This window comes from Sneathiella sp., from assembly GCF_002694385.1.
Lineage (GTDB): Bacteria > Pseudomonadota > Alphaproteobacteria > Sneathiellales > Sneathiellaceae > Sneathiella.
In genome coordinates, this window is the sequence record NZ_NZMB01000005.1 from 461,374 (window position 1) to 503,277 (window position 41,904).

Consider the following 41,904-nt stretch of genomic DNA (forward strand, 5'->3'; position numbering starts at 1 on the left):
ATTGCATTTGAGACAGGCAAGGAAAAGTACTCTTTTATATTCAGAAACAATGACTTGCCGGGGATTGTGCATGTCCGGGAAGCACAGTCGCTACTGATCCGACATGATGTTGCGCCGGGCCGGAATGTCGTTCTTTATTGCAATCATGACGCGGCCTATAAATTTGCCGCCGCGGCGCGCGATCATGACCTGTCACTGGTGGCCATTGTCGATGTGCGCCGCGAATTGCCTGATCATTGCCATCAGTTTGCCCGGCAGGCCGGAATCCCGCTCTATCCGAACCATGAGATTATCGCCGCGCAAGGGCTTTTCACTCTCCGCCGTGTGATCTTGCGCAAGAGAGGGGATGATCCGCTCGACCGCAAGATATTACTGACTTGCGATGCGCTGGTCCAGTCGGCGGATATGGCGGGGGAGGTGCCCATGCCCGCGGCGACAGGTTTTGGCAAATGTTTCGCGGACACGGAACGCGACCGGCTGTATACACGGGGATTGCCGCCTCTTGTGACATATGACAGGACGCTGCCGCACAGGGCGCCGGGCGATCTGGCAAAGGAGAAGCTGTCACCGCTGCGCCGGTCGCCCCTTTACGGCGTATCAGAAAAAGCCGGTGGGCAGATACGGACACGCGCGGGTTGGCGACTGGCCGATCATTATCCGCTGGACGGGGAGACGCCCGTCACGGCTGCCCGGCGCGAGGCGCTGGCCGCGCGGGAAAAGGCGGCGCTTTCCGATCTCTCCGATTATGGAAAATTTCATATTGAGGGGCCGGATGCCGCAGCTTTCCTCGCTGCGCTCACCCCTCTGTCGGGCGGGAAGGAACTTCCCGTCGGAGGCCTGCGTCGGTGTTTTGCCATCTCGCCGGAAGGGTGGACGATTGCCGAGGTATATTGCTGGCGAAAGGGCGAGGGGGAGTATCTCCTGACCTGTCATCCGTCCTTTTCAGGTGCGCTTTCTGATGTCATAGAAAAATATTTGGAAACAAATAATTACCCAAAAATGATGATGCGTGATATGAGCGAGGATCAGGCGGTCTTTCTGCTCGCGGGGCCGGGGGTGGATGCGCTTCTCGCGCGGGCGCTGCCCATCTCGGTAATGGATAATGCGCTTTCTCACATGGCATTCCGTTCCCTCACTCAGGAGGGGGTGCCCTTTATCCTCGCCCGTTTCGATCTGACGGGCGGTCCGGCCTATGGCATCCTGACGGGCGCGGGCCACGGGGATATCCTGTTCAATCTGCTGCGGGAGGCCGGGCAGCGGCAGGGGCTGACGCTGGCCGGTGTGGCGGCGCGGGAAATCCTGCGGATCGAGGCGGGAGNCCTCTCNGCGGCGGAGATGGCAGGGACGGAAAGGGAGGATATCCCGGAGCTTGTCGGTTTGCGCGCGGTCAGNNCNGCCGCGGAGGGCGGCTCNNCGGNCCGGCTCAAGGTCGGTATGCNTNTNTATGAGGGNGATGGGCNGGANCCNTCGGGNAAGGGGATCGGCAAGATCACATCGGCCACNNCNAGTCNNNTGTTTGAGGGANATATCGCCCTGGCCCGGCTGGCGGATGGCCANGCCCGCATNGGCAGCCTGATCCGCGCGATGGACCGGGAGACGGCGNCCCTTGTCGATGTGAANGTNGGGCCGCCGCGCNNCTACCNGCCGGGAAAGGAACGCNGGCATGGTTGAAAGAAATTCCGCGCTGCGCGGGGAGCGTATTCATGGCCGNTTTGGTTCNGATTCNGAAAATCCGGGCGTAACCATACAGGAAATAAAGGANTTTTCNTGNCTTGAANTAANATTGTGGGATAGGACAGGCGATCAGCTTGGCTCCCGTCTGGANGAGCTGCTGGGGCTGGGTGCCTTGCCGCAAGCAAGCCGGGTGGTCCGGCTGGGCGGCGGCCTGCTGCTCCGGCCANCGGACGCGGCGCTCTTGTATCTGGGGGACGCGGGCCCGGCGGACATANTGGCGGCGACNATCACGGCGGNAGAGGGCGTGACGCTNGATCGCAGTCATGGNTATTGCTACCTNCGGCTCGGTGGGCCCTGTGCGGCCGATCTATTGCGGCGGGGNGTGCGNNTTGATCTGCGCGACGCCGCCTTTCCGGTCCTGTCTGCNANGGNNACGGATATCGGCGGGCTGGAGATCCTGCTGCTGCGGCCGGATGCNCGGNATTATGATTTGCTGGTGCCNCGAAGCCGNGCNGTCACCTTCTGGCGCTGGCTGACCCGGCGGGCGGNGCAGTTCGGNTATGAGGTTGTGTAAGGTNNGGCTGTGCCTTACATGCGGGTAAAGGCATTGCGAATGCCGCGGATATGCGCATCNGCATCCCCCGGNTCATACGGCACGGCATCGCCNACGCCCCAGACCGGACCCGGCCAGGCCGGATCATCNTTATAACGGCCGATNATATGCACATGAAGTTGCGGNACCATGTTGCCAAGCATGGCCACATTCATCTTGTCCNCCTGAAATAGCTGNTTCATGACCTTGGTGGCGCGCCGCACNTCTTTCATCAGGCTGAGGTAATCCTCTTCNCCNAGGTCNGTAATTTCCACAAGATCNGGTTTCTCAGGCACCAGTATGATCCAGGGATAGCGCGCATCATTCATCAGCANCAGACGGCAGAGCGGCATGGCGCGGAGGGGATAGGTNTCTTTTGAAAGCTGGGGATGAAGCTGGAACATCGGGTTTGCTCGCGATGAAAATCGAAAGGGCGCTTTAGCGGCAAAGACTATGCCGGATGGCCNNAAAGACCAACGGTTTTTTGNGTTNNACGCGCTTTCAAGTTGAATTCTTTGCTTTCATTGCGGGCGNTGCGGGGCTAATCTGCCGNAAAATCGGACCACGGCCTCCNGGGCCGAAAGANAAGACGGAGAATNAGGAATGAGCCAGACAATCCCGGCCACAGGCAGCAGCAACACCGGTTTCGTGCATTTCGCGGAACANNTNCGGCGCGCCGCGGCGGAAAAGCCNGATATGCAGGTTATNAAATGCGACGGGGAGGTCCGGACCTGGGCNGAATTTCTGCCGCGNATCAATCAGGTTGCCAATATGCTGGCNGGGCGGGGCCTNGGNCGNGGNAATATGGTTGCCATTCTCGCCAAAAGCAGNATCGAATATNTGGAAGTGTTTCTGGGCGCGCTTCAGGCNGGCGTCTGTACGGTGCCGTTGTCGGGCATGGCCTCTTCCGAGCAGCTGGCGATGATGGTGCGTGATTCTGGTGCGCGCCTTGTCTTTGCGTCAAAATCGACCCGCGATCTGATAGAGCCGTTCCGTGGCAATATTGATGGAATTCCGGCAGACGGTTACGTCTCCTTTGATTTTAAAGGCGAGGGATGGACGCCCTATGATAGTCTGATTGGTGACGCTTCCGATGATCCGCTCTATGTGGATATCGAGCCCGGCGATGCTTTCAACCTGATCTATTCCTCCGGCACTACAGGCATGCCGAAAGGCATTGTGCAGAGCCAGCAGATGCGGGCCGGTCACATCCGCCGCTTCCATAATCTCGGCCCCATGGACAACGCGGTAACGCTGATCTCCACGGCGCTTTATTCCAACACCACCCTTGTCATGCTGCTGCCGACGCTGGCCATGGGCGGGCGCGTCATTATCATGCCCAAATTTGATGTGAAGGGATATCTGGAACTTGCCGAGACGGAACGGGTCACACACACAATGCTGGTCCCCGTGCAATATCAGCGCCTGCTCGCTCATCCGGAATTTGACTCATATGACCTCAGCGCGTTTGAGGTGAAATTCTGCACCAGTGCGCCACTTCGCGAGGGGGTGAAGCGGGAAATTCTTGATCGCTGGCCGGGCAAGATGTTTGAAAATTACGGCCTGACCGAAGGTGGTGTCGGCACTATTCTGGCCTGCCATGATTACCCGGACAAGCTGGCTTCCGTCGGCCAGGCGGGTGAAGGGGTCGATCTTCGCGTCATCAATGAGGAGGGGGTCGAACTGCCGCAAGGTGAGATTGGCGAGATCATCGGTCGCAACGGGGCGATGATGACCGGTTATCATGGCCGCCCCGACCTGACAGAGGCCATGATCTGGCGCTCCCCCGAAGGGATTGTTTTTTACAAGAGCGGCGATATGGGCCGGATCGACGAGGATGGATTTCTCTATCTGCTCGATCGCAAGAAAGACATGATCATTTCCGGCGGTTTCAATATTTATGCTTCGGATATTGAAGTGGAGCTGTCGAAGCACAAGGAAGTGGCCGATGTTGCGGTGATCGGCGTACCGAGCGCGGAATGGGGCGAAACGCCACTTGCCCTTGTCGTGCCAAAAGCGGGCAGCGCCCTGACGGAAGCCGCGCTGACCGACTGGGTCAATGGGCGGCTTGGCAAGACGCAGCGCATCAGCGGTGTTGAGTTTCGCGAGGAGCTGCCGCGCAGCACCATCGGCAAGATCATGAAACGCGAACTTAGGGAGCCTTACTGGGCGGAAAGTGGCAGCAAGATCTGAGGCCGTTCCCGTATGACGTGAAGAGCTGTTTTAACCGCCTGTCGGCTTTACGAAGGGTTAAGTATTTTTTGCGAGACTTAGCATCCGGTCGTGGTTTTCGGCCGTTAGTGAACAGGTAGTGCATGAGCGCAGGTCGGAAAGTCGCAGACGGAGATGCCAAGCCGCCCCTGAAGGCCCGTCTTCGGGCGTGGTGGGACGGTTATGAGTTGGCCGTAGAACCCGAGGGGGATACGGGCGAACCTGCGCCATCTGCCGCGCCGCCGCGTGACGATGGACCGCCGACGGTCAAGGGCTGGAGTCTCAGCCGCCAGCAGTCGGTGGTGACGCTGTTTGGCGAAGGCATGGTCCGCTGTATTCCAGATGATGCGAAATCCCGCCTGACAAAGCCGCTTGGCATCAACAAGAAGCTGAGCGTGGCAGAACTCGGCGCCGGTCTTGGCGGCTTCGCCCGCTGGGTCGCCCACGAATATGATGCCTATGTCACCGGCTATGAACCGGACGCTGTTCTGATGGAGGCAGGGGCGGAAATGACGAAAATGGCGGGCCAGGCCCGACATGTCAGTTTTCTGCCCTGCGACTTTGAGAAATTTACGCCCAAACCCCGCTCCGCCGATATTGTATATGCGTCGGAGGCCCTTTTTCACGTCCGTCACAAGCCGGAAACCTTCCGGGCGATTTATGACATGCTGCGCCCTTCGGGTCAGTTCATGATGTCGGATTATATGCTGGAAGGGAAGGTGAAGGATGCGACTGCGCTGAAGGACTGGCAGCAGGCGGAGCCGCTGCCGCCCCATCTGATGGAGGTGCAGGAGGCCCGCAAACTGCTGACTGCGATCGGATTTGAGGTCAGCATTGCCGAAAATATCACAGCCGAATACAAGGCCAATGTGATGCGGGCCTTTGCCGATTACGCCACACGCACCGGCAATGGCGAGAAAAGCGGGCATTTGCATGACTGGATATTGAAGGAAGGAGAGCTCTGGCTCAATCGCACGCGCATGATGGATGCGGGCATTTTGCAGGTCTTTCGCATTTATGCCCGCAAGCCCGTCGAGATTACCTGATGCGGGCTCTTCGGTAAAAGCGGATTTCTTCGCAAAAGTGGCTCTATTCCCCATTGACAGGGCGCGGGGAGGCCAGTATGTTCCGGCCTTCGAATTCACTTAGCTGGCAGGATATTAGACAATGAAAGTCTTGAACTCGCTCAAGTCCGCGAAAAAGCGTCATCGCGATTGCCGCGTCGTACGCCGCAAGGGACGGGTCTACGTTATCAATAAAACCAACCGCCGTTTCAAGGCGCGTCAGGGCTGATCTGCCTCTTTTAGGCGATGGCTTCTGCATTGTGAAAAAAACCGTAATGCTTCGGCATTGACGGTTTTTTTGTTTGCCAAGGTCAGGCGTTCCGCCCTATGTCAGGATCAGGAATATCCGGGGCAAGGGGAGGAATGCCGCAATGCTGATGCCAAAGCCCGATGCCGATGTGCTGGCCCGCCGGGCGGANCTGGTGGCNGGNNTGAAAGCCCTCGTCGCCGATCCNGAGGCGGTNATTGACGATAAAGACGCGCTCCGCGCCTTTGAATGTGACGCNCTCAGCGTNTATCGACAGCTTCCCATGGTGGCNGTNCTTCCCTCAACAGTCGGGGANGTCGCCGAAATNCTCAAATTCTGNAAGGATCAGGGCGTGAATGTGGTGCCGCGCGGCGCCGGNACNTCGCTCTCNGGCGGGGCNTTGCCGCTCGCGGACGGGGTTCTCCTCGGNCTTGGCAAGTTNAANCGNATCCTNGANATCGANTATGACAACCGCTGCGTTGTCACCCAGCCGGGCGTGACCAATCTCGCCATTACCGAGGCGGTAAAGGCNNANGGTTTTTATTACGCGCCTGATCCNTCCAGCCAGATCGCCTGCACCATCGGNGGCAATGTGGCGGAAAATTCCGGNGGGGTGCATTGCCTGAAATACGGCCTGACCACGCATAATCTGCTCGGCATNGAAATGGTGACGATGGACGGCGATATTCTCCGTCTCGGCGGCAANCATCTGGATGCGGAAGGCTATGACCTGCTCGGCATCATGACTGGATCGGAAGGNTTGCTTGGGGTGGTCACCGAAGTGACGGTCCGCATCCTGAAAAGCCCGGAACATATCTCGGCGCAGCTTATCGGCTTCCCAAGCAGCGAGCAGGCGGGNGAATGCGTCGGNNNNATTATCAGCGCGGGCATCATCCCGGCGGGCATGGAGATGATGGACCGGCCCGCCATTCACGCGGCGGAAGANTTCTGCCACGCGGGNTANCCGCTGGATGTGGAGGCNTTGCTGATTNTCGAGCTGGATGGCCCNTTGGTGGAGATCGAGCATTGCCAGGNNGNGATTGACCGNATCGCCAAGGAATGCGGCGCCGTTGTCAGCAGGACCAGCGAGAGCGAGGCGGAACGNCTGACCTTCTGGGCCGGNCGCAAGGCGGCGTTNCCGGCGGTCGGGCGCATTTCCCCNGATTACATGTGCATGGATGGCACGATACCGCGCGGNGCCCTGCCCAAGGTGCTGGCCCGTATGAGNGAGCTTTCGNANCAATATGGCCTGCGCGTCGCNAATGTCTTTCATGCCGGGGATGGCAATCTGCACCCGTTGATCCTGTTTGATGCCAATGTGCCGGGCGAGGTCGAGAANTGCGAAGCCTTCGGGGCGGATATCCTGAAACTCTGTGTCGAGGTGGGCGGCGTTCTGACCGGGGANCATGGTGTTGGCGTTGAAAAGCGCGACCTGATGGGGGANATGTTTTCTGAGGATGATCTGAAACAGCAGCAGCGCCTCAAATGCGCCTTTGATCCCGANGGNCGGCTCAATCCGGGCAAGGTNTTTCCCGTGCTTCACCGCTGCGCCGAGCTTGGCAAGATGCATGTCCACAAGGGAGAATTGCCCTTTCCCGATCTGCCGCGGTTTTGAGNGACGCCATGCAGACGTCCCGCATTNCCCAGGAGGAAGAGATTGGCGAGNTGCTGCACTGGGCGCTGTCCGGGCATCACAGNCTCGCCATTCAGGGCGCAGGCAGCAAGTCCGGGCTCGGCCGCCCGGTGGTGGCGGATCACGGGCTNGANCTNTNGGGCCTTGCGGGCATCACCCTTTATGAGCCNGGCGAGCTGGTCATGCAGGCGAGGGCNGGCACAAGNCTTGCCNNGGTNAAGGCGGAGCTGGACAAGAACGGCCAGCGGNTGGCNTTCGACCCGCCCGATTACGGGCCGCTCTATGGCCTNGNNGCGGGTCTTGGCACCCTTGGCGGTNTGTTCAGCGCCAATCTGTCCGGCAGTCAGCGGGTGAAGGCGGGCAGTGCGCGGGATCATCTGCTGGGCGTCACCGGNTATACCGGNCGNGGCCAGACTTTCCAGACNGGCAGCCGGGTGATGAAGAATGTCACGGGATATGACCTCTGCAAGCTGGTGGCNGGCAGCTATGGCACGCTGGTGATCGCCAGCGGTTTCACNTTCAAGGTGCTGCCCAAACCCGATGAAATCCGNACCCTGCTGATTGCGGGTGTCGCGCTTGAAAATGCGCCGCGGCTGATGAATCTGGGTCTTTCCTCCGTTCATGACGTGGCGGCNGCGGCCTATCTTCCGGCCGATATCGCGGCCCGTCTGCCCAACNCGGCGGGCGCGGGGGAGGATACAGCGTTGCTCGCGCTCAAGATCGAGGGGTTGGGCCCATCGGCCGAGTTTCGCGTGCGGGCGCTGCAAGAGCTTCTGAAGGAAGAGGGCGATATTCTCTGCCTTGAAACGGAGGCATCCCTTGCTTTCTGGTCGTTCCTTGGGGGCGCAGGGGCCTTTGCGAACAGTGACCGGCCGCTTTGGAGGGTGTCCATAACGCCCGCCAACGCCACGCGGGTCATATCTGCAATCCTCGCCAATATTCCCGCGGCTCGCTATTTCCTCGACTGGGGCGGCGGGTTGCTCTGGGCGGAGATGCCGGAGGAGGAGTTTGACGGCGGTGAGAGTGTGATCCGCGCGGCCCTCGGCGGGGCCGGGCATGCCACCCTGATCCGGGGGAGTAGCAAGTTACGCCGGACCATTTCACCGTTCCAGCCGCAACCGGCAGCCATTCAGAAGCTGAACGCGCGGATCAAAAATGCCTTCGATCCGGAGAATATTCTCAATCCCGGCCGGATGACGGAAGCTGAAGACATTTCTCATGAATCTCCGGCAGGGGACTGATATGAAAACGGAATTTACCCTCACCCAGCTTGCCGATCCGGAATTTTCTCGCTCCAACGATATCCTGCGTAAATGCGTGCATTGCGGTTTCTGCACGGCGACATGCCCGACCTATCTGGAGCTTGGGGATGAGCGGGACAGCCCGCGCGGGCGGATTTATCTGATGCAGCAGATGCTGGAAAGCGGCGCGCCTGCTAAGGCGTCCACCGTCACCCATCTGGATCGCTGCCTGGGCTGTCTGTCCTGCATGACAACCTGCCCGTCCGGCGTTGACTATATGCATCTGCTGGAGCATGGCCGCGCCTATGTGGAAGAAACATACCGTCGCCCGCTGCTGGACAGGGCGCTGCGCTTCCTGCTGGCGCTGCTGCTGCCGCGACCGCGGCTGTTTCGTCTGTCCCTGACCGGGGCAAAGCTGATGCAACCGGTAAAAGGTCTGTTCAGGGGGCGTCTCGCGGCGATGCTGTCGATGGCGCCGGTGAGCATACCGGCCCCCTCCCGCCTCACGTCCCGGCGACTGCATCAGGCGGAAGGCGTCCGGAAAAAGCGTGTGGTGCTGATGACCGGCTGCGCACAGAAGGTTCTGTCGCCGGAAATCAATGATGCTACCATTCGCCTGCTGACCCGGCATGGGGTGGAGGTAATCATCCCGCAGGAGGCGGGCTGCTGCGGCGCACTGACCCTGCATATGGGTAAGGAAGAACCGGCACGCAGCTTCGCGGCCCGGAATATCCGCGCCTTCGCCCGCGAGATGGCGGGAGAGGGGCTGGACGCTGTCATCATCAACACCTCCGGCTGCGGCACAACGGTAAAGGATTATGGCAACCTGTTCGCCCATGACGCGGACTCCGAACTTCGCAGGCAGGCGAAAGAAGTCGCCGCAATTACCTGCGATATAACGGAATTTATGAGCCGGATAGAGATCAAGGCGGCGGGCGGCATCCCCGCTTTAACGGTCGCCTATCATTCCGCCTGTTCGTTACAGCATGGCCAGAAAATCCGGGAGGAACCCAAAAACCTTTTGCGCCGTGCGGGTTTCACAGTGACCGATATCCCCGAAAGCCATATCTGCTGCGGATCGGCAGGAACCTATAATCTGCTGCAACCGGAGCTGGCGGACCGGCTGAAAGCGCGCAAGGTCGCCAATATCACAAAATGCGCCCCCGATCTGGTGGCCGCGGGCAATATCGGCTGCATCACGCAGATTGCCTCCGGCATGGACCTGCCGGTCGTGCACACGGTGGAACTGCTCGACTGGGCGAGTGGCGGACCCGTGCCGCCCGCCCTCGCAAATAACCGGGCCCTCTAGCCGCTCACAACTTTGTGTCGCAACTTGCGCTTATCAATCCACCGTCGCCGCGCTATATTGTTAATATGGTGCGAGGCATATTCGGCATTCTTTTCCTGACCGGTTTCCTCCTTGTGGGGAGCCTTGCTCACGCCCGTCAGGACGATCCCAAACTGGATGAGCTTTTTTCCCGCCTGGCGGAGACGCAAAGCAGCGCTGAAGCCAAAACCATCGAGCAGCGGATTTGGCAGATCTGGCTCACTTCCGGCAGCGATACAATAGATTTTCTGATGTTGCAGGGGGTGAGCTATATGGGGCGCGGCGATCTGGCGAAGGCCCTCACCCTGTTCACTACGGTGGTCAAGGTCGATCCTGGTTATTCGGAAGGCTGGAACAAACGGGCGACGGTTCTGTTCTTGATTGGCGAATATGACAGCTCTATGGAGGACATTGCGAAAGTGTTGGAGTTGGAACCCCGGCATTTCGGCGCCCTGTCCGGCCTTGGCCAGATTTTCGAGCTACGCGAGCGGGAGGCGGGGGCACTGTCCGCCTACGAGAAGGCCGTCACCCTCAATCCGCATCTGGAGGGGGTGAAGATACGCCTTGACCGGCTTATTCTGGAGCGGGACAAGAAGCGCATCTGAGGCGCCGCAGCGGCGCTGATAGATACCCTCATTTATCCAAAACGCCTTACTGTTCGCCGACCCAGGCGATGCGCAGGATGTTGGTGGAGCCGGGCGTTCCGAATGGCACGCCGGCCATAATCACTACCCGCTGGTTGGCGCGGGCGAAACCTTCGGCGAAGGCAAGTTTGCAGGCCTTGTTCACCATATCGGCGAAATTTTCCGCATCCGGCGTGTGCACGCAATGCAGCCCCCAGGCGAGCGCCAGCATCCGCGCGGTGCGGATGTTCGGGGTGAGGACCAGCACCGGCACGGCGCATCTTTCCCGCGCGGCACGGAGCGCGGTCGATCCCGAGGTGGTATAGGTAACGATGGCGGCGGCGCCGATGGTGCGGGCGACCTGCGCGGCGGCGGCGCTGATGGCATCGGCGGTGGTGGCTTCCAGATGGCCATGCTTGGCGTCGATAACGCTGCGATAGATGGGGTCTTTTTCTGTTACCTCGGCGATGCTGCTCATCATGCTGACCGCTTCCAGCGGGTAACTTCCCGCCGCGCTTTCCGCCGACAGCATGACCGTATCCGTGCCGTCGTAAATGGCGTTGGCAACGTCGGTCACCTCGGCCCGTGTCGGCACGGGGGAGGAGATCATGCTCTCCAGCATCTGCGTCGCGACGACGACGGGCTTGCCCGCCTCGCGCGCGCGCGCGATGATATGCTTCTGGATGGATGGGACTTCCTGCACCGGCACCTCGACGCCAAGATCGCCCCGCGCCACCATGATGGCGTCGGCAAGGTCGATGATCTCGTCAATATTATCAACGGCGGCGGGCTTTTCTATCTTCGCCATTACGGCGGCCCGCCCGGCGACAAGCTTCTTGATTTCGGCGATATCCTCGGCCCGCTGCACGAAGGACAGCGCGACCCAGTCGACCCCGAGTTCGAGCGCGAAATCCAGATCGCGGCGGTCCTTGTCGGTCAGTGGGCTCATGCGGATGACGGCATTGGGCACGCTGACCCCCTTGCGATCGGAAATTTTGCCGCCGACCTCCACCTTGCAGTCGACGAAGTCCTTGCCCGTCCTTGTGACGACGAGGCGCAGCTTGCCGTCGTCGAGCAGCAGGATGCTGCCGTCTTCCAGACTCTCGAGAACTGCCGGATGGGGCAGGGAAACCCGTGTTGCATTGCCCGGCTTTTTATCAAGATCGAGCCGGAAGGCCGCGCCATTTTCCAGCATAACCGGACCTTTGGCAAAGCTGCCGATGCGGATTTTCGGCCCCTGCAGGTCGGCGAGAATGGCGATGGGCCTGCGGCTTTTCTCCTCCAATTCGCGGATGATTTGATAGCGCGCCGCATGGTCCGCATGGTCGCCGTGGCTGAAATTAAGGCGGAATACATCCGCCCCCGCAAAATGCATGGCCTCGATCGTTTCCGCATCGGAGCTGGCAGGGCCGAGGGTGGCTATAATCTTGGTCTTACGTTGTCGTCGCATCCTGTTTCACCTGAGTAAAGCGTTGCCATCTTTCCCACATTGCCCTTTTTCATTTATAGCAGGCATCTGAAATATTGCAGGATTTTTCTGGGTTCCAACCCGAAATGACGATGGCAGGGATGCGGGCGGGCAACAGATACGCCGCCCCGCCATATATCCGCAGCGTTCACCATTCCCTCCATTGTAAGCGGGGACGGGTATGAGCTAGTATGACGTAACTGTGAAATATTTCTGATGTTGTCCCATGCCCGATACCGTGTCTGATGCCTTTTACATTCTGAATGCCGACAGCCCGTCTGCGCTGATCCTGACCGTGGATCATGCGAGCCGTCATATCCCGGCGGAATATGACAATCTCGGCCTCACCGATCCAACGGTGCTGGCGCGGCATATCGCCTGGGATATCGGGATCGAGGATGTGTCGAAGCGGCTCTCGGAAAAGCTGGAGGCGAGCGCCATTTTCGCGCGCTTCTCCCGTTTGCTGGTGGATGCCAACCGTTATACCGACGATCCCGCCAGCATGCCGGAGGTGAGCGACGGCATTGAAATTCCCGCCAACCGGAATGTGAGCACGGCGGAGCGGCAGAAGCGTCTTGATCAATGGTTCTGGCCGTATCAGACCGCACTGGACCGGCTGATCGAAAAGAAAGCGGCCGCGCATGATCATCCCATTCTCATTTCCATGCACAGCTTCACCCCGGTCATGAATGAGTTCGAACGTCCGTGGCATATCGGCGTGTTGTGGGACCAGGATGCGCGCATTGCTGCGCCATTGCTGGATATCCTGCGAGAGAACAGCAGCCTTGTGGTCGGCGATAACGAGCCCTATTCGGCGCGCGAACCGCTTGGCTATACCATGAATGAACATGGCACGAAACGCGGCCTGCCCCATGTCGCCATCGAAATCCGGCAGGATCTGATCGATACCCATCAAGGGGCGGAAAAATGGGCCGCAATCATGGCGGACGCCCTCCATAAACTGCAGGCAGGCGGCGCGCTCGGCAGATAGCGCGTTTTAGGGGTTAGGGGAGGAAGGCGGATGAGCATAAAGGAGCCGACATTCACCATCGGGATCGAGGAGGAATATCTGCTTGTCGATCTGGAAACGCGGGAACTGGCCATCGAACCGCCCGAGGAGATCCTAAGTGAATGCGAGGCGCGGCTGCCCGGCCATATCGTGACGCCGGAGTTCCTCCGCTCCCAGATCGAGGTGGGGACCTGCATCTGCCGCAATATCGGTGAAGCGCGGGCGGCATTGACCGAGCTGCGCGGTACCACGGCGGCGGTGGCGCGGGAATATGGCCTTGGTCTCATGGCGGCCTCCGTGCATCCTTTCGCCGACTGGCATCAGCTCAAGCATACGCCGAAGGAACGCTATGACATCATTGCCCGCGATATGCAGGCGACGGTGCGCCGCCTGATGATCTGCGGCATGCATGTGCATTGCGCCATCGAGGATCCGGAGCTGCGCATCGATTTGATGAATCAGGCCAGCTATTTCCTGCCGCATCTGCTGGCGCTCAGCACCTCGTCGCCCTTCTGGCGGGGGGAGGTGAGCGGCCTTAAATCCTATCGTATTTCTGTGTTTGACGGGCTGCCGCGCACTGGCGTGCCGGACCGGTTCGAAAGCTGGGGCGAATATGCCCGCTTCACCGATACGCTGGTTGAGGCGGGAGCGTTCGAGGATGCGTCGAAATTATGGTGGGACATGCGCCCGTCGGCCAAGTTCCCGACGCTGGAAATGCGCCTTTGCGATGTCTGCCCGTTGATGGAGGATGCGCTGGCAATCGCGGCGCTCTATAGCTGTATCCTGCGCATGCTGTATCGGCTGCGGCGCAGCAATCAGCGCTGGCGTATCTATCCGCAGACGCTGGTTGCCGAGAACCGCTGGATCGCGCAGCGCTTCGGCGTGGAGGGGAAGCTGATCGATTTCGGCATTCCGGCTCCCGTCCCGGCGGGGGAACTGATTGAGGAGATCATTACGCTGACAGCCGAGGATGCGGCGGCGCTCGGCTGCGAGGCGGAAGTTGCCCATGCCCGCGAGATTATCCGCCGCGGCGCTTCCGCCGACCGGCAGCTTGCGCTTTACCAGGCCTCGGTCGGGGCGGGAGACAGCCCGCGCGACGCGCTCATAAAAGTTGTTGATCAGGTCTTGCAGGAGACGGTTTCCGGCATAGAGTCATAAGAAGACGAGAAACAAAGGAAAAAGTGATGGACCCGAAAACAGTGGAACTTGAAGCCGCGGCCTTTCGCCGCCTGCGCGATCATTTGCGTCGGCGCACCGATGTGCAGAATATCGACCTGATGATCCTGGCGGGTTTTTGCCGCAACTGCCTGGCCGACTGGTACCGCGAGGCAGCGGAGGAACGCGGCATGGAGATGGACAAGCTGGCGGCGCGGGAAATCGTCTATGGCATGCCGTTTGATGAATGGAAGGCGAAATACCAGCAGGAAGCCAGCCCGGAACAGCAGGCCGCCTTCGCCAAATCGCAGAAGGAGCATGGCTGACGCGGCGCGTAAAAAATTTTCCGCCAGGCATGTACTTGCGGGCGGCAAACGGGTAAAAAAGCCGCGCCGGGCATTCATCCGGACGGTTTGACGAGTAATGATGGAGACAAGAGATTATGGCTGATGTCGGCGGAGTCGCAGCGGAGCATTTGCGGTCCTATATCGAGAGAATTGAACGTCTGGAAGAAGAGAAGAAGGGCATAGCCGACGATATCAAGGAAATCTTTGCCGAGGCCAAGGGCACGGGCTTTGATGTCAAGGCGATGCGCGCCGTCCTGCGGCTGCGCAAGATGGACAAGGCCGATGTCCAGGAACAGGAATATATGGTCGATCTCTACAAGCAGGCCCTCGGCATGATCGAAGGGCCGGGAGAGACCCCGGATGATGAGGCGGACGGCCCGGCCTTCTGAACCATAAAAAAACAGGCCCGCAAACGGGCCTGTCAGATCCCTCGAAATGTGAACGGGCCGGCATTAGATCGGCCCGTTTTCAGTCAGGCGATACCAAACAGGAACGCCGCGCCGATGGCGGAAATCACGCCGCCGCTTATACGGATGAGCGTCTCGCCAACCGGCAGACGGTTCAGCGATCCGACGCCGATACCGATGCCGTGCAACAGCAGTGTGGCGAGGACAAAACCGATGGCATAGGTAAACGGGCTGGCCGCATCCGGCAGCTCCGTGCCATGGGCATGACCGTGAAAAATGGCAAAGGCACCGACAAGGATGCCCGCCACCCAGAGCGGCGGCTTCGCCATGAAGACAATCAGCAGGCCCAGAATGAGAGCGGAGGAGGCAATGCCCGTTTCTACGGCGGGCAGCGGCACGCCCATTAACCCAAGCGCCGCGCCTGCCACCATTAGCAGCGGAAAAACAATGGGCAGGATCCAAATGGCTGGACGGCCGAGAACTCCGGCCCAAAGGCCGACGGCGATCATGGCGACCACATGGTCCCAGCCGAACAGGGGGTGGGTGAAGCCGCTGGCAAACCCGCCCGTCGCATGATCCCCGACATGGGCGAGGGCGGATTGGGTAAACAACAGGGTGATGGCCATGGCGATGGCGGCGGCCGGCAATTTTCTGACTGACATTAAGATACCTTTCCTGATTTTCGGGAATGGCAGCCCTGGGGGAGACCGCTTTTAAATAACATAAGCCGATTGGGGCGGGAATGGCAAGACATGGCGAAAGCAGAAGCAGAAGCAGAAGCAGCAGCAGCAGGCGTGCGCCCGCGCCCCCTTGTATTCGGTCAATGCAATAATTAAGTGCAGAAAAGAAATTCAATAAACTGACAGGTGGCTTTTCCGGTTTCAGGATATGAAGAATTTTTCCACCGATGCGGCAGGCTTTGCAGCTTTGACCCTTTCCGAGTTGATTTTGCAGCAATGCCTGCTCGGGGGGCTCATTGCGCCCGAGGAGGCGCGGCGTTTGCTGGGCATTGCTGTCCACCGTCATGAGGAGGCGGCAAATGGCTCGGAAGAGAAAATCGCCCTCAATATGGAGGCGGCGCACATCTTGCGTCTTCTGTCCCATGGGTTGGAGCCATTGCTGGCGGACAAGGCGGCGAATGACGACAACACCGCCGCGCCCGCCGCATCCGAGCCGCTGCGCTGGCCCGGCCGGACGGGGGAGACGCCGCAGAGGGAGCCTCCCTCCCGGCGCGCCAACTGGGTTCGCTTTCCCGACTGACGTTATTCTTGCGCGAGGATGCGTTTTATACTCTGCGGGTATTTATCCATCAGCGCGGCGGGCCGCACCGGGCGCAAGCTGAAATTTCCGCCACAGTTCGGACAGACGCCCTTATGCGTATTTTCTGCGCACTCCTTGCAGAAAGTGCATTCAAACGTGCAGATATAGGCATCAACCTCGCCATTCGGCAGGTCACAATCGCAACTTTCGCAATTCGGTCTGAGTTCCAGCATGACACTCTCCTTACCCCTCAATAGCCGAAACGGGGCGACCCGGACAGGTCCAATCGGCCATTGTCCGGGGGGCCAGTTTCAACCTATTCCGCCGCCTGTTTCTGCGGTTCCGGGTTGCGGAAGGAGCTGAGCAGGTTGTCAAGATCGCCGCGGTAGATGTTGATCGCCCTGTCCTTCACATGGCCATAGCCGCGGATTTCCATCGGCAGTTCGGCGATGGCGACGGCGGTGGCATGGTTATCGCGGGTGAGGCCCTGGGTCAGTTCCTCGATGATCGCTTCATACTCGCGGATCAGCGCGCGTTCGATCTTGCGTTCCTCCTGATAGCCGAAGATGTCAAAGGGGGTAGCGCGCAGCGCCTTGAACTTCGCGAGGAAGCCGAACGCCTTCATCATATACGGGCCGTATTCCTTCTTTTTGAGATGACCCGTTTCGGAATCGTGTTTGGCGAACAAGGGCGGGGCGAGATGGAATTTCAGCTCATACTCCCCTTCCATCATATGCTCGACACGCTGCATGAAGGTGCCATCCGTATAAAGCCGCGCAACCTCATACTCATCCTTATAGGCGAGAAGTTTGAAATAGGCGCGCGTCACAGCTTCAGACAGGCTGGTATCGCCGGGCGTCACCTCGCTTTCGCGCTGGCGGACGCGGGCTACCAGATCGCTGTAGCGGCGGGCATAACGGGCGCTCTGATAACCGGTGAGGAAATCAACCCGGCGGGCGATCATCTCATCAATATCATTTGAGGGGGAGAGGATCAGATCAGGGCCTTTCAATTCCGCCACCTCTTTCAGGACGCGGTCCGGATCATGAGCCATGACGCGGCCCCAGCCGAAGGACTTTTTGTTGAAGTCTATGGCGACGCCGTTCAGCTCCACCGCGCGCAGCAGGGCCTCCTCGCTGAGCGGGATGAGGCCTTTCTGATAGGCAAAGCCGAGCATGAACAGATTGGTGGCGATGGCGTCCCCCATCAGGGTGGTGGCGATATCGCTCGCCTCGATCAGGTCGCACTGATCAGGGCCGATGGCCTCGCGGATATGATCGAGGGTGTCCTTGACCGGGAAGGGCGCGTCGGGGTCGAGGGTGAAATCCATGGTGGGAGAGGGGTGCGCATTGATCACCGCATGGGCGACATTAACGTCGAATTTGGCAAGACTGTCGTAGGAGCCGGAGACCACCATGTCGCAGCCGATGAGCAGATCGGCGCGCCCGGCCGGGATGCGAACGGCATTGATGTCTTCGGGCTTCGGGGCGATATGCACATGGCTGGTGACGGCGCCGCCCTTCTGGGCGAGGCCCGCCTGATCCAGCACGGATATCCCCTTGTCTTCCAGATGCGCGGCCATGCCGACAATGGCGCCGATGGTCACGACGCCGGTGCCGCCGATGCCGGTGATCAGAATGCGGTAGGGGCCCTTGAGGTCGCGATGGGCAGGCGCGGGCAACCCTTCCGCCGGATTTTCGGAGGCATGCGGTGCGGCCTTGCGGAGCGCGCCGCCCTCGATGGTCACAAAACTCGGACAGAAGCCGTTGACGCAGGAGTAATCCTTGTTGCAGCTCGACTGGTTAATCATCCGCTTGCGGCCGAACTCGGTCTCCACCGGCTCCACCGACAGGCAGTTCGACTTGACGGAGCAATCGCCGCAGCCTTCGCAGACAAGATCATTGATCAGCACCCGTTTCGCCGGATCGGGGAAGGTGCCGCGCTTGCGGCGGCGGCGCTTCTCGGCAGCGCAGGTCTGGTCGTAGATGAGGATCGAGACGCCTTTCTCCTCGCGCAGGCTCCGCTGGATCTTATCGAGATCATCCCGATGATGGATCGTCGTCCCCTTGGGCCAGGGGGTATTTGCGGCGTATTTGTCAGGTTCGTCCGTTACCACGCGGATCATCGAGACGCCTTCGCCCTCGAGTTGCTGGGCAATCTGCCAGGGGGTGATATGCCCTTCCGTCGGCTGGCCGCCGGTCATGGCGACGGCATCGTTGTAAAGGATCTTGTAGGTGATGTTGGCCTTCGCCGCGACCGCCTGACGGATGGCGAGAATGCCGGAATGATAATAGGTGCCATCGCCGAGATTAGCGAAGATATGCTGCTCGTCCGTGAAATGCATCTGGCCGATCCACGGCACGCCTTCGCCGCCCATCTGGGTGAAGGTGTCGGTATTGCGGTTCATCCAGGTGACCATGAAATGACAGCCGATCCCGGCGACGGCGCGGCTGCCCTCCGGCACCTTGGTGGAGGTGTTATGCGGACAGCCGGAGCAGTAGAAGGGCGTGCGCACCAGCTTGGCTGGTTTGGCCTCCAGCTGTTTTTCCTTGCGATCAAGAAAGGCGAGGCGGCTTTCGATGGCTTCCGAGGTGTAGAAACGGCGGATGCGGGCCGCGATCAGCCGGGCGACCAGCGCCGGCGTCAACTCCCCGGTGGAGGGCTGCAGCGAATGGCGGTTCTCATCAAACTTGCCGAGGATGCGCGGCCGGACGTTGGTGTCCCAGTTATAAAGCTGCTCCTTCATCTGGTTTTCGACGATGGCGCGCTTTTCCTCAACCACCAGCACCTCTTCCAGACCTTCGGCGAACTGGCGCACCCCGTCGGGTTCCAGCGGCCAGGGCATACCGACCTTATAGACGGTGAGGCCGATGTCGGCGGCCAGCTCGTCATTGATGCCGAGATCGCGGAGCGCCTGACGGACATCGTAATAGGCCTTGCCGACCGTGACGATGCCAAGGCGGCGCTTCGGGCTGTCCATGGTGATATGGTCGATATTGTTGGCGCGGGCAAAAGCGCGGGCGGCGTAGATCTTGTGCTTGTTGAGCCGCACCTCCTGATCGAAGCGGTTGTCATGGGGCTGGATGTTCAGCCCGCCCTCCGGCAGTTCGATATTGGGGCGGATGAAGCGGCCGCGTTCCGGCGAGACATAGACGGAGGCGCCGCCCTCCACCGTTTCGGAAATGCATTTGAAACCGATCCAGAGACCGGAGAAGCGCGACATTTCAAAGCCGAGCAGGCCGTAATCGAGAATTTCCTGCACATTGGCCGGATGCAGCACCGGCATCATCCATCCGGCGAAGCTATGCTCGCTCTGATGTGCGATGGTGGAGGAGACGATGCCGTGATCGTCGCCCGCGAGCGCCAGCACGCCGCCATGCTTCGATGTGCCCGCGCTGTTGGCGTGGCGGAACACATCGCCCGTCCGGTCGACGCCCGGCCCCTTGCCATACCACAGGCCGAACACCCCGTCGTAACGCGCGCCTTTGAACATATTGAGCTGCTGACTGCCCCAGACGGCGGTGGCCGCCAGATCCTCATTGACGCCCGGCTCAAAATGAATGTCCCGTTCTTTCAGAATTTTCGCGGCTTTCCAAAGCTGCTGATCATAACCCGCAAGGGGAGAGCCGCGATAGCCGGAGATAAACCCGGCCGTATTCAGCCCCGCCTCAAGATCGCGCGCCTTCTGCATCAGCGGCAGGCGCACCAGCGCCTGAATACCGGTCAGGAAAACGCGCCCTTCTTCCAGCGTGTATTTGTCATCAAGCGAAACATTGGAAAGCATCATCTCTGCCCACTCCCATTGGAAAAGACGTCATTCAGGGTTGATATAAGAAAGTTATCATAAAAGGCAATAAAGGTCAATAGTACTGACTTATAGCCGGGATGGGCCCTGATTTCGCTGATTCCCTTTGACTTTTCCCGGGTGAGGGGGTTTTAAGGGAGATAACGGGCAGTGTTCAGGTGAAAGGGCGTTACATGACCATTCTGGTGACAGGAGCGGCGGGTTTTATCGGTATGCATGTGGCGGAGGCGTTGCTGGCGGATGGTCGGCAGGTCATCGCCGTGGACAACCTCAACCCCTATTATGATGTGACGCTGAAAAAGGCGCGGCTCGCGCGGCTGCAACTCTATAAGAACATCACCTTTTATGATTGCGATATCGCCGATCGTCCGGCGCTTTTTGCGGCCCTTGGCGCGCATCCGGAAATCAGCCTGATCGTCCATCTGGCGGCGCAGGCAGGGGTGCGCCACAGCATCAGCCGTCCGTTCGACTATACCCAGGCCAATGTCACGGGCTTTCTGTCGATCCTGGAGGCAGCGCGGCAGATGGACAAGCTGAAACATCTGGTCTATGCCAGTTCCTCCTCCGTTTACGGGGCCAATAACAAGCTGCCCTATTCGGTGGATGATCGCACGGACAGCCCGGTCTCCCTCTATGCGGCGACGAAGAAGGCCAATGAGCTGATGGCCCATTCCTATTCGCATCTGTATGAGATCCCGATGACGGGATTGCGGTTCTTTACGGTCTATGGCCCGTGGGGGCGGCCGGATATGGCCTATTGGCGCTTTACCGAGAAAATCATGCGCCGTGAGCCCGTGGATATTTATAATCACGGTGACATGATGCGCGATTTTACCTATATCGACGATGTGGTGAGGGGCGTTCTCGGTGTTCTTGCGGCGCCGCCGGAAAAGACGGTTGATACCGCCGCCCATCGGGTCTACAACATCGGCAACAACCGGGCGGAAAAGCTCCTTGATTTTATTTCAATCATCGAGAAAACCCTGGGCATGACGGCGGAGCGGCGGTTGCTGCCCATGCAGCCGGGCGATATTCAGGCGACCTATGCAGATATCGAGCCGATCCGCCGCGACATCGGTTTCGAGCCGACAACTCGTCTTGAAGACGGCCTGCCGAAATTCGTCGCCTGGTATCACGATTATTGCAAGGAATAGATTTTATGTCGGACATGTTCGATATCAACCAGATACAAACAATTATTGACAAGGGCATCCCCCATTGCGCCGAGATCGGCGTGAAGATCGAGAAGATGGGCGCGGATGGCGTTGTCTTCTATCTGCCCTATCAGGAACGCTTTGCGGGCAATCCGGTGAATGGCGTGCTGCATGGCGGGATTATCACCACATTGATCGATTCCGCCATGGGGATGAGCATCTATGCCCGGCTGGAAAAATACCTGCCGCTGGCGACGCTGGATTTACGCATTGACTATCTGAAGCCCGCCACACCGGGGGAGGATGTCTATACCCATTCCTTCTGCTACAAGACGACGCGGCAGATTGCCTTCGTGCGGGCCATCGCCTATCACGGCGACCGGCATGACCCGATTGCCAATGCGGTTGGCACCTTCATGCTGAAATCAACGGATAGCCCGGCCCTTGATATGGTGGCCGAACGTGTGAGGGCGGCGCAATGAGCGAACAACGCGCGGAAAATTTCATCAGCAAAATCAATGCGGCGAAGCAGGATCGCAACTGGCAGCAGGTGTTCGATTTCATCCCCTATTTCAGCTTTCTCGGCCTTCGTCTGGAGGAACGGGAAAGCGGCCTTGTCTGCGTCCTGCCGGAAGACAAGAAGTTTATCGGCAACCCGACGCTGCCGGCGCTGCATGGCGGGGTGGTCGGCGCGTTTCTCGAAAGCGCGGCGCTGGTCCATCTGATGGCAACGCAGGAAGTGACGCGTATGCCCAAGATCATCAATATCACGGTGGAATATCTCCGCTCCGGCAAGCCGATTGAAACCTATGCCGAAGCGGTGATCACCAAGCCCGGACGGCGCGTCGCCAATATGCGGGTTGAGGCCTGGCAGAAGGATCGCAGCAAGCCGATTGCGGCGGCGCATGCCAATTTCCTTGTCAGTTGACGATTGCTGCCTACATGAATTGATAATGATGCCTGTTTAGCCGGAGTTGATTATTCATGACAAAAGCCGCCCTTGCCAATCTGCCCGAATGGGATTTGAGCGATCTGTATCCGTCCCGCACCTCCCCGGAACTGCTCGAGGATCTGGAGACGGTGGCGCAGGATGCAAAAGCTTTCGCCGCGCAATATAAGGGCAAGCTGTTGGGCCTGGACGGGCAGGGGCTCTATCTCGCCATCTCGAAATTCGAGGAAATCGGCGAGATGGAAGGGCGGATCATGTCCTATGCCTATCTCGTTTATGCGGGCAATATGTCGGATCCGGACATCGCAAAATTCTTCCAGACCATGCAGGAAAAAATCAGCGCCACCAGCACTGATCTGCTGTTCTTCACGCTGGAACTGAACCGCATCGGGGAAGAAAAGCTGCAAGGCATGTATGAGGGCAGCAGCCTGAAAAAATATGAGCCCTGGCTCAACAATGTGCGGGCGCTGAAGCCCTATCAGCTCTCCGATGAGGTGGAGAAGCTGCTGCATGAGAAGGAAATCTCCGGGCGCAGCGCCTGGGTGCGGCTGTTTGATGAGACAATGGCCGGCCTCAAGTTCGAACTGGATGGCGAAGAGCTTGCCTCGCAGCAGGTTCTGCACCTGCTGTCCAGTCCCAACGCGGAACTGCGCAAGAAGGCGGCGAAAAGCCTCGGCAAGGTGTTCGGGCAGAATGCCCGGCTGTTTTCCCTGATCACCAACACGCTGGCAAAGGACAAGGCGATTGAGGATGACTGGCGCGGCGCGCCCGAGCCCGCCGCCATGCGTCATCTCGCCAATCAGGTGGAGCCGGAGGTGGTGAACGCCCTCTCCAAGGCTGTGCAGGACGCCTATCCGGAGTTGTCGCATCGTTACTATGCCCTGAAAGCCAAATGGATGGGGCAGGAGAAGATCGACTATTGGGACCGCAATGCGCCGCTGCCCGCCGCCGATGACCGTCTCATCCCGTGGGAGGAGGCGCGCGATACGGTGCTGGAGGCCTATGGCCGCTTCTCGCCGGAGCTGTCAAAGCTGGGCCAGCAGTTTTTCGAAAAGCCGTGGATTGACGCGGCCGTCCGCCCCGGCAAGTCGCCGGGCGCTTTCGCGCATCCCACCGTTTCCGATGTGCATCCCTATCTGCTGCTGAATTATCAGGGTAATATCCGCGATGTGATGACGCTCGCCCATGAGCTGGGCCACGGGGTGCATCAGCTTCTGGCCGCGCCGCAGGGCGGATTGCTGGCCAATACGCCGCTGACCCTCGCGGAGACGGCCAGCGTGTTTGGCGAACAGCTCACCTTCCGCGCGATGCTGGAAAAACAGACCGATCCCGAAAAGCGCCGCATCATGCTGGCGGGCAAGGTCGAGGATATGCTGAACACGGTGGTACGGCAGATCGCTTTCTATGAGTTCGAGCGGCGCCTGCATGCCGCCCGGCGGGAGGAGGAGCTGTCCCCCGACCAGATTGGCAAGATCTGGATGGATGTGCAGACTGAAAGCCTCGGCCCGGCGATCCGGCTGCATGACGAGTATCAGTATTTCTGGTGCTATATCCCGCATTTCATCCATTCGCCCTTCTATGTCTATGCCTATGCCTTTGGCGACTGTCTGGTGAATGCCCTCTACGCCATCTATCAGGAGGCGGAGAGCGGCTTTCAGGAGAAATATTTCGACATGCTGAAGGCGGGCGGAACCCTGCGTCACAAGGAACTGCTGGCGCCGTTCAATCTGGATGCGTCGGATCCGGCTTTCTGGTCGAAGGGCCTCGGTGTCATCAAGGGGTTTATTGACGAACTCGAAGCCGTCTGACCCCTCCCTCTGCCTTGTAAACTGGCTTGTGATTTCGCCTGCGCCGCTTTTCGCGGTGCGGGCGCGACAATCTGTTGCCGTTCATTCAGATTTCGGTATATTGCATCGCACACTGTAATCAGAATGAAGTTTATCAAGGGAAAGGCTGTCAATATGGCTGAAAATGGCAACATGAATATTGAAGCGCAGAATGAATCCTATGCGTTCTTCGTCAACCTGTTTAAGTTCGGCACCATCGCGGTTGTGGTGGTTCTGATCCTGATGGCCTTCTTCCTGCTCTAGCAGCGAAGCGGCCCCGTCACGGGGCCGGACTGTCAGTAACGGCGTTGCGGGGCGTCATCCAACCATCTGAATGACAAGTATAAAAAGGATCGATTATGAAAATCGCTATCCCACGGGAGCGTCGAGAGCATGAAAAACGCGTTGCGGCCACTCCCGATACCGTAAAGAAATTTGTCGGGCTGGGCGCGGAAGTCATCGTTGAGACAGGAGCGGGCCATGCCAGCTCATTCTCTGATGCTGACTATGAGGCGTCGGGGGCCACAATCGCGCCCGACGAAGCCTCTGCCCTCAAGGACGCCGATATTGTCCTCAAGATCCAGCGCCCGCTGACCAAGGCCGAAGGCGAAGATGAGCTTGCCCTGATGAAAAAGGGCGCGGTTCTGATCGGTCATCTGGCCGCCCTGCAAAACCGTGAACAGGCGGCGGAATACGCCAAGGCCGGCGTGACGGCCATCGCCCTTGAACTGCTGCCGCGCATCAGCCGCGCCCAGTCCATGGACGTACTGTCGTCGCAGTCCAACCTGTCGGGCTATAAATCCGTGCTGGACGCGACGGCGGAATATGGCCGGGCGCTGCCGATGATGATGACGGCGGCGGGCACCATCGCGCCCGCCAAATGTTTCATCATGGGCGTTGGCGTTGCCGGATTGCAGGCCATTGCCACCGCGCGCCGCCTTGGCGCCATCGTGACGGCGACCGACGTGCGCGCCGCCACCAAGGAACAGGTGGAGAGTCTCGGCGCGAAATTCGTCATGGTCGAAAGCGAAGAGGCCGGCGAGACGGCGGGCGGTTACGCCAAGGAGATGAGCGAAGACTATAAGAAGCGTCAGGCGGAACTGGTGTTCGAGCATATCAAGAAGCAGGATATCGTCATCACGACGGCCCTTATTCCGGGCCGCACGGCGCCGATCCTCATCACCGATGAAATGCTGGCGGTGATGAAGCCGGGCTCGGTCATCGTCGATCTCGCGGTTGAGGCGGGGGGCAATGTCACCCAGTCGAAGCTGGGCGAGGTGGTGACCACGGCAAATGGCGTTAAAATCATCGGCCATCACAATGTGCCGAGCCGTCTGGCGAGCGATGCGTCCTCGCTGTTCGCCAAGAACCATTTCAACTTCCTCAATCCCATGATTGACAAGGAAACGGGGAATTTGAACCTCAACTGGGAAGATGAACTTGTCACCGGCACGGCGCTGACCCGCGATGGCAACATTGTCCACCCGCAACTGACCGAGGGAGGGAACTGATCATGGATATGGTAGATCCGACTGTATTCCGGCTGGCGATTTTCGTGCTGGCCATTTTCGTGGGCTATTATGTGGTCTGGAGCGTGACGCCCGCCCTGCATACCCCGCTGATGGCGGTGACCAACGCCATTTCCTCCGTCATCATCGTCGGCGCCCTGATCGCCGCGGGACCGGAGGATTTCTCACTCGCCAAGGTGTTCGGCTTTGTCGCCATCACGCTCGCCTCGGTGAATATTTTCGGCGGCTTTCTCGTCACCCAGCGCATGCTGTCCATGTACAAGAAAAAACAGAAGTAAGGGGGCGAAACGTGTCTGCTAATTTTACGGCGCTGGCCTATCTGGTTTCCGCCATCCTGTTCATTCTGGCGTTGCGCGGCCTGTCCTCTCCGGACAGCTCCCGGCGCGGGAACATCATGGGCATGGCCGGTATGGCCATTGCCATCATTGTCACCATCCTTGACCCGAGTGTCGTCTCCTATGAATGGATCATCGGCGGCATTGTCATCGGCGGCGCCATCGGCGCGGTGATTGCCCAGCGCATCGCCATGACCGCCATGCCGCAGCTTGTGGCGGCATTTCACAGCCTGGTCGGTCTCGCGGCCGTTCTGGTGGCGGCGGCGGCCTTCTATAACCCGGCGGCCTATGGCATCCTCAGCCCGCTTGGCGAACTGACGGTGCTCTCGCGCATTGAAATGTCCATCGGTATTGTGGTTGGCGCCATCACCTTCTCGGGCTCGGTCATCGCCTTCACCAAGCTGCAGGGGCTGGTCTCCGGCAATCCGGTGACATTTCCCGGGCAGCATCTGCTGAACCTTGTCGTCGGCCTTGTAATCGTCGGCCTGATCGTCTGGTTCTGCCTTGATCTGAACCCGACCGTGTTCTGGACCATGACCATCCTCGCCTTCATCATCGGCTTCCTGATCATCATCCCGATTGGCGGCGCCGATATGCCGGTGGTGGTCTCGATGCTGAACAGCTATTCCGGCTGGGCGGCGGCGGGCATCGGCTTCACGCTCGAGAACACCGCGCTGATCATCGTCGGTGCGCTGGTCGGCTCCTCGGGGGCGATCCTCTCCTACATCATGTGCAAGGCGATGAACCGCTCCTTCTTCAGCGTTATCCTGGGGGGCTTCGGCGGCGATACGGCGGCCGCCGGTCCCGACAAGGGCGATCGGCCGTTCAAGCCGGGCTCCGCCGATGATGCGGCCTTCATCATGAAGAATGCGGGCAAGGTCATCATCGTGCCGGGCTATGGCCTGGCGGTGGCGCAGGCCCAGCATGCGCTCCGCGAGATGGTCGATCTGCTGAAGGAAGAGGGGGTCGAGGTGGCCTACGCCATCCATCCGGTGGCGGGCCGCATGCCCGGCCATATGAATGTGCTGCTGGCCGAGGCGCAGGTGCCGTATGATGAGGTGTTCGAGCTGGAGGAAATCAACTCCGACTTCTCCGGCGCCGATGTCGCCTTTGTGGTGGGCGCGAATGACGTGACCAACCCGGCGGCCCGCGATGACCCGTCGAGCCCGATCTTCGGCATGCCGATCCTCGATGTGGACAAGGCGCGCACGGTTCTGTTCGTGAAGCGCTCCATGTCCTCTGGCTACGCCGGTATCGACAATGACCTTTTCTACAAGGACAACACCATGATGCTCCTCGCCGACGCCAAGAAAATGGTCGAGGATATCGTCAAGGCGCTGTAGCCGGGACGCAAAGCCAAATCAAAAGCCGCTGGTGAAAATCAGCGGCTTTTTTTGATTGATACAGGAGTTGGAAATCGAACTAAAGACTTTCATGCAGCCTCCTAATGTTACACGATGGAACGATATAAATTTAGTTGCATTAGCGCCTGATAGTCAGCTAATCCTTGGTGGCATACACACGTTTTGGTTTTTCTTCTCACTTGAATAAAGAAATTTATAATTGAAAATTCGAGAGATGAATATATGGTAAAAAAAGTAGTTTTAATCCTTATGGTAGCTGTTGTGATTATTCTTTCTCCATTTTGGGGTTCTATTTTAGTAAATGATGTTCGGCTTTGGAATTTCTCACGGCAATTGTCGAAAGTGGAGAGCCTTCTTCCGGAATATTATGTAGTGATGGCAGAAGGTTCAGATATTTATAATGAAAGTAACGGTAATCATTGCAGTTACAGGGCAACAAAGGTGTATCGGATTATTGCGATGCAAGAAACCTTGGATAGCTTGAAGAAAGAAATCGAAAAATTGGTTTTTATGCCCGCGAAGAAATCGGATCGTAACGATCCCGCAGAAGTTAGTGTAGACGTTGTCGGATTTTTACTAATTGTCTTTATTTCTAACGGTCCGTATGACGCAGGCTTTGATACTAGATGCTGGTAAAATAGGGGGAAGTTGTGGAAGAATATTTAAAAACAGCTGAAGATAGACAGAAGTCAATCTTGCATGGTACTAATCACAAATTCTATTTTGAGCATCAAGAAGTTGGAGATGTTGATGCCTTCAAGAATGGAATATATGAGAATAGATACAATATTTCTCCGCTAATTGGGACGTTAATGGAGAACAGCATCGTTCCTTTATGGGGAACTGATTATAATGTAGTTTTACCACCCTTGTATATTCCTCTTCAGGCTAATCAATATGCCGGAACATTTGTAAAAGATAACAGCTTTTTAATCGAGAATGCAGCAAGCGAATTTGGGGTAAATTCTGACCTTGTGAAAGCCGTAATTTATACCGAAATGAGCAGAGGCTGGTACGAAAATATATTTCCGCCTCTCGCTGATACTATTCTGCCTGGAAATGTTGATCCTGTATGGGAGGCACTTATTCCGGGAAGCGATGTGCACAATGTGCAAGATAACATCAGACTAACAGCCAAATTGCTTTCAGAAATATCATCACGTCTTGACGAACCTTATCCCGAGGATGTGTATGCTTTATATAATGGATTAGCCCATGATCGTACCTATGAAAATTTGGATACTAAGAGTACCCCATACTTTATGAAAAAAGTAATGGAGGAAAAGGCATGGGAAGATGAAGAATGGGAACTTTCAGAAGACCCCGATTTGCCCGGAGTAACCAACGACCAACGCTGCTTCTCCGCCGGTACATTAATCGATATGGCCGATGGCACCCGGAAACCCATCGAGCAGATCGAAGTTGGGGATGAGGTGTTGGCCTATGATCCGGCGGAACGGGGCGGTCTTGGGGAGCTGAGGCCTGCGCGGGTGACCCGGACAATGGTCAATCAGGTCGAGGAGATCATCGATTTTCACGGCGTGAAGATAACGCCGGGCCATGCGACGCTTTGCGGCGACGGGCCGCATCAGGGCCAGCATGTCCCGATCATGGATATCCTTCTTGCCGATGGCGCGATCGTAAATCGCGAGGGCGAGCTGATCCGCGCCGCGACGAATTTACCGGTGGGCAGCGACGGGGACCGCTTCGTTCAGGTTGCCTATATCCTCGATAAATCGCAACGGACTTATTTCCATGGCCGGATGCGCCTCGGCACACGCATGGTCGGTCAAAAGGACGGCGATGACTGGCGGGTGATGGAGGCGCTCACGCGCGAGGGTTATGTGCTGGATGCCGACGGTCTGATCGCCAAGGACGGGGAGACGCCGCATCCGCTCTACTGGTTCGGGCCACTCCCGAAGCCGGAGGATTATGTGCTCGCCAAGTCGCGCCAGACCATCGGCAACCTCTATTCCGAGCGACATGTGAAAAGCAGCAGCGCCATTGGCGCAAACCTCCCGCGCCATGCCAGGATGACGGTGCAGTAACCGAAAGCTATCTCCAAAACAAAAGCCGCTGATGAAAATCAGCGGCTTTTTTTGCGGGCGTATTCAGGAGGCGGGGCGGCCGCCCTCAATAGAGGTTTTCCTTATAGGCGACTTCGAGATAGGCGTCGGACTGTTCCGCGTCCATCCCGGCGATCTGGTCGGCGAGCACCTGTCCGAGTGTCGGGAAGACGCTGCGCTCGACCTTGCTCTCTTCTGCCCAGAGCTTTGAGCGGATCAGCGCCTTCGCGCAATGCATATAGGCCGAGGTGACTTTCACCAGCAGCACCGAGCGCGGCAGCTTGCCATCTACCGCATGCTGTTTCATCAGCTCGGGATCGGTGCTGATCGTGGCCGTGCCGTTGATGCGCAGGGTCTCGTTAATCCCCGGCACCAGAAAGATCATGCCGACGGCGGGATTGCTGAGGATATTGATCAGGCTGTCGAGACGGTTGTTGCCCGGCCGGTCAGGGATCGCCAGCGTGTTGTCATCGAGCACGGTCACGAAGCCCGGCGCATCGCCGCGCGGGGAGGCATCGGCCGTGCCGTCGCCGCCATCGGTGCTGAGCACGAGGAAGGGGGAGAGCGCGATGAAGTGGCGGCAATGCTTGTCGAGCCGGGGAAGTTCCTTCTGCATGGCGCGTTCGGCTGGGGGCTTGTAGACGCTGTACAGCTCGTCAACGGTGGTGATGCTGTGCTCACTCATTGTTCTTCTCCCGCTATTTCATGTTCGGGACAGGATCGCCCGGGCGTCTTTCTTTGTACAGAAATCTTTGCGCAGGATCAATTGCGGCGATGCCGTCGGTTGCACGAGATACTCGCCCATCATGCCATCCGTTCGATGTTCGGCAGGGTCAAAAAAATCCGGACAGCTAAGGCTGTCCGGATTTCCGTGGCCGTAGAGGTTCCGGTTTAGCCTGCCATGGCGCGGATATCGTCGAGCACGGCCGAGACTTCCTCGCGCAGCTTGCTGGAATAGACCGACAGTTCCCCGACGGAGCCCAGGAGCTGCGTCGCCGAGGAGCCGGAGGCCGTCGCCATGTTCGATACATCCGTGATCGAGCGGGACACCTCGCCGGTGCTGTCGGAGGCCTGCTGCACATTGCGGGTGATTTCCAGCGTGGCGGAATTCTGCTCCTCCAGCGCGGCGGCCATGGCCTGGATCGTCTCATTGATGCGGATGATCATTTCCTCGATCCGCTTGACGGCCTCCACCGCCTCGCCGGTGGCATGCTGCATGCCGTCGATCTGGCGGGTGATCTGCTCGGTGGCGCTGGTTGTCTGCGAGGCGAGGCCCTTGACTTCAGAGGCGACAACGGCGAAGCCCTTGCCTGCCTCCCCGGCGCGGGCGGCCTCGATGGTGGCGTTCAGCGCCAGCAGGTTGGTCTGGCTGGCGATATTGTTGATCAGCTCGATGATATTGCCGATTTCCCCGGCGGAGACCGCCAGCTTGCCGACGACTTCATCGGTGGATTCCGCAACATCCATCGTATCCTTTGAAAGCTTCGCCGAGGCATCCACCTGCCGGGCGATTTCCTGCAGGGAGGTGGACAACTCCTCGGCGGCGGTGGCGACGCCGCTGACATTCACGGCGGCCTGTTCAGAGGCCGCGGCGATGGCGCTGGAATGGCTGTCGGTATCGGCCGCGCTGGTTACCATGCTTTTCGCCTTTTCCTCCATCGTCTGGGCGGCGGAGGAAATCTGCCGGGCAACCGCATCGACGGAGGATTCCAGCTTCTCGGCGATGGCGCGGGCGAAGCTGGCGCGTTCAGCGGCCGCTTTGGCGGCGGCTTCCTGATCGCGGTGCTTCTCCTCCTCGACGCGCTGCACTTCCTCGCGGCGGCGTTCCTCGGCGGCGGCGGCCTTCTCCTCGGCATCCTTTTCCCGCTGGAGTTCCATCGTCCGCAGATTTTCCGCATTGGCCTTGAACACCTGCACGGCGCGCGACATGTCGCCCACGTCATCCTTGCGCTCAAGCCCGGCAATGGCGATTTCATTGTCGCCATTGGCAAGCGCGGTCATGGCCTGGGTCAGCTGGCTGAGCGGCTTGCCGATATAGCGGCTGAGCAGCACGCCGGTCAGCAGCAGGATGCCGAGCAGTGCGGCAACGCCGAGCAGGAGCTGCTGCATCAGATTGTCGCTGAGCTGTTCGTTGAGCTGATGGAGGCTCCAGGCGACGGCGGCATAGCCGACAAGCTCCCCTTTGGTGGTGAGGACGGGGGTCAGGATAATCTGGTGGCTGTCCGTCATTTCGGAATAGCTCTCACCCTTGTCGAGCATGTCCTTATGGCTGCTGACAAGCCCGGCAAGGTCCGTGGTGGGCAGGCTGTCGGAATGATATTCGGTGACCATGGCCCCATCCTTGTCATAGGTGATGATATCGGCGAGGACACCATCCTCCAGGCTGGTCATCTCCTGATAGACTTCGGCGACTTTCTCCGCCTTGTTCCATTTGAGGGCGCCGGTCATCTGCGCCGCCATCAGATCGGTGATGGTCAGATTGTTGGAGATTGCCAGGCTTTCCAGGTCCTGGCGCTGGCTTTGCAGCCCGAGAAAGACGAGAAGCGAGAGGCCGGCAAGGGTCGTCGCGAAGACGACAAGCTGGATTTTCCGGCTGACTGTCAGCTTGACCGCGGTTTTTTTCGGGTCTTGCCGGTTGTCCGGGGTCGTCGGGGTCTGGACGTTCATTATCTGATTTCCTTGTTTGAAAAGTAGGGGCCGGGGGGCGCGCGCCTAGTCCAGCATATCGACATTGACGCCCACAGTGATGGCGCCGATGATTTCGTCGTTGGCGGGATCAATCACGGCGAGGGAGACCTGGGACTGATAGGCCTGTGAGGAATCGTCAAAATCCACCTCATCAATCAGCAGGGCGCTGGCGCCGCCGCCATAGGTGTCCTGCCACTTGGCTTCATCGCCCTGCCAGTAGTCGGAGGTGATGTTGCTCTGGCCGACATTCAGCCCCTTCATGTCCATCACGAAAATTTCGGTATAAAGCCCGCCGGACTTGCTCTGGACATCCCGCAGATAGGCGGACAGCGCATTGCCGAGCACGGCGTTGATCATCTTCTGATCGCCGTTTTCGGTCTCCGCGCGCCAGGCCTTGTCCTGGCGGTCGATATCGCTCTGATTAAGTGTTGCGGATGTCTTGTTCTGTTCCCGGATGGCGGTGACGACCTGTTCGCTCTGGATCCAGCCGCGCATGTCACTCTCGACAAGCTTCTGGATGGCGATTCGATACTCCTCGGCGGCGGCGGATGTAACCAGTCCGGCCGCCAGGGCAAGGGTGAGGAAGGGGAAAAGAACCTTTCGGATCATAGGGGTAGCTCCAGTTATCTTTTTGAGTGTCAGGTAAATTCAATTATCCGGTTTGTGATGGCGCCGGAATCCGGGCGTTTCATCACTTTCAGAATAGGTGTTAACCGGTTTATTTATCGTTAATGGAGTGCGGGGCGGCGGCCGTAATCGGCGGTGGAGCGGCGATATATGTCTGATGCGGTACGCCTGACGCCCCGCGCCTGACGTCTCACGCCCTACGCCACCATCAGGCTTTTCGTCTTTGGCAGTGTGACCGTGACGGTGGTGCCGACACCGTAGCTGCTGTCGATCTGCAATGTCCCGTGATGGGCGGCGACGAAGGATTTGACGATCGAAAGGCCAAGCCCGACTCCCTCATGGGTAATGTCGGAGGAGCTATGCCCCTTGACGAAAGGTTCGGTGACCAGCGGCAGCTGATCCTTGCGGATGCCCTCGCCGGTGTCGGCAATGGTCACGACAATCCCGTCGTTGCGGCAGCGGGCGGTGACGGTGATCTTGTCGCCGGTACGGGAGAATTTCACGGCATTGGTCAGCAGGTTCAGGAAAACCTGCTGCATGGCCGTCTTGTCGGCAATGATTTCCGGCAATTCCGGCGCCGTGATCAGCGCCACCATGATGCCCTGGCTTTCGGCCCGGTAGCGGATCGCCTTGACGCAATCGGCAAGCAGATTTTGCAGGCGCAGCGGCTCGGGCTGCAACTCGCGCTTGCCAAGCTCGATGGCGGAAATATCCAGCACCTCATTGATCAGCGCCAGCAGATGCCGTCCGCTATGGTTGATATCCTTGGCGTATTCGATGTATTTCACATTGCCGACGGGGCCGAAATACTGCCCCATCAGGATATCGGAAAAGCCGATGATGGCGTTCAGCGGCGTGCGCAGCTCATGACTCATGGTGGCGAGGAATTTCGACTTCGCCTGGCTGGCTTCCTCCGCTTTCATGAGGGCCTGGCGCAGCGCCTCCTCGGTGCGCTTGTTGCTGCTGATATCGGTGAGGGTGCCGCCCACGGCGATCACCTCGCCCTGATCGTCCATGATCGGGAACATTTGCACGAAGGTGGGGACCTTCTTGCCGTCCACGCGCGGGCTCAGATATTCCTGTTCCACCATGTGCCGGTGGGTCATGATCTGTCGTTGCTGCCTGTCCACCTCTGCCGCATAGCCGGGCGGAAAGACATCGGTGGAGGACAGGCCTTTGACATCCACCCCCTGGGCGTTGAACCACTCATGCCATTTGGAATTGGCATGCAGATAGCGGAATTTCGCATCCTTGATAACGATGGCGGAGGGGGAGTTTTCAATAAAGGTGCGCAGCAGCTTGTCGCTGACCATGACTTTAAGCTGCCGCACCATGGCGAGATGGACCAGCCAGGCGATGGCGATGGACAGCAGGATCAGGATCGTCAGAACCAGCTCGTCGATGAGTGAACTGTGCGCCGCGATGGTGGCCGGCGTGGGCATCAGGTTGATGGTCCATTCCCGATTGCCGACGCGGATATGCTCATGATAGAGCGTTTCATCGGCGGTCAGGCCGTCCTCGCTGGAGAACACCAGACGTTTATTATCCATGATCACCAGTTGATATCTTTCGAGCAGGCCATTCTGCAGGGCCGTGCGGACGAGGGGATCACTGCGAAACACGATATTGACGAAGCTGGTGATGCGGTCCAGGCGGACAACCGGCACATAGGCGACAAAACCGATGCCGCCCTGCGTCAGGGCGAAGGGCGGTGTGATCTGCATGCGCTTCAGCTTCTCGGCCTGCCGGAAGGTGGGGCCGACGAAGGAGTGATTGCGAACGTCGAGATTTTGCACCTGCTCATTGCCTTTGAGCGGCGAGACCCAGCGGATAACGCCCATGCTGTCGATCCAGTTGATGGCCTGAAAATCGGTGAACAGCCTGTGGATATAGGTGGTGTGGTTCAGGAAGTCCTGGCGGCTGGTGAATTGTCCGACGGCCAGCGAATGGCGGAGCTGCTCGCCGATGGTGAGGCGGGTGGCGATATGCCCCTCCAGCCGGGCGGCGAGATTGGCCAGATCGCTTTTGACCTTGGTTTCAAAATCGTTGTTCTGTGCCGTCGGCATAAATGCCCAGATGAGAACAACCAGCAGGATCATGGACGCGCCAATGGCCGCCGGCACGAAAGTCGTGCGGCGTGGCAACATCCGGATATGGCGCTTCAGCGCCGTAAGCGCAGGGGCGTGTGAAACCATAGCGGCAATTTTAGTAAACAAATATTTAAAAAACCCTAAACACGGGCGCGGGAATGACGAAGAATTTACCGGAAAACTGGCTATTTTCGGCAAAGCGCCCATAGATCATAAGGTTATCAGAGGAAGGGTGATAGTTTGGCGGGATTATCTGTATATTTATTCGTTATATTCGGGCGTCATGACCATTTTTCTTGACATTCCATACCTGTTTTGCTATTATATAAATATCTTCAATACAGTTCCAGATTTATATGAAAACGCAATAAATGGCGTGAAAAAGCCGCCCTGACGGATCAGGACGGCTTTCTGCGTCAGCGGGAAGGCTCAGGCGGTGCGGGGCGTGTTATGGCCGAGACGCCGGAGGCTGACGGCTTCAACGGCGGTGAGGAGGGCGACGGCGACCGCCAGCAGCTCGATCACCAGCATCCCTTCGAAGGTCAGGCGGTCCTGGAAAATGAACAGGACAAGACCGCTGCCGATCACCCAGGCGATGTTGGCGGCGATGATGGCCTTGACGAACAGCGGATTGATCTTTTTCCGCGTTGCGACCAGGGCGACATCGGCGGCGAAGATCACCAGGCCCGCCCCGAGCACATAGAGGATCCAGGGCGCGATGCCCGTCCAGAGGGCCAGCGAGGGCGCGAAGAGAAGCGCCACCGCTCCCGCGAGAAGTGAGGCACCGGCGTCGATCAGCAGGGTGCCGCGAAGTATGTTTGCATGTTCCATATCGTCATCTCCTTTGCAAATGTCTGCGCCGTCACGGGCGCCTGACATGCAGAATGAGGCGGGCAGGTTATCTTCTCAATTACCTTCAAGGTAATGTTCGCCGGTCTTTTTTCGCGCTATTGTATCGGCATGATCAGAGAAGGAGGCGAGAAGATGACAGGGTCAGCCATGCAAACACCGGTGTCCGGGCTGGGTCAGCTCCTCCGGCACTGGCGGCAGGTGAGGGGCATGAGCCAGCTCGATCTCGCCCTGGAGGCGGAGAGTTCGGCGCGGCACCTCAGCTTTATTGAGACCGGCCGCGCGCAGGCGAGCCGGGACATGGTGCTGCGGCTGGCGGAGGCGATGGAGCTGCCCTTGCGCGAGCGCAACCGGCTGCTCAATGCGGCCGGCTATGCGCCCGCCTATGCGGCGCGCACGTTGGGCGATGCGCAGTTTGACAAGGTGCGCGCGGCGCTCGATTTCATGCTGCGCCAGCAGGAGCCCTATCCGGCGATCGTCATGAACCGCGTCTTTGACGTGCTGATGATCAATCAGGCGGGGGCGAATATGCTGGCGATGCTGGGGCTCGCCCCCGGCGGGCCGGGCAAGGCCGCGGACGGCGCGCCGTCGCAATCGCGGGAGGGGCCGCCCAATATTCTCCGCCTGATGCTGCATCCGGCGGGGCTGCGGCCTGTGCTGAAGGATTGGGAGCGGGCGGCCGCGCATATGGTGGAGCGGGCGCACCGGCAGTTGACCGGCGCGGCGGCGGAGGATCCGCTGCGTCGCCTGCTTGATGAGGTGCTGGCCTATCCGGGGGTGCCGGAAAGTTTCACCCATCAGAATCCGTCCCTCGATGCGCTGCCGGTTCTGCCGCTGGAATTCGAGATTGAGGGCATGACGCTGTCCTGGATCACCACCGTGGCGAGCTTCGGCACGCCGCAGGATATCACGGCGGAGGAAATTATGGTGGAAAGCTTTTTCCCCGCCAATGACGCAACTGAAACCGCGATCCGCGCCCTGATGACAGAGGAGGAGACATAGAAGAACAGGACAGGCGGCGCCAGGTTTCATAGATAATCTACTCCTGCGAAAGGAGGCAGAGCGGGGCAGGATATGTAGCTCAAGGAACCGGTTTTATTTCTTAAAAAATAATTTTAACTTATTGTAATTAAATAAAGAATGTTAATTTTGACGGGCGGGTTTCGCGGCCGTTTTGTTTCGGAAAAGAGTATATTATTTATGGGTGGATGGATTTGCAAAAGGCAGGATCAATGCCTCATGATCCCCCCACAAACCACCACGATCCTGCGGTTTTACGCAGAGTGGGACGCGTCCCTCCGATTGGCATCAACAGGCCTATGAGGCGGCGGGCGCATATCTTGATCCGCTGAACCATCTGATGGTTGAGGGCCGGAAAGCGCGGCTCCGCCAGACCAGCCCGAGGAAACCGAGACGTCTTGTTCTGACGCCCGGATATTGAGGGGCCGTCCTTCGGCCGGAAGGCGATCCCCGTCATGCCACGCCATATCAGCCGCCGGATAATGGCGGCAGGCCCCCGGGTTTAAGGCCCGGACAGAGGCGGCACTGACGGCACTGACGGCACGGACGGCCGGGAGATGGTGAAAAGCAACAGGCCGCGCCGCAGCGGGCGTCTGTTTTCGTCCATACGGCGCGGGCGTCATTGCAAGTGGGACATTGCAAATGGACCCACTCAAAACGCCGCCACAAACGGCAAAAGCCGCAAACCGGAGGCCCGGCGCGGCTTTTTGAATTCTGTGGGGGTCCGGCGCGGGGTAAACGCAGGCCGGAGCGACGGCCTCAGCCTTCGCGCTGCATCCGCTTGCGGGCGAGCTTGCGGGCCCGACGAATGGCTTCCGCCTTCTGGCGGGCGCGCTTTTCGGACGGCTTTTCATAAGCACCGCGGAGTTTCAGTTCACGAAAGATGCCTTCGCGCTGCATCTTTTTCTTCAGCGCCCGAAGCGCCTGGTCAACGTTATTGTCACGTACAGAGACTTGCACAGTTAATCGTGCTCCTATCTATTCCTAAAGTTGGTCCGAGGACGGATGGCTGCGGATGTAACATGCCTCCCCCCTCTTCACAAGGGGGAAACCGCATTTTAAGGTGAATTCCCTAAAGAAAAGAATACATAACATAAAAGACGGAAAAAGGAAAGGGCGACATGGCGGCGAAAGAGATACTGAAAATGGGGCACCCGCTGCTGCGGCAGGTGGCGGCGGAGATTGCGCCGCCCTTTGACGATGCCCTCCATCAGCTGGTCGAGGACATGCGCGCGAGCCTGGAGGCGGTCGGCGGGGTGGGTCTTGCCGCGCCGCAGATCGGCGTCTCAAAATCCCTCGTCATTTTCGAGGTGCCGGAGGACCGGGTCAGGATGGAAGAGGGGGAGACGGCCACCGGCGTGCCCTCCACCGTGCTGATCAACCCGAAAATCACCCCGCTTTCCGAGGAGATGGAGCTCGGCTGGGAGGGCTGCCTCTCGGTGCCGGGCCTGCGCGGCCTTGTCCCGCGCCATACCCATATCCGCTATGAGGGGCTCGGCCTCGACGGCAAGCCGGTCTCCATCGAGGCGCGCGGATTTCACGCCCGCGTCGTGCAGCATGAGTGCGACCATCTGTTCGGCATCCTCTATCCGGAGCGGATGACGGACATGCGCTACCTGATGTTCGAGAGCGAGGTGCCGCGCTTCATGGCCGATTTGCGCGCGAAGGCCGCGGCAAAAGAAGCGGACGCCTCCTGAACCCTTCCGGAGGCTCAGATCCTTCTCTGCGATTCTGAACCCTCCTGGAGGTGGCAAATCTTTCTTCGCTCCTGACGCTCCCTGCGGTCATGAAGCTTCCTTGCGGTCCCGAACCTTCCCGAAGTCCTGAGCGCTTCCCGATATTCCGAGCCTTGCTTGTGATCCCGAACCTTCCCCGAGGCCGGTTTCCCCCGTAGGAAGAGGCTCGCGTTCCCGCCCGTATGAGTGAGGGCCGAGAGCACGAGGAGGCCAAGCATTATCGTCGGCTGCCTTTTCCCCGAGTCATCAGGAGTCCCGCGCCGGGGTGAGCCGTTTCCCTCGCAAGCAGGTTTTTTCCCGCAATGGCGATATTGCGCCTGCGAAATTCGTCGCGGAAACGCTCCGCCGCGTGGCCCGTCGCTATGTGATTTATCGCGATATTTTCCTGTTTTCTCCCTCAGAATTGCGCGTCCGGGCGCTCTGTCCCGGTCACTTTTGTTCACCCTTCCTTCACGGTTGCGTGTGGTCGCCGTTCCTACATAAGGTGAAATGAATGTATCTGAAATTACCAGCCCCTGCAAGCAAAATGTTCTTATTTTGTTCTTTTCTTTTGCGCGCGGATGTGCCATAATCCCTCTGGTCATCGGGCGGCGTGTTCATTATATCTGGAAGGAGGTGGCCGGGGCGTGATTGTGCGCCGCGGTAGAAAGACAGGTTTTTTGGGGTGTCATCATGGCGGAACAATCCGAAAGCGAGAGGAACAGACGGCTTCTGGACGCGGTGCTGCCGCATGTGCTGTTTGACGGCTGGAGCCGGGCGGCGATGAAGGGCGCGGCCGCCGATCTCGGGGTCGATATCTCGGTGTTTGATCTCGCCTTTCCGGACGGCGCGACGGATATGATCCGCCTGTTTGTCGAGACCGCCGATGACGAGATGGAGGCGGAGCTGCAAAAGCGCGATGTGCTCAGCCTCAAGATCCGCGATCGCATCACCCTCGCGATCCGCCTCCGGCTGGAGCTTTACGCCCCGCATAAGGAGGCGGTGCGCCGCGCCGTCAACATCCTGGCGCTGCCGCAGAATATGGCGCTCGGCACGAAGCTGACGGCCAATACGGTGAGCCGCATGTGGTGGGCGAGCGGCGATATGTCGAGCGATATCAACTGGTACACGAAGCGCCTGACCCTCGCGGCCGTTTATGGCGCAACGCTGCTCTACTGGCTCGCCGACAAGTCGGACGGGCATGAAAAGACATGGGAATTTCTGGATCGCCGCATTGAAAATGTGATGCAGTTTGAAACCGCCAAATTCAAGGCCCGCCAGAAACTGAAGGAAAAACCCGACCTCTCCCATATCCCCAGCCCCCGGCGATTCTGGCGGAATTTGACGGAAAGGTGAGGGGGATTTAAACCCTTCTTTTTGAGTTGCTGACATACCTTTGTCTAGATAACGGCGCTTCGTATATGTCATCATGTAAAAATCGAAGAATGCGTTTAATAGCTGCCTTCTCGGAAGGCATAACCACTCTGCCTTCTGTAATATTGACGTCAATGCCGACTAATTCGGCTCGTCTGAGGATTTCCTGAGCTGTATGATCGTCAAGAACGCCATTTCTTTGTATCGCATGTATCAGTTTACGTGAAACCTGATCTACTTCAGTCTTAAATTCCGCGATATTGCTAATCGTGAGGCAATGATGCGCCGCGAAGGCGTCAATATCTTGATCAGTTGCTGCTCTGTATAGGTCAGACAAATCAAAAATCATTCGGATATTATGAAAACTCTTAAAAATTAGAGTCTGGCCTTGCAACAAACCAACTAGTTTGTTGTCTAATGTAAATGCAGGTGAAGTCAGCCGGTTTAAAACATTGTTGTTTTGAAAAAGCGTGATTTTATGCTCTAAAATTTGTTGAGAAGAAAATTTTTGAATAGCGACCACCGCATTTCCATTTTCGATTCGGCCGCTAAAAATAGCTCTAACATTCTCCTCTGAAAAACCTTCAATTTGCAAAATGTCGCATGCGAGAGGATTTAAAACGGCATTTATGAGTAAATCGGTTTGTAAGGGAATAGAGACGGTAAGCGCTTCGCCTTCATCTGGTTTCCAGCCACCATCGAACTCAATTAGGTCCTCGGTGTTTTCGAGAAACTCTAATTCTTGAGTTTCAAACATTTGTCCTAAAAGAACTTGAACCGCAGCATCAACGGATAGCCTTTTGACAGCTATTTCGCTGTCTATTCGGCACAATACAAAAAAAGTTTGATACGGCACTATCTTAATCCCCCAAATCAATAACCATAAATTCTGTAAGTTGCCCTACTTGCATTACCTGTTTGGCCGCTCGTATTTCTTTTCGAGATATTAATATGTAAGTGACGCCTTCTGCGGTGCTCACTTTATAGAAATGCCATCCAAATAGCCCTAAAAGAGGATTGAAATGATATCCGTATCCCGTCCATATTACCCCGGCAAATATCAGTATTGCGGGTACCGTCATAACCCAGTTCAAACTAGCAAAGCCATTTTCAAATAATGGCAATAAATACAATAACATAAAGGCAATGTTTTCACTATCTGCCGCCTCAATGGTCTGCGGCACAAATCTTTCTCTGCTCAACTTTTTTTGCACTAATATGATAAAGCACAAAGTACAGATGATGAGAAAAACACATACGGAAATAACGACTATTGCCGCTATATATCTGTCGTCAAAAAACGCCGCCCAAGCGTATGTTAAGCCGATTGGTGTTATTGCTGTTATCATCAAAAATAACCTGGCTACTTTACTCAGCATGAAAAAACTCCTCGTCCTGAATTCAAGTAAGCAAGCTAATTCGAATATGACTACTTTAACTTATTATAGTATTTAAAATCTACTAAAAATAGTACTTGTTCGAAATTAATTAACTAAATACAAGAGTTTTCATTCAATTAAACTCATGATAATTTTATCGCTTGATATAGAACAAAATAAGAACAAACTACTATTTTGTAAATAGCTCTAGTGGTTCAATTGCCATTTTTATCCTACAAGCCTTACTTAACCCCACAAAAAAGGCCAGCGGATGACCGCTGGCCTTTGTGTTTGCGTCACCGCCGCGCGTTTAGGAGGCGGGGGCGTCCTCGACGACGTATTTCGCCTCATGATGGAGACCCATATAGAGACTGACGCACATGGCGAGCAGGACGACGGTGAAAGGCAGCCCGACGGTGATGGCCACGGCCTGCAGCGCGGTCAGCGCGTCCGCGCCGCCGCCAAACAGCAGCGCCGCCGCGACGACGCCCTCGATCACCACCCAGAACACCCGCTGCACGGTCGGGGCGTCGACCTTGCCGCCCGCCGTGATCGCGTCGATCACCAGGCTGCCGCTGTCCGATGAGGTGATAAAGAACACCAGCACCAGGATGATGCCAATCGCCGAGGTGATGGTGGCGAGCGGCAGATTTTCCAGCATCTGGAACATCGCGAGCTCCACCTTGCCGATGCCGCCGGCCAGCGCGCCGACATTGTTGACGACCTGATCAAGGGCGGCGCCGCCGAACACGCTCATCCACACCAGGGTGACCAGCGTCGGGATGATCAGAACGGCAATCAGGAATTCCCGCACCGTGCGGCCGCGGGAAACGCGGGCGATAAACATGCCGACAAACGGCGACCAGGAAATCCACC

The 41,904-nt window shown here is 58.2% G+C and carries 40 protein-coding genes and 1 pseudogene (1 of these 41 only partly in view); 27 read left to right on the forward strand and 14 right to left on the reverse strand.

What is annotated here, in order from left to right; all coding sequences use genetic code 11:
• Positions 1-1,671: the 3' portion of an FAD-dependent oxidoreductase gene (locus CMN55_RS03345; protein WP_293948126.1), read on the forward strand. Its footprint begins 792 nt before the window's first position; 1,671 of the gene's 2,463 nt are visible here — the last part of the coding sequence; its start codon lies off the left edge, out of view; it ends in the stop codon at positions 1,669-1,671.
• A 591-nt stretch (positions 1,672-2,262) separates the two neighbouring features.
• On the opposite strand, the gene CMN55_RS17030 is transcribed toward CMN55_RS03345, so the two are convergent.
• A complete protein-coding gene (locus tag CMN55_RS17030) occupies positions 2,263-2,670 on the reverse strand; it encodes an HIT domain-containing protein (protein ID WP_366931946.1) in 408 nt (135 codons plus the stop codon).
• Positions 2,671-2,869: 199 nt separating this feature from the next.
• On the opposite strand from CMN55_RS17030, the gene CMN55_RS03350 reads away from it, so the two are divergent.
• The 7 genes from CMN55_RS03350 to CMN55_RS03380 all read left to right on the forward strand — a co-directional run bounded on the left by CMN55_RS03350 (position 2,870) and on the right by CMN55_RS03380 (position 10,594).
• Positions 2,870-4,459 carry a class I adenylate-forming enzyme family protein gene (locus tag CMN55_RS03350; protein WP_293948127.1) on the forward strand — a complete coding sequence of 530 codons (1,590 nt, stop codon included), beginning with the start codon at positions 2,870-2,872 and terminating at the stop codon, positions 4,457-4,459.
• Positions 4,460-4,581: 122 nt separating this feature from the next.
• Complete coding sequence (locus tag CMN55_RS03355; protein ID WP_293948128.1) at positions 4,582-5,523, forward strand: class I SAM-dependent methyltransferase; 942 nt, start codon at positions 4,582-4,584, stop codon at positions 5,521-5,523.
• A 121-nt stretch (positions 5,524-5,644) separates the two neighbouring features.
• On the forward strand, positions 5,645-5,770 hold the full coding sequence (ykgO, locus tag CMN55_RS03360) for a type B 50S ribosomal protein L36 (protein WP_161316603.1): 126 nt from the start codon (positions 5,645-5,647) through the stop codon (positions 5,768-5,770).
• A 142-nt stretch (positions 5,771-5,912) separates the two neighbouring features.
• Positions 5,913-7,403, forward strand: coding sequence for an FAD-linked oxidase C-terminal domain-containing protein (locus CMN55_RS03365; RefSeq protein ID WP_366931947.1), 1,491 nt, complete (start codon positions 5,913-5,915; stop codon positions 7,401-7,403).
• An 8-nt stretch (positions 7,404-7,411) separates the two neighbouring features.
• Positions 7,412-8,662 (forward strand): FAD-binding protein, encoded by a 1,251-nt coding sequence (locus tag CMN55_RS03370; RefSeq protein WP_293948129.1) that lies wholly within the window; start codon positions 7,412-7,414, stop codon positions 8,660-8,662.
• A gap of 1 nt (position 8,663) precedes the next feature.
• Positions 8,664-9,971 carry a glycolate oxidase subunit GlcF gene (gene glcF / locus CMN55_RS03375; protein ID WP_293948130.1) on the forward strand — a complete coding sequence of 436 codons (1,308 nt, stop codon included), beginning with the start codon at positions 8,664-8,666 and terminating at the stop codon, positions 9,969-9,971.
• Positions 9,972-9,985: 14 nt separating this feature from the next.
• On the forward strand, positions 9,986-10,594 hold the full coding sequence (locus tag CMN55_RS03380) for a tetratricopeptide repeat protein (RefSeq protein WP_293948131.1): 609 nt from the start codon (positions 9,986-9,988) through the stop codon (positions 10,592-10,594).
• Positions 10,595-10,640: 46 nt separating this feature from the next.
• Here the strand turns inward: CMN55_RS03380 and pyk are convergent, their stop codons facing one another.
• Complete coding sequence (gene pyk, locus CMN55_RS03385) at positions 10,641-12,062, reverse strand: pyruvate kinase (protein ID WP_293948132.1); 1,422 nt, start codon at positions 12,060-12,062, stop codon at positions 10,641-10,643.
• Between the two features lie 244 nt (positions 12,063-12,306).
• Here pyk and CMN55_RS03390 point away from each other — a divergent pair, with 244 nt between their 5' ends.
• The 4 genes from CMN55_RS03390 (at position 12,307) to CMN55_RS03405 (ending at position 14,980) form a co-directional block, all read left to right on the forward strand.
• Positions 12,307-13,071 (forward strand): N-formylglutamate amidohydrolase, encoded by a 765-nt coding sequence (locus CMN55_RS03390; RefSeq protein WP_293948133.1) that lies wholly within the window; start codon positions 12,307-12,309, stop codon positions 13,069-13,071.
• Between the two features lie 36 nt (positions 13,072-13,107).
• Positions 13,108-14,247, forward strand: coding sequence for a carboxylate-amine ligase (locus tag CMN55_RS03395; protein ID WP_366931962.1), 1,140 nt, complete (start codon positions 13,108-13,110; stop codon positions 14,245-14,247).
• 26 nt (positions 14,248-14,273) lie between these two features.
• Positions 14,274-14,570 (forward strand): DUF1244 domain-containing protein, encoded by a 297-nt coding sequence (locus CMN55_RS03400; protein ID WP_293948135.1) that lies wholly within the window; start codon positions 14,274-14,276, stop codon positions 14,568-14,570.
• Positions 14,571-14,686: 116 nt separating this feature from the next.
• Positions 14,687-14,980, forward strand: a complete 294-nt coding sequence (locus CMN55_RS03405) for a DUF2312 domain-containing protein (RefSeq protein WP_293948136.1) — start codon at positions 14,687-14,689, stop codon at positions 14,978-14,980.
• An 83-nt stretch (positions 14,981-15,063) separates the two neighbouring features.
• On the opposite strand, the gene CMN55_RS03410 is transcribed toward CMN55_RS03405, so the two are convergent.
• A complete protein-coding gene (locus CMN55_RS03410) occupies positions 15,064-15,660 on the reverse strand; it encodes a HupE/UreJ family protein (protein ID WP_293948137.1) in 597 nt (198 codons plus the stop codon).
• Between the two features lie 226 nt (positions 15,661-15,886).
• On the opposite strand from CMN55_RS03410, the gene CMN55_RS03415 reads away from it, so the two are divergent.
• Positions 15,887-16,258, forward strand: coding sequence for a hypothetical protein (locus CMN55_RS03415; protein WP_293948138.1), 372 nt, complete (start codon positions 15,887-15,889; stop codon positions 16,256-16,258).
• A gap of 2 nt (positions 16,259-16,260) precedes the next feature.
• Here the strand turns inward: CMN55_RS03415 and CMN55_RS03420 are convergent, their stop codons facing one another.
• Both CMN55_RS03420 and CMN55_RS03425 read right to left on the reverse strand, forming a co-directional pair.
• Entirely contained in the window at positions 16,261-16,491 is a 231-nt protein-coding gene (locus tag CMN55_RS03420; RefSeq protein WP_293948139.1) for a DUF1272 domain-containing protein, read from the reverse strand.
• A gap of 83 nt (positions 16,492-16,574) precedes the next feature.
• On the reverse strand, positions 16,575-20,045 hold the full coding sequence (locus CMN55_RS03425) for an indolepyruvate ferredoxin oxidoreductase family protein (protein WP_293948140.1): 3,471 nt from the start codon (positions 20,043-20,045) through the stop codon (positions 16,575-16,577).
• Positions 20,046-20,236: 191 nt separating this feature from the next.
• Here CMN55_RS03425 and CMN55_RS03430 point away from each other — a divergent pair, with 191 nt between their 5' ends.
• The 10 genes and pseudogenes from CMN55_RS03430 to CMN55_RS03475 all read left to right on the forward strand — a co-directional run bounded on the left by CMN55_RS03430 (position 20,237) and on the right by CMN55_RS03475 (position 29,268).
• Positions 20,237-21,217, forward strand: a complete 981-nt coding sequence (locus CMN55_RS03430) for an NAD-dependent epimerase/dehydratase family protein (RefSeq protein ID WP_366931963.1) — start codon at positions 20,237-20,239, stop codon at positions 21,215-21,217.
• A 5-nt stretch (positions 21,218-21,222) separates the two neighbouring features.
• Positions 21,223-21,699 carry a PaaI family thioesterase gene (locus CMN55_RS03435; RefSeq protein WP_293948142.1) on the forward strand — a complete coding sequence of 159 codons (477 nt, stop codon included), beginning with the start codon at positions 21,223-21,225 and terminating at the stop codon, positions 21,697-21,699.
• Complete coding sequence (locus tag CMN55_RS03440; RefSeq protein WP_293948143.1) at positions 21,696-22,145, forward strand: PaaI family thioesterase; 450 nt, start codon at positions 21,696-21,698, stop codon at positions 22,143-22,145. The genes CMN55_RS03435 and CMN55_RS03440 overlap by 4 nt, the downstream gene beginning before the upstream one ends.
• A 56-nt stretch (positions 22,146-22,201) precedes the next feature.
• Positions 22,202-23,974: a M3 family oligoendopeptidase gene (locus CMN55_RS03445; protein WP_293948144.1), complete on the forward strand. Its 1,773-nt coding sequence runs from the start codon at positions 22,202-22,204 to the stop codon at positions 23,972-23,974.
• A gap of 153 nt (positions 23,975-24,127) precedes the next feature.
• The gene (locus CMN55_RS03450) at positions 24,128-24,256 is read left to right on the forward strand and encodes an aa3-type cytochrome c oxidase subunit IV (RefSeq protein WP_293948145.1); all 129 of its coding nucleotides are present in this window, start codon (positions 24,128-24,130) and stop codon (positions 24,254-24,256) included.
• A gap of 95 nt (positions 24,257-24,351) precedes the next feature.
• A complete protein-coding gene (locus CMN55_RS03455; protein WP_293948146.1) occupies positions 24,352-25,503 on the forward strand; it encodes a Re/Si-specific NAD(P)(+) transhydrogenase subunit alpha in 1,152 nt (383 codons plus the stop codon).
• Positions 25,504-25,514: 11 nt separating this feature from the next.
• A pseudogene (locus CMN55_RS03460) lies at positions 25,515-25,799 on the forward strand (NAD(P) transhydrogenase subunit alpha part 2); the annotation flags it as partial.
• An 11-nt stretch (positions 25,800-25,810) separates the two neighbouring features.
• Positions 25,811-27,199 carry an NAD(P)(+) transhydrogenase (Re/Si-specific) subunit beta gene (locus CMN55_RS03465; RefSeq protein WP_293948148.1) on the forward strand — a complete coding sequence of 463 codons (1,389 nt, stop codon included), beginning with the start codon at positions 25,811-25,813 and terminating at the stop codon, positions 27,197-27,199.
• A gap of 243 nt (positions 27,200-27,442) precedes the next feature.
• Positions 27,443-27,856 carry a hypothetical protein gene (locus tag CMN55_RS03470; protein WP_293948149.1) on the forward strand — a complete coding sequence of 138 codons (414 nt, stop codon included), beginning with the start codon at positions 27,443-27,445 and terminating at the stop codon, positions 27,854-27,856.
• Positions 27,857-28,482: 626 nt separating this feature from the next.
• Positions 28,483-29,268: a Hint domain-containing protein gene (locus tag CMN55_RS03475; RefSeq protein WP_293948150.1), complete on the forward strand. Its 786-nt coding sequence runs from the start codon at positions 28,483-28,485 to the stop codon at positions 29,266-29,268.
• An 85-nt stretch (positions 29,269-29,353) separates the two neighbouring features.
• Here the strand turns inward: CMN55_RS03475 and CMN55_RS03480 are convergent, their stop codons facing one another.
• The 4 genes from CMN55_RS03480 to CMN55_RS03495 all read right to left on the reverse strand — a co-directional run bounded on the left by CMN55_RS03480 (position 29,354) and on the right by CMN55_RS03495 (position 34,724).
• Complete coding sequence (locus CMN55_RS03480; RefSeq protein ID WP_293948151.1) at positions 29,354-29,971, reverse strand: pyridoxamine 5'-phosphate oxidase family protein; 618 nt, start codon at positions 29,969-29,971, stop codon at positions 29,354-29,356.
• Positions 29,972-30,177: 206 nt separating this feature from the next.
• Positions 30,178-31,953, reverse strand: a complete 1,776-nt coding sequence (locus CMN55_RS03485; protein WP_293948152.1) for a methyl-accepting chemotaxis protein — start codon at positions 31,951-31,953, stop codon at positions 30,178-30,180.
• 45 nt (positions 31,954-31,998) lie between these two features.
• Positions 31,999-32,583: a hypothetical protein gene (locus CMN55_RS03490; RefSeq protein ID WP_293948153.1), complete on the reverse strand. Its 585-nt coding sequence runs from the start codon at positions 32,581-32,583 to the stop codon at positions 31,999-32,001.
• A 215-nt stretch (positions 32,584-32,798) separates the two neighbouring features.
• Positions 32,799-34,724 carry an ATP-binding protein gene (locus tag CMN55_RS03495; protein WP_293948154.1) on the reverse strand — a complete coding sequence of 642 codons (1,926 nt, stop codon included), beginning with the start codon at positions 34,722-34,724 and terminating at the stop codon, positions 32,799-32,801.
• On the opposite strand from CMN55_RS03495, the gene CMN55_RS03500 reads away from it, so the two are divergent.
• Positions 34,711-35,085: a hypothetical protein gene (locus CMN55_RS03500; protein WP_293948155.1), complete on the forward strand. Its 375-nt coding sequence runs from the start codon at positions 34,711-34,713 to the stop codon at positions 35,083-35,085. The two genes, CMN55_RS03495 and CMN55_RS03500, sit on opposite strands and share 14 nt — an antisense overlap.
• A 35-nt stretch (positions 35,086-35,120) precedes the next feature.
• Here the strand turns inward: CMN55_RS03500 and CMN55_RS03505 are convergent, their stop codons facing one another.
• On the reverse strand, positions 35,121-35,522 hold the full coding sequence (locus tag CMN55_RS03505) for a hypothetical protein (RefSeq protein WP_293948156.1): 402 nt from the start codon (positions 35,520-35,522) through the stop codon (positions 35,121-35,123).
• A gap of 153 nt (positions 35,523-35,675) precedes the next feature.
• On the opposite strand from CMN55_RS03505, the gene CMN55_RS03510 reads away from it, so the two are divergent.
• Positions 35,676-36,542 (forward strand): helix-turn-helix domain-containing protein, encoded by an 867-nt coding sequence (locus tag CMN55_RS03510; protein ID WP_293948157.1) that lies wholly within the window; start codon positions 35,676-35,678, stop codon positions 36,540-36,542.
• A 777-nt stretch (positions 36,543-37,319) separates the two neighbouring features.
• Here CMN55_RS03510 and rpsU read toward each other — a convergent pair.
• Positions 37,320-37,520: a 30S ribosomal protein S21 gene (gene rpsU, locus CMN55_RS03515; RefSeq protein ID WP_161316574.1), complete on the reverse strand. Its 201-nt coding sequence runs from the start codon at positions 37,518-37,520 to the stop codon at positions 37,320-37,322.
• 161 nt (positions 37,521-37,681) lie between these two features.
• Between rpsU and def the strand changes: the two genes are divergently transcribed.
• Positions 37,682-38,257, forward strand: coding sequence for a peptide deformylase (gene def, locus CMN55_RS03520; protein ID WP_293948158.1), 576 nt, complete (start codon positions 37,682-37,684; stop codon positions 38,255-38,257).
• Between the two features lie 711 nt (positions 38,258-38,968).
• The gene (locus CMN55_RS03525; protein WP_293948159.1) at positions 38,969-39,631 is read left to right on the forward strand and encodes a COQ9 family protein; all 663 of its coding nucleotides are present in this window, start codon (positions 38,969-38,971) and stop codon (positions 39,629-39,631) included.
• 7 nt (positions 39,632-39,638) lie between these two features.
• On the opposite strand, the gene CMN55_RS03530 is transcribed toward CMN55_RS03525, so the two are convergent.
• The 3 genes from CMN55_RS03530 to CMN55_RS03540 all read right to left on the reverse strand — a co-directional run.
• A complete protein-coding gene (locus CMN55_RS03530) occupies positions 39,639-40,505 on the reverse strand; it encodes a Kiwa anti-phage protein KwaB-like domain-containing protein (protein ID WP_293948160.1) in 867 nt (288 codons plus the stop codon).
• Between the two features lie 4 nt (positions 40,506-40,509).
• The gene (locus CMN55_RS03535; protein ID WP_293948161.1) at positions 40,510-41,028 is read right to left on the reverse strand and encodes a hypothetical protein; all 519 of its coding nucleotides are present in this window, start codon (positions 41,026-41,028) and stop codon (positions 40,510-40,512) included.
• 310 nt (positions 41,029-41,338) lie between these two features.
• On the reverse strand, positions 41,339-41,904 hold a 566-nt coding region (locus CMN55_RS03540), incomplete at its 5' end, for a BCCT family transporter (protein ID WP_293948162.1).

Bases quoted from the DNA above. Each gene is read 5' to 3' on its own strand.
- CMN55_RS03355 (WP_293948128.1), top strand. From the start codon at position 4,582: ATGAGCGCAGGTCGGAAAGTCGCAGACGGAGATGCCAAGCCGCCCCTG.
- ykgO (WP_161316603.1), top strand. From the start codon at position 5,645: ATGAAAGTCTTGAACTCGCTCAAGTCCGCGAAAAAGCGTCATCGCGAT.
- glcF (WP_293948130.1), top strand. From the start codon at position 8,664: ATGAAAACGGAATTTACCCTCACCCAGCTTGCCGATCCGGAATTTTCT.
- pyk (WP_293948132.1), bottom strand. From the start codon at position 12,062: ATGCGACGACAACGTAAGACCAAGATTATAGCCACCCTCGGCCCTGCC.
- CMN55_RS03390 (WP_293948133.1), top strand. From the start codon at position 12,307: ATGCCCGATACCGTGTCTGATGCCTTTTACATTCTGAATGCCGACAGC.
- CMN55_RS03400 (WP_293948135.1), top strand. From the start codon at position 14,274: ATGGACCCGAAAACAGTGGAACTTGAAGCCGCGGCCTTTCGCCGCCTG.
- CMN55_RS03405 (WP_293948136.1), top strand. From the start codon at position 14,687: ATGGCTGATGTCGGCGGAGTCGCAGCGGAGCATTTGCGGTCCTATATC.
- CMN55_RS03410 (WP_293948137.1), bottom strand. From the start codon at position 15,660: ATGTCAGTCAGAAAATTGCCGGCCGCCGCCATCGCCATGGCCATCACC.
- CMN55_RS03415 (WP_293948138.1), top strand. From the start codon at position 15,887: ATGAAGAATTTTTCCACCGATGCGGCAGGCTTTGCAGCTTTGACCCTT.
- CMN55_RS03420 (WP_293948139.1), bottom strand. From the start codon at position 16,491: ATGCTGGAACTCAGACCGAATTGCGAAAGTTGCGATTGTGACCTGCCG.
- CMN55_RS03425 (WP_293948140.1), bottom strand. From the start codon at position 20,045: ATGATGCTTTCCAATGTTTCGCTTGATGACAAATACACGCTGGAAGAA.
- CMN55_RS03430 (WP_366931963.1), top strand. From the start codon at position 20,237: ATGACCATTCTGGTGACAGGAGCGGCGGGTTTTATCGGTATGCATGTG.
- CMN55_RS03435 (WP_293948142.1), top strand. From the start codon at position 21,223: ATGTCGGACATGTTCGATATCAACCAGATACAAACAATTATTGACAAG.
- CMN55_RS03440 (WP_293948143.1), top strand. From the start codon at position 21,696: ATGAGCGAACAACGCGCGGAAAATTTCATCAGCAAAATCAATGCGGCG.
- CMN55_RS03445 (WP_293948144.1), top strand. From the start codon at position 22,202: ATGACAAAAGCCGCCCTTGCCAATCTGCCCGAATGGGATTTGAGCGAT.
- CMN55_RS03450 (WP_293948145.1), top strand. From the start codon at position 24,128: ATGGCTGAAAATGGCAACATGAATATTGAAGCGCAGAATGAATCCTAT.
- CMN55_RS03455 (WP_293948146.1), top strand. From the start codon at position 24,352: ATGAAAATCGCTATCCCACGGGAGCGTCGAGAGCATGAAAAACGCGTT.
- CMN55_RS03470 (WP_293948149.1), top strand. From the start codon at position 27,443: ATGGTAAAAAAAGTAGTTTTAATCCTTATGGTAGCTGTTGTGATTATT.
- CMN55_RS03475 (WP_293948150.1), top strand. From the start codon at position 28,483: ATGAAAAAAGTAATGGAGGAAAAGGCATGGGAAGATGAAGAATGGGAA.
- CMN55_RS03480 (WP_293948151.1), bottom strand. From the start codon at position 29,971: ATGAGTGAGCACAGCATCACCACCGTTGACGAGCTGTACAGCGTCTAC.
- CMN55_RS03485 (WP_293948152.1), bottom strand. From the start codon at position 31,953: ATGAACGTCCAGACCCCGACGACCCCGGACAACCGGCAAGACCCGAAA.
- CMN55_RS03490 (WP_293948153.1), bottom strand. From the start codon at position 32,583: ATGATCCGAAAGGTTCTTTTCCCCTTCCTCACCCTTGCCCTGGCGGCC.
- CMN55_RS03500 (WP_293948155.1), top strand. From the start codon at position 34,711: ATGGCCGCCGGCACGAAAGTCGTGCGGCGTGGCAACATCCGGATATGG.
- CMN55_RS03505 (WP_293948156.1), bottom strand. From the start codon at position 35,522: ATGGAACATGCAAACATACTTCGCGGCACCCTGCTGATCGACGCCGGT.
- CMN55_RS03510 (WP_293948157.1), top strand. From the start codon at position 35,676: ATGACAGGGTCAGCCATGCAAACACCGGTGTCCGGGCTGGGTCAGCTC.
- def (WP_293948158.1), top strand. From the start codon at position 37,682: ATGGCGGCGAAAGAGATACTGAAAATGGGGCACCCGCTGCTGCGGCAG.
- CMN55_RS03525 (WP_293948159.1), top strand. From the start codon at position 38,969: ATGGCGGAACAATCCGAAAGCGAGAGGAACAGACGGCTTCTGGACGCG.
- CMN55_RS03535 (WP_293948161.1), bottom strand. From the start codon at position 41,028: ATGCTGAGTAAAGTAGCCAGGTTATTTTTGATGATAACAGCAATAACA.